Source organism: Escherichia sp. WS2035 (assembly GCF_046487065.1).
Classification (GTDB): domain Bacteria; phylum Pseudomonadota; class Gammaproteobacteria; order Enterobacterales; family Enterobacteriaceae; genus Escherichia; species Escherichia coli.
Map to the genome: position 1 here is coordinate 173014 of NZ_JBJQKD010000008.1, position 56393 is coordinate 229406.

Here is a 56393-nt window from a genome sequence, read left to right on the forward strand (position 1 = left end):
GAAAATCCCGACAAACATCCGATGATGTGGGCGACGGCGCAGGCGCTGGTCACGCTGCCGGTTTCTCTCATCGGCTATCTCGTCGCCTGTTACTGGCTGAATATGCAAACGCCGGACTTCTCCTTACCCTTTGGCCCCCGTCCGCTGGTGTTTATTAGTCTGATGGTTGCGATAGCCGTGCTTTGCTCATGGGTTGGCGCACTCTGCTGGAACGTCGCCAGCCAGCGATTACCGACAGTGATTCTCGGGCCGCTGATTGTTTTCGAAACGCTGGCAGGTTTGCTGTACACCTTTTTACTCCGCCAGCAAATGCCGCCGCTAATGACGCTGAGCGGTATCGCGCTGTTAGTGATTGGCGTGGTCATTGCGGTCAGAGCAAAACCAGAAAAACCTTTAACTGAATCTGTCTCAGAAAGTTGACACGCTGGCAGTGAGTTAAATAAGCCTCTGCTACGTAAGGGTTATAGCTTTTGCCTTAAAGATGCATTTAAAATGCATCTTATCTTATTAAGAATGAGGTATCAGCTATGGCTTATCGCGACCAACCTTTAGGTGAACTGGCGCTCTCTATTCCTCGCGCTTCGGCTCTGTTTCGTAAATATGATATGGATTACTGCTGTGGCGGTAAGCAGACGCTGGCGCGCGCGGCGGCACGTAAAGAACTGGATGTTGACGTCATTGAAGCCGAACTGGCAAAGCTTGCTGAACAACCGATTGAGAAAAACTGGCGTAGCGCCCCGCTGGCGGAAATCATCGACCACATTATTGTGCGCTATCACGATCGCCATCGCGAGCAGCTGCCGGAGCTGATCCTGCAAGCGACTAAAGTCGAGCGCGTTCACGCCGACAAACCAAGTGTGCCAAAAGGGCTGACAAAATACCTGACTATGCTGCATGAAGAGCTTTCCAGCCATATGATGAAAGAAGAGCAAATCCTCTTCCCAATGATCAAACAAGGCATGGGCAGCCAGGCAATGGGGCCAATCAGCGTAATGGAAAGCGAGCACGATGAAGCGGGCGAACTGCTGGAAGTGATCAAACACACCACCAATAACGTCACACCGCCGCCGGAAGCCTGCACCACCTGGAAAGCGATGTATAACGGCATTAATGAACTGATTGATGACCTGATGGAGCACATCAGTCTGGAAAACAATGTACTATTTCCGCGCGCGCTGGCGGGTGAGTGATCTAAAAGCTGGATGGCATTGCGCCATCCAGCATGATAATGCGGTTATTTCCGCAGTTCAGCAGCCTGCTTCTTACCAATAAACAGCCAGCCCAGCCCCAGCGCGATAAACCACAGCGGGGTAACCAGCAGCGCCTGGCGGGTGTCATCTTCCAGTGTCAACAACACCAGAACAAACACAAAGAACGCCATACATACCCAGCACATCAGCTTGCCGAGTGGCATCTTGTAGATCGACTTCTCATGCAGATGAGGACGCTGTTTGCGATACACCAGGTACGAGCAAAGGATAATCGTCCAGACAAACATAAACAGAATCGCGGAAACGGTTGTAATCATCGTGAACGCGCCAATCACGCTGGGATTCACATACAACATCACCACGCCGCCGAGCAGACAGATACAAGAGAAGGTCAGCCCTTTCGCGGGTACTGCGCGCTTAGAGAGTTTAGCGAACGCTTTCGGTGCCACACCTTCCTGGGCCAGACCAAACAGCATACGGCTGGTAGAGAAGACACCGCTGTTAGCGGAAGACGCCGCAGAGGTCAGCACCACAAAGTTGATCACGCTGGCAGCCGCAGGCAAACCTACCAACACAAACAGTTCAACGAACGGGCTTTTCTCCGGGACTACCGAACTCCACGGCGTCACGGACATAATCACAATCAGCGAGAAGACGTAGAACATAATGATACGGATCGGAATGGAGTTAATCGCGCGTGGCAGTGATTTCTCCGGATCTTTGGTTTCCGCAGCTGTTGTACCTACCAGCTCAATCCCCACGAAAGCAAAAACCGCTATCTGGAATCCGGCAAAGAAGCCGCTTAAGCCTTTCGGGAACCAGCCGCCGTCATTCCACAAATGTGCAAATGATGCTTCCACACCGGTCGGTGACTGAAAGTGCATCGCCACCATGACCAGGCCGACAACAATCAGCGACACGATGGCGACGATTTTGATCATCGCAAACCAGAACTCCATCTCACCGAACATTTTTACCGTGGCGAGGTTTAGAACCAGTAACAGAATGATCACGGATAACGAAGCAACCCAGTCAGAAAGCCCAGGGAACCAGAATTGCGCATAGGCGGTAATGGCAACCACATCTGCCATACCGGTTACAACCCAGCAGAACCAGTAAGTCCAGCCGGTGAAATATCCTGCCCACGGCCCGAGTAAATCGGAAGCGAAGTCACTAAAAGATTTGTATTCCAGATTCGAAAGCAGCAATTCCCCCATTGCCCGCATCACGAAAAAGAGCATAAAACCGATGATCATATAAACGAAAATGATCGACGGCCCGGCAAGGCTAATCGTTTTGCCGGACCCCATAAACAACCCTGTACCAATGGCACCGCCAATGGCAATAAGCTGAATATGTCGGTTTGTGAGATTGCGCCGTAGCGACTGTTCAGCCGGAGCCTGATCATCGGCAACGACTTTTACCTGATCTACCATGTTTTTTTCTTCCTGTACCTGTCTGTGTTGTTCAGGCTCTACGGCCTTTAGTCAGTCTATGATACGACGAATCTGTATCGGGACTCATCGATATTAGGTAACAATACGCGGGATGAATACTAAGATTTAGATCTAATGTTAATTTTATGTTTAAAGTGAGTGTCATATCACGGTGATAACGCGAAACAGCTCACAAAAATACACGCTTACAGGGTCTTTGCAACATAAAATAGCGCCGTTTGGCAAACTGAAGGGTTTATTGCTGAATGCCTGCTCCCCTCTGGTTCGAGGGGAACAGAATGCGCTGCTTAGAGGATTTCCAGCAGTTCGACTTCAAACACCAGGGTGCTGAACGGAGGGATGGACGCGCCTGCGCCACGCTCGCCATATGCCAGTTCCTGCGGGATAGTCAGTTCCCATTTAGAACCTACCGGCATCAGAGTCAGTGCTTCAATCCAGCCAGGGATCACGCCGTTTACCGGGAATTCAGCTGGCTCGCCTCGAGCAACGGAGCTGTCAAACACGGTGCCGTCGATCAGTTTTCCGGTGTAATGAACACGAACGCGGTCGGTACGTGCCGGAATTGCGCCTTCGCCCTGGTTGATCACGCGGAATTGCAGGCCAGATTCGGTGCTATTTACACCTTCTTTTTTGGCGTTTTCTTCCAGGTATTTCACACCTTCAGCAGCCATCGCCTGGAAACGCTGACGACGAACGGCATCGGCGCGTTCGTGGATTTCACGCAGCGCGCGGTGCACCACATCAACCGGAACAGCCGGATGTTTGCCTTCCAGCGCATCGGCAATGCCTGCAACCAGTGCTTCTGGCAGCAGCCCTTCCAGGCCAGATTCACTCAGCTGTTGCCCTACCTGCAAACCAATGCCGTAGCTTGCTTGCGCTTCGATGGTGTCAAAAGTTGGGGTGGTCATCGTATTTCCTTTCTTAGGGTATAAAGTAGCGGGCAGCATATCAGCCACACTTCTTTGGGTAAAACTTTGTCGCGGGAATGATGACAAATCCCGGGGAAAAAGAAACAATAGCAATATCCCGTATGAATATAATAAAGGCGGGTTTACCACGGACATCATAGCGTTAGCTTATTCATAGGCTATGATTGAGGAACAAGACGCGGAGCAGGAGGAAACCATGCCCGGGCGCTTTGAACTAAAACCAACCCTGGAGAAAGTCTGGCACGCGCCGGACAATTTTCGCTTCATGGACCCGCTGCCGCCGATGCATCGTCGGGGGATCATTATTGCCGCCATTGTATTGGTAGTCGGATTTCTGCTTCCATCTGATGATACGCCCAACGCGCCGGTGGTGACGCGTGAAGCGCAGTTAGATATTCAGTCGCAATCACAACCACCGACAGAAGAACAGCTGCGGGCGCAATTAGTTACGCCACAAAATGATCCTGATCAGGTGGCTCCGGTCGCTCCAGAACCAATACAGGAAGGCCAACCAGAAGAGCAGCCGCAAACCACCCATACGCAACCATTCCAGCCAGATAGCGGAATTGATAATCAATGGCGCTCCTATCGTGTCGAACCCGGTAAAACGATGGCGCAGCTGTTCCGCGACCACGGACTGCCCGCTACCGATGTCTATGCCATGGCGCAGGTAGAAGGCGCGGATAAGCCACTGAGTAATTTGCAAAACGGGCAGATGGTGAAAATCCGCCAGAACGCCAGCGGCGTGGTGACGGGCTTAACCATTGATACGGGGAATAATCAACAGGTCCTGTTTACCCGCCAGCCGGATGGCAGTTTTATTCGCGCGCGGTAGATGAAGGGTCAACCAAAAGCCAGCTAAGGATTGTCTCTTTGATGACCTTACGTCTGGCTTCCAGTGCCTGCGGTGAAACCATACTGATGTGATAAACCAGGCCAAGCGTATGCTGGTTGATCAAATAATATCCCCCAAGCGCAGCAATATTAATATTCACCTGCAATGGGTCGATATCTGGCTTAAAAATATTTTGTTTCTTCCCTTCATCCAATAAGGATTCCATTAACTGCAAGTGCGCATGGTTAATTTCTAAAAGACGCTGTGATTTTGCATAATGCACACCCTTACTTTGATTTTCACTATGCACAATTTTTAAAAACCAGGGATTAGAAATATAATAATCCCATGTAAAATCGATTATTTTCTCAATGGCTTTCTGTGGCGGAAGATCTGAGAAATCAAGGGCCTTTTCTTTTTGTCGAATATCGTTCCAGGTATATTCCAGTACTTCGATAAATAAATTTTCTTTATTACCAAAGTGGTGATAAACCGTCTGTTTACTGCACCCCGCGGCCTTGACGATATTATCGACTCTGGCCCCTTCGTAACCATATTCGGCAAATTCATTAACCGCGCATAACAGCAGCTTTTCTTTCAGGCTCTGTACGTTGCTGGTATCAAGATACATAACGCTTCCCCACGACCTCTTCGTGGTGACTATCATAACCTGATTTGATTTCAGCTTCAGAAAAAAGGGCAAAAACTTGTACTTTCATCAGGTTATCAAATGTCCTGTGATCGCCATCGCATATCAACCAACTAGATGGTTGATCTTTTTATCCTCCAGTCGCAAGCTAATCATCACTAAGGAAACAAAATTCAAAAAAAGAGAGCTATTGTATGAAATCCACTCGTCCTGTTGCCGTGATTACCGGAGCCGCTCGTGGTATTGGAAAGGGCTGTGCGCTGGAGCTTGCGCGTGGCGGATTTAATCTGCTGATTAATGATCGTCCGGATGCGGATAGCGTAGAAAAATTACATGCCACACAACAAGAATGTCTGGCGGAAGGCGTGGAAGTGATTTGCTTCCCTGCTGATGTGGGCGATCTCTCCCTGCATGAAGAGATGCTCGACGCAGCGCAAAACCAGTGGGGACGTCTGGACTGCCTGCTCAACAACGCAGGCATTTCAGTGAAAAAACGCGGTGACCTTCTCGACCTCGAACCAGACAGCTTCGACCAAAATATTGCCATTAACACCCGCGCACCGTTCTTCCTTGCTCAGGCATTCAGTAAGCGCTTACTGGCACAGCCGAAACCGGAAGCAGAACTGCCGCACCGCTCGATTATTTTTGTCAGTTCCATCAACGCCATCATGCTGGCGATGAATCGCGGCGAATATACCATTGCCAAAACTGCCGTCTCTGCCGCTGCTCGTCTGTTTGCTGCTCGCCTTTGTAATGAACAAATTGGCGTATATGAAGTGCGTCCTGGTCTCATCAAAACCGATATGACTATTCCGGCAACGGCCTATTACGACGAACTGATTGCCAAAGGTCTGGTGCCGTGGGGACGTTGGGGTTATCCGGCGGATATTGCTTCCACTGTCCGCGCGATGGCGGAAGGTAAACTTATTTACACCTGTGGTCAGGCGGTCGCCATCGACGGCGGCTTAAGTATGCCGCGCTTCTGAGGCTGAATCATGAGAGATCTGTTACAACGCCCGGATTTATTCAGTATCAATACCGCGACACTGGGCTATAAAACGCCGCTACCCGCCATTATTGATGCCTGCGCCGCACGCGGTATTGGCGCGATTGCCCCCTGGCGCAGGGAGTTGCAGAGTGAAGATCTCCAGCAAACCGCCCGCCAGCTTGCTGCCAGTAACATGAACGTTTCCGGTTTGTGCCGTAGCACCTACTACACCGCACCGACGCTGGCGGAGCGCAAACTGGCGATTGACGATAACCGCCGGGCGCTGGACGACGCCGCTGTACTGAACGCCGCCTGTTATATGCAGGTGGTTGGCGGTCTGCCAATGGGAACAAAAGATCTGTACGAAGCACGGGAACAGGTGAAACAAGGGATTCGCCAGTTGCTGCCACATTCGAAAGAGGTCGGCGTGCCAATTGCACTGGAGCCACTGCACCCGATGACTGCTGCCAATCGTTCTTGTCTGTGCACGTTACGTCAGGCGCTGGACTGGTGTGATGAACTCGATCCCGATGGCGAATTTGGCCTCGGCGTGGCGGTAGATGTCTACCATGTCTGGTGGGACCCGGATCTCGCCAGTCAGATCCTGCGTGCCGGAAAACGCATCCTCGCGTTTCATGTTTCCGACTGGTTAGTGCCGACCACCGATCTGGTCAATGACCGTGGAATGCCGGGAGATGGTGTCATCAATATTCCGTCAATTCGTCGGCTGGTTGAAAACGCCGGATTTAATGGCGCTATTGAACTGGAAATATTCTCACCGTACTGGTGGCAGAAAGATATTAACAGCACGCTGGATATTAGCGTCGATCGCATCGCGCATTATTGTTAAGGAATGATCATGAATGACCAACCCGTTCTGTTCAGCAGAGCGGCGGCTTCTTGCCGCCTGACATTGAACCGTGAAGATAAATGTCATGCTATTAATGAAGAAATGATCGAATCTCTCGACCATTATTTAAATGAAATTGAAAATGACACGGCATTACGCTTAGTCGAATTAACGGCAACCGGCGATAAATTCTTTTGTGCGGGTGGCGATATTAAATCGTGGTCGGCCTATTCGCCATTAGATATGGGCAGAAAATGGATTAAACGCGGTAATGACGTTTTTAATCGCCTGCGAAACTTACCCCAATTAACCGTTGCGAATCTCAACGGTCATACCATCGGCGGTGGTATTGAACTTGCCTTGTGCTGCGATATTCGTATCGCTCGCCCCGGCGCGAAATTCTCTAACCCGGAAGTGATGCTCGGCATGGTGCCAGGCTGGATGGGCATTGAGCGAGTGCTTAATCAGGTTGGTCCTGTGGTCGGTCGCCAGATGCTGATGCTGGGTAAACGCCTGACGGCGCAGGAAGCTCAGACAGCGAATTTAATTGATGAAGTGGTAGAAAAAGAACAGGTGGAAAGCTGGATGGCGAACCAGTTAGCGCAGCTGGAAAAATGTGGTCCGGTGGCACTGGCACATATTAAGCAACTGATTCTGGCGCTGGAAAATAAACACGCCGATTACTCGCACCAGTTGCTGGCTGGATTAATGTCCGCCACTCAGGATTGCCAACAGGCGACGCACGCATTTGCCGAAAAAGCCGGCGTGAGCTTCCACAATCAATAAGGAAATTGTATGCGTAAGTTATCAACCGCCGAGACACTGGCGGCGCAAATTCAGGACGGCGCAACCATTGCCATTAGCGGCAACGGCGGCGGCATGGTGGAAGCTGACCATATTCTGGCCGCCATTGAAGCGCGCTTTCTGCAAACCGGACACCCGCGCGATCTGACATTAATCCACTCGCTGGGTATTGGCGATCGCGACAGCAAAGGCACTAACCGTTTTGCTCACGCCGAAATGCTCAAACGCATTATTGCCGGACATTTTACCTGGTCGCCCAAGATGCAGGAACTGGTGAAAAACAATGCTATTGAAGCCTACTGTTTCCCTGGTGGCGTAATTCAGGCACTGCTGCGGGAGATCGGTGCCGGACGTCCGGGGCTTTTTACCCACGTTGGGCTGGGATCGTTTGTTGATCCACGCAATGGTGGCGGTAAGTCGAATGAATGCACTACCGACGACCTGGTAGAACTGATTGAAATCGACGGTGAGACCAAACTTCGTTATCGCCCTTTCAAAGTGGATTACGCGATTTTGCGTGGCACTTATGCCGATCCACGAGGCAACGTTAGCCTCGAAGAAGAAGCGATTGATATGGATAGCTATTCGATGGCGCTGGCAGCACACAACAGCGGCGGCAAAGTGTTCGTACAGGTACGCGATGTGCTGGAAGCAGGTACCATTGAACCACGTCGGGTCAAGCTACCAGGAATTCTGGTTGATGGCATCGTTGAGCACCGCGAACAACCGCAAACCTATCTTGGTGGTTACGACCTGACCATCAGCGGTCAACATCGCCGTCTAAGTTCTAACGACGCTATTGAACTGGTTAGTCATCCGGTGCGTCGCCTGATTGCCCGTCGGGCAGCGCGGGAACTGGTGGCAGGCGCTTCAACCAACTTTGGCTTTGGTATTCCCGGCGGTATTCCTGGGGTTGCGCTGCGCGAAGGCGTGCCTTATCAAAGTTTGTGGCTGAGTGTAGAACAGGGTGTGCATAACGGCATGATGCTTGATGATGCTCTGTTCGGCTGCGCCCGTAACGCCGATGCCATTATTCCATCACTCGATCAATTTGAATTCTACAGTGGCGGCGGCATCGATATCACCTTCCTCGGCATGGGAGAGATGGATCAATACGGTAACGTCAACGTATCCCATCTCAATGGCAATCTGATTGGCCCCGGCGGATTTCTCGAAATTGCACAAAACGCCCGTAAAGTGGTGTTTTGCGGTACGTTCGACGCCAAAGGCAGCAAGATTGATGTAACGCCAGATGGCTTGCATATCGCCCAGTCAGGTCAAATCCCTAAACTGGTTACCCAGGTGGAAAAAATTACTTTTAGCGCCGCCTACGCACAGCAAAGTGGTCAGGAAGTGTTGTATATCACTGAACGCGCAGTATTCCAGTTAACGGCAGAAGGCGTTGAATTAATTGAAATCGCGCCGGGTGTGGAGATTGAGCGCGACATTCTGCCGTATATGGCCTTCCGTCCGATTATCAGGCACCCACGTCTGATGGAAAGTAGCCTGTTTATGCCAATGGAGGATGCATGAGTCAGCTTGATGACACCATCCTTGATGCACTGACGCACGTTACTTTCCCAAAGGGTTTTGCACAGGCAGAACCCGCATGGGTTGTCACGGTTGACGGCGTTGATTACCCACTCTGGAAAACAGATGCCCTGGTAGTCGGCAGTGGTGCAGCCGGGCTACGTGCAGCTGTGGAACTTAAACGCCGCCAGCAAAATGTGTTAATCGCCACCGCCGGGTTATATATGGGGACGTCGGCATGTTCTGGCTCTGATAAACAAACACTGTTTACCGCCGCTACTGCGGGCAACGGCGACAACTTCACCAAACTGGCAGAGGCACTGGCGAGCGGTGGGGCGATGGATCACGACACCGCTTATGTTGAAGCGGTAGGTTCTCTGCACACTCTTGGCGGGTTGCAATATCTTGGTCTGGAATTACCGGAAGATCGCTATGGCGCGATTCTTCGTTATCAAACCGACCATGACGAAGCCGGGCGTGCAACCTCGTGTGGGCCGCGTACCTCAAGGTTAATGGTGAAAGTGCTGCTGGAAGAAGTACAGCGTCTTGCTATCCCAATGTTGACCAGTGCAACAGTGATTAAACTGCTGCATCAGCGTGACGAAAACGGTGAAGACCGTGTGGCGGGGGCAATCCTCGCGACCGGTCATCGCGCCCATAACCCATGGGGGCTGGCAATTGTGACTGCGCCCAATGTGGTACTGGCAACAGGAGGGCCTGGCGAGCTTTATCGCGACAGTGTTTATCCACACAAATGTTTCGGCTCGCTGGGTCTGGCGCTGGAGGAAGGTCTGACGCTAACCAATCTGACTGAAAGCCAGTTTGGTATCGGCACACCGCGCAGCACGTTTCCGTGGAATTTGTCCGGCACCTATGTGCAGGTGATCCCGTATATCTATTCCGTAGATGCTGAGGGTAACGAGTATAACTTCCTCGCGGATTACTATCGCACCACCCAGGAGCTAGCTTCAAACATCTTCCGTAAAGGCTATCAGTGGCCGTTCCACGCCACGCGGGTAATGGATTTTGGCTCCAGCTTGTTAGATATGGCAGTAGCGCAAGAGCAGCAATCAGGGCGTCAGGTATTTATGGATTTCAATCGCAATCCTGAAGCGGTGCCGGGTGACCTGCCCTTCTCATTAGATCGACTGGACGACGACGTTCGCACGTATCTGGAAAATAACGACGCTCTGGCACCATCGCCCATCGAACGCCTGCAACGAATGAATCCGCTGTCTATCTCGCTGTATAAGATGCACGGTTACGATCTCACCACGCAGCCATTGCAGTTTGCCATGAATAATCAGCACATGAATGGCGGCATTGAAGTCGATATCTGGGGACAAACATCTCTGCCCGGTTGTTTTGCGGTGGGGGAAGTTGCTGGCACACACGGCGTCACCCGACCTGGCGGCGCGGCATTGAATGCCGGGCAGGTTTTTGCTGTTCGTCTGGCACGTTTTATTGGTTGCACGCAAAAGCGGAATATTGATGGAGATATAGCACAGCTGGCAGCTCCGGCACTGGCTTCTATAAGAGAGATCATTACTCAGGCGCACGATAACGGGACCGGGATGCCGTTGTCGGTTGTGAGAGAAAAAATTCAGGCACGAATGTCTGACCATGCGGGATTTATTTGCCATGCCGATAAAGTCCGACGCGCCACTCGTGATGCCCTGCTATTGAACGAATTTGTCCAACGACATGGATTGGCAATCAAACATGTGGGTGAAGTTGCCGAGCTGTTTATGTGGCGGCATATGACGCTGACTTCTGCCGCGGTATTAACACAATTAACGCATTATATTGATGCTGGTGGTGGTAGCCGTGGGGCGCGTATGGTTATTGATCCACAAGGCAAATGCCTACCACAAACTCGTCGCGGCGCAAAAGAAGAATGGCGTTTTCGCTCTGAACTCGCTGAAGACAAAAATCACAAATTAACAATTCAATATTCGCAAGGTTCTTTTATTACCGAAGTAAAGTCTTTACGTATGCAACCGTGTATTAACGGTATTTACTTTGAAAAAAACTGGCCAGACTTTTTAAAGGGAGACATTTACACACAATAATTTCCAATATTTCCTCTGTACCTGATTTTTATTGCCTATTACATGGAAATACCAACAACCAGGGTTTATTAATATAATTAAAAGGTTTAAAAATGAATAAAATAAAGAATTATCGATGGCATATGATTGCCCTCGTATGCTTTATCACTGTAATCAATTATCTGGACAGAACGGCGTTAGGTATTGCGGCTCCAACGATTATGGAGACAACCGGAATAACCAAAGAACAATATTCATGGATTGTCAGTGCATTCCAGTTGGCCTATACATTGGGGCAACCGATAATGGGCTTCTTTATTGATACCGTGGGTCTGAAGTTAAGTTTTGCGATATGTGCCGCAATCTGGGGCCTGGCGACAATGGGGCATGCCTTGACAGGAACATGGTCAGGTCTGGCATTTATGCGCGCCCTGATGGGTTTCAGCGAAGCATCGGCAATTCCTGCGGGTGTAAAAACCGCATCAACATGGTTCCCGGCAAAAGAGCGTGGCGTGGCGACAGGTGTTTTCAATATGGGCACCTCACTCGGCGCGATGCTTGCTCCACCGTTGATTGCCTGGTGCATTATGTTTCATAGCTGGCAATTTGCGTTTATTGTCTCAGGTAGCCTTGCTTTACTCGCGGCTTTATTTTGGTTCTTTTGTTATAAAGATCCAAAAGATGCTAAACGCCTTTCTGATGAAGAGCGCCACTATATTGAGTCTGGGCAAGAACAGCATCTTAAAACAGATAAGAAAGAAAAAACGTCAATCAAGCATATCCTCAGCCAACGTAATTTCTGGGGGATTGGCATCGCGCGTTTTCTCGCTGACCCGGCATGGGGAACCATTAACTTCTGGGTACCGATTTTCTTCGTCGAAACGCTGCATTTTAGCCTGAAAGAAATTGCCATGTTCGTCTGGCTACCTTTCCTGCTGGGCGATCTCGGCTGTTTAGCCAGTGGTTTTGTCGCGAAGTTCTTCCACGATCGCGGCGTGAGTTTAATTAACTCACGAAGAATTACCTTCACTATTGCAGCCGTCATTATGATGACGATTGGTCTGGTGAGTATTGTCGAAAATCCCTACATCGCCGTATTACTGATTAGCATTGGCGCATTCTCGCATCAATGTCTTTCTACTGTTGCAGCAACTCTGGGCGGTGACCTATTCAAAAAAGACGAAGTAGCTACCGCTGTGGGTATGGCAGGAGCCTGTGCATGGAGCGGTCAGTTGATTTTCAACCTGTTTATCGGGGCATTCGTTCACATTATCGGCTTCGCGCCGTTCTTTATTGCCCTGGCTTTCTTTGACATTATTGGCGCCATTGCGCTGTGGACGCTTATCAAAGTTAAAGACGAAGAACCACAAGTACAGTTAGCGACAAGCTAATTATTTTACATAGAAACGCTATAATTTAGCTTTGTAGCGTTTCTATTTTTCTCATAAATTAAACGTCTCTTCCAAAACGTTCAGTATCTACTGGCATTGCTTCGCAAATTTATGATTTAGCGAATATATCGAAATAACTATTCTAAATTGCCCCCCTGAACGCCTCTGCCATTAACTCTTGCTCACGACCAGGTAATCGAAGACGCTCGGCAATGATTCGCCACTGACTGACAATCCCTCTAAAATTAGCAATAATGTCATCAGCTTCCGTCAAACTAAGTCGAAAATACTCTGCAACTTCTCTAGCTAATTCCAAATCAAGTGCATTGTCATTTTCCGTAATATTGAGTTTTAGACCATCAGACCTGACCACAGGATTCAAATCATATGCCTCAGAAAGCCGCCAACCTTTTCCTGGTATCAAGATAAATCCATGATTGCGTAAATGATCATCGGTATTAGTAACAAGAATATTAAAAACAATCCTGGACCAGAGTTCCTTAAGGTCAGTATTAGTCTGCGCGCCATGTCTGATAAGAACATCTGCTAATTCCAGATAACTCACACCTGTAGAGGCATCTTCACCATCCTGATGCCTGGTTAGTGTCATAGCCGAAGCAAAATGCAGACGCCTTCCCGCATTAGTGCGGTCAAAACGACGAACCATAAAACAATGGTAATTGCTGGCAAATTTATGCGCCTGAGCAGGTGCAACATTCAGTCCACAGCCAACAGCAAGTGCATTAACGACCATTTCCCATCCACCAACATCATACTCATCTTTTACACTGGGAAATTTAGCGATGTAGAGATGCCCAGCTTCATCAACAACACTGGCTTTCGGACGTGCCCCCCCTAATGATCCCCCCGGAGCGATTAGCATTCTTAACCATTTTTGCCCCATTACTCTTTATTATCAGGATCTTCTTCAATTGCCCGGCTAACCCTTTCCAGACTCGCTATTTCGGTAAATGGTGGGGCTGCAACATCAATGCGATTATCAAGAAACTCTCCAGCGTCTTCACGTTTGTATCGAAGAGCCCCAACCCGATAAAGATCATGAACACCTAGTAGATAATCAGACTCATAAAGGTGGGAGTCTTTATCACATAACCCGTCTCGAATATCCCTCTCAAAACGACGCTTCATTAGCATACGCCCCCAACGATCCGGGCAGGAATCACTAAATGCACCAAATTTATCCTTTGGAGGAATTGGGTACTGTGCTCCCTCATACAACATTATTTCAGGATCTAACTGAATGAAATTAAGTGAAGGATCTGCAAGCGCCTTTTTATCGTACTCAAACTCAAATATCTCACGCGCCCGAGTGCGACGACTGTGTAAATAACCAATACGCGCAGGACCATCCAGGCCTTCCCAATCCGCATACACTCCGATTAATGCCATAATTAATTTCCTTTTAACGGTTTTTTTATCGGTTTTAATAGTGCAGCAAGAGAGGTTGATGTTTCTCCTGTAATAGATGGCGTCGAGCCTTCTGCCAGTGCTGTTAAATCCGTGGTGAGATGACCTTCTTTCTCGTGCCTCATCTGCAATGAGGCTGTCTGAGAACCTTCTTCATTCTTACTTGATACACGAGACAGCCCTCTTTTTTTAATCAAACGGGAATCCTGGAGCTGACGCCCTAAGTCGTCTTCAGCTGCAAGCTTATTTAAATCCGTTTCCAGGCCCAAAACCTGCATCACAGACAAATATGCCCCTATCGTGACCCCTGCACTTCCTGACTCCAGAGAGCGCAATGTTATTGGCGACATCCCAGCACGTTCAGCAACTTGCTTTGCGGTAAGCCTGCATCGTAAACGAGCAAGTTTCAGCCGCTCACCAAATTCACTAAGCATCTGATTCGTATAAGGGAGTAACGGTGCTGTTTTTTTACCCATAGTGATAATATTTTATCTTTTTATGGCTATGATAGCCATAATATTAGCATTTATTGGATTGAACGCACCTGCAAAGCGTTCAAGATTACGAAAGTGATGATATTTTATCTTTTTATATATAAAAACAATAAAATAACAGCACATTCATATATAACATATTGTTTTTATTATCATACAAGTGAGACGATCGCTGTATTGATGCTTTTGTCGTGTTTTACGCGTAAAAAACATGACACGAACTACCAGCGGCGAGGCTGGGGGCCAGGTATGGGTACTGCGAACTTTTTATAAAAGGAATAGCAAGAGATTTATGGAGGGAACGTCTGTTTCTGCGGTTTTTATCACTTAAAAGCAAAACGCCGACCACTGGTCGGCGTTTTTACGTCTCGTTGAATAACGAATTATTCAGCTACTACGTTTACGATCACTTTCGCGAATACTTCGCTGTGAACCTGGAAGCTCACTTCGTGTTCACCAGTGGTACGCAGAACGCCGTTCGGCAGACGAACTTCGCTCTTAGCCACTTCAACGCCAGCTGCAGTTACAGCGTCAGCGATGTCGCGAGTACCGATGGAACCGAACAGTTTACCTTCGTCGCCAGCTTTAGACGCGATGGTAACAGTTTCCAGTGCATTGATTTTCTCAGCGCGAGCATTAGCTGCTGCCAGAACTTCAGCCAGTTTAGCTTCCAGTTCAGCGCGACGTGCTTCGAAGAATTCAATGTTTTTCTTGGTAGCTGGAACAGCTTTACCCTGCGGTACCAGGAAGTTACGAGCATAGCCCGCTTTAACGTTTACCTGATCACCCAGGCTACCCAGGTTTGCTACTTTATCAAGCAGAATAACTTGCATTACCTTATCCTCTCAAAGTCGTATTAATGGACCGTGACCGATTACTGATGGCGATCAGTGTACGGCAGCAGGGACAGGTAGCGAGCGCGTTTGATAGCGCGAGCCAGCTGACGCTGGTATTTTGCACGGGTACCGGTGATACGGCTTGGGACAATCTTACCGCTTTCGGTGATGTAGTTTTTCAGCGTAGCGATATCTTTATAGTCGATCTCTTGAACGCCTTCCGCGGTGAAACGGCAGAACTTGCGACGACGGAAATAACGTGCCATATGGCTAGTCTCCAGAATCTATCAATTCAATCTGCTCGGCATGCAAAACCATTTTGCTCAGTCCGTTCTTTGCCTTATGGCATGAAATGAACCCCTGAACGGTTATGCGACTGCCGACCGTTATACTGTGAGTAATGGCCTGGTTTTCGTGTCCGCTAACAATAACGGGCATTTGGCACCACGCCTGCCGGTGAAAGCCGGCTTCCTCCTGCACAGAACGATGCTCAAGCACGAACTGGCAGTGAGGAATTCCTGATGGACTGACCTTTCGAAGGGGAGTCCTGCACACGGTGCCGGACAACACCAGACGGTTGGTCATCAGAAATTACTCTTCAGAATCCCCAGCTTCAGCATCATCAGCGGTTTCGTTTGCGAAATCATCGCGACGCTCACGGCGCTCGTCTTTCGCTTTAACCATCGGAGATGCTTCGGTAACAGCGTGCTTGGTACGCATAACCATGCTGCGGATAACGGCATCGTTGAAGCGGAAGGTAGTTTCCAGCTCATCGATCACTTCCTGCGGAGCTTCAACGTTCATCAGAACGTAGTGTGCTTTGTGCAGTTTGTTGATCGGGTAAGCCAGCTGACGGCGGCCCCAGTCTTCCAGACGGTGGATCTTGCCTTCTGCACCAGTGATGGCAGCAGTGTAGCGCTCGATCATGCCCGGAACCTGTTCGCTCTGGTCAGGATGGACCATAAAAACGATTTCGTAATGACGCATCGAATTGCTCCTTACGGATTATTCAGCCTCCTGTCTGGGTCAGCCGAATCCCGGGGAGGCAAGGAACGTGTTAAAGGTCGGCTGAAAAATGACGCGTTATAGTACTGACATACCCCGCTAAACTCAAGGGCTGAGCAGAAATAAATCGCCCCTTTCGCAAATAACCTCTAAATCGCTGATTTGGAGTTCATCACACTTCGTCATGGTGTTTTTTTGAACAACTGCATCAGAAATGGTCACCATCAACTTCTTTATCATTGATTAAAATTAAATCAGAAGATCACCACAAGAGGAGAGCACACAAAGTCAGCCGTCGAGGAGGTATCTATGTTCAGTCGTGTTTTAGCCCTTCTGGCTGTGCTTTTGCTAAGTGCAAATACATGGGCAGCCATTGAAATTAATAACCACCAGGCCAGAAATATGGATGATGTGCAAAGCTTAGGTGTGATTTATATCAACCATAACTTCGCCACTGAAAGTGAAGCACGTCAGGCATTAAATGAAGAGACAGATGCGCAAGGCGCAACGTACTACCATGTGATTCTGATGCGGGAACCGGGGAGTAACGGCAATATGCACGCCAGCGCGGATATTTATCGCTAGCACCAGGTATAACCAACGAAACATTGCCATAGTTTGCTTTGCCCCCTTCGCAGGGGGCTTTTTTTGAAAAACGGCTGCGGAATTAGACCAGTTATCTCCCGAAGAAGGAAATTTCCGCAGCGCGTGTTTTACTTCTGCCCGTAATAGGCGTTGGGACCGTGCTTACGCATGAAGTGTTTATTCATCAGAAAGCTGTCGATGTGATTCAGTTGTGGGTTAATACTGCGCGCAATCCACGCCATTTTCGCCACTTCTTCCATCACCACCGCGTTATGCACCGCATCGTGGGCATCTTTCCCCCAGACGAACGGTCCGTGCTGATACACCACAATTCCCGGCGTATGCAGCGGCTCGGCGTCACCCAGCGTTTCGATAATCACTTTGCCGGTATTCAGTTCGTACTCACCCTGCACCTCTTCTTCGCTTAATCCGCGCGTGCACGGGATGTCGCCAAAGAAGTAATCGGCGTGCGTGGTGCCTAACGCCGGGATCGCCAGCCCCGCCTGCGCCCATGCGGTGGCATGAGTGGAGTGGGTATGGACAATACCACCAAGCGACGGATAACGACGGTAGAGTTCGAGATGCGTCGCAGTGTCGGAAGACGGACGATACTCCCCTTCCACCACCTTACCGCTCATATCGACCACCACCATATCGTCTGCTTTCATGGTTTCGTAGGCGACGCCGCTGGGCTTGATCACCACCAGCCCGCGTTCGCGGTCAATGGCGCTGACGTTGCCCCAGGTAAAGGTCACCAGCCCGTAACGCGGCAGATCCATGTTGGCCTCAAACACCTGCTGTTTCAGCTTTTGCATTATACCGCCTCCACCATGCCTGCTTTGGTCATGCGCGCTTTCACCCAATCGCGCGCTTTCGCCACTTCTGCCGCCGGATCTTCCGCCGTTTCGCTCCACATCTCAATCAGGTACGGCCCGCAATAGCCACTCTGTTTGAGCGTTTCGAAGCAACGTTCAAAATCCACAACACCTTCGCCAAAAGGCACGTTTTTGAAGACGCCTGGTTTGGTGTCTTTCACATGTACCGCGACGATATGCCCGATTCCGGCCTGCAACTCCATCTGCACGTCGTTGTCCCACGCCGACAGGTTGCCGATATCCGGGTAGAGCTGGAACCACGGATTGTTGAGATAGTGTGCGTAGCCCAGCGCCTTGCTGATGGAGTTCATCAATGGGTAATCCATGATCTCCATCGCCAGCGTGACCTGCGCGCGGCTTGCCATCTCAACGCTCTCTTTCAGGCCGTCACGAAAACGACGACGCGTTTCGTTATTGGCTTCCTGATAGTAAACGTCATAGCCCGCCAGTTGGATCACGCGAATGCCGACGTCCTGGGCGAACTGGATAGCTTTACGCATAATCTCCAGCCCCTGCGCCCGCACCGCGTCATCTTCGCTTCCCAGCGGGAAACGACGATGAGCAGAAAGGCACATGGACGGTACGCGCACGCCGGTTTCAACAATCGCGTTCACCAGTGCCAGACGCTGCTCGCGGCTCCAGTCGAGGCGCGAAAGGCGATCGTCCGTTTCATCTACTGACATCTCGACAAAATCGAAGCCTAACGTTTTTGCCAGTTGCAGTCGTTCCAGCCAGCACTCCCCAGCGGGGAGCGCTTTTTCGTAGATGCCAAGCGGGATTTGTTTGGACAACATATCCGCTCCTTAGCCCCACAGTTCGGCGATGGAACGTTTGAACTGACGCGCGGCTTCAACCGGAGAGGCTGCATCACGGATGCTGCGACCAGCGATAAACACATGAATCGGAATGCCTTTAAACAACGGCAGATCTTCCAGCGCCAGACCACCGGTGACGGTGACTTTGAAGCCCATATCGGAAAGACGTTTGATCGCGGTAATGTCCGCTTCGCCCCACGCCACGCCTGCGGCCTGCGCGTCACGGCTGCGGTGATAAACCACCTGCCCAATGCCTGCGTCGCGCCACTGCTGCGCCTGTTCCCAGGTCCAGTAGCCGGTCAGTTCGATCTGCACGTCGCCATTAAACTCTTTTGCCACGTCCAGCGCGCCTTTGGCGGTGTTGATATCCGCACAACAAATTACGGTCACCCAGTCAGCGTTGGCTTCGAAGCACATGCGAGAAAGGATTTTGCCTGCATCGGCAATTTTGGCGTCAGCCAGTACGATTTTGTGCGGGTACAGCGCTTTCAGGTCACGAACCGCACGCACGCCTTCGCCTACGCAAAGAATGGTGCCCACTTCGATAATGTCGACTTCTTCGGCAATCAGGCGAGTGGTTTCGTAGGCGCTATCCATAGTCTGGTTGTCCAGCGCGACTTGCAACATCGGTAATGACATGTTCAATTCCTTCTTAAGCTGCCGCATTGGTGCGGTCAATGAGATCCAGTACTTCCTGCTCGGTACGGCAGGCACGTAAACGGTCGAAATTCTCTTCATCTTCAAACAGGTTGACGATCTGCATGATGCCCACTTCCTGGTGAGTGTTGGCATCAACCGCCGCCATGGTGATGAGGATATCCACCGGATCGTTATCTTCGTGGTTGAACTCCAGCGGCTTTTTCAGCGTCACCAGCGCAAAACCGGTTTTCTTAACGCCCTCTTCCGGGCGTCCGTGCGGCATTGCCAGGCCGGGGGCGAGCACAAAGTACGGGCCGTGCTGTTCAACCGCATCCAGAATCGCCTGGTAGTAACGCGGCTCTACCACATCTGCCGCTACCAGCAGATCAACGCCGATTTTCACTGCGTCCTGCCATGTCTCTGCTTCCGCTTGCAGGCGGATAGATTTATTTTCAGCCAGCGAATCACGTAATTTCATGGCGCGTCCTTACTTCACGTCCTGCGGGAAATGCTCTTTGATCACTTCCAGCAGTTTCGGGCCAAAATCAGCAGGAGAGAGCATGTTGCGCACGCCAACCACATATTTGTTGCCGGTCACGGTGATTTCGCCCGCAATATGGGTAGAAGCGATGATGATATCCGCGCCGCTCAACTCGCTTTTGTATTCGCCAACCGCGCAGCTGTTTACCGTGTGGTCAATGTTCGACTGGGTTAAAAACTGGTCCACTTTCATTTTCATGATCATGGAACTGCCTTGTCCGTTACCACACACAGCCAGAATACGAACGGTCATAATCAAAACTCCTTATTAAGCAGATTGTTCTGCCAGTTGTTTTTCTGCATCTTCTTCTGCGCGCAGCGCGCGGCTAGCGAAGAACATATAAGCCAGTGCAATTACAATGATGACGGCCATAAAGGCGATACCGATGGAGAAGAAGCCCTGCATCATCGGCGGTGCCAGAATCGACCAGTCCGCCATACCCATCCAGGCACTCATACCGGTGAGTTTCACTGCCCAGACGCAACCAAAGATTTCGATCATCCCCATCACCAGACAAATTTTCAGCGCCGCACGCCAGCCGCCGAAGTGGTTAGCGAACACGCCGATAGTGGCGTTGGAGAAGAACATCGGGATAAAGCCGGGAATAATCAGGATTGAAGAGCCACAGGCGACCAGGATACCAACCGCAATCAGTTGCCCGATGGTGCCCCACATAAAACCCCAGACCACGGCGTTCGGCGCGAAGCTATAAATAGCCGCACAGTCAATCGCCAGAACCGCACCTGGGATCAGACGCTGGGAGATACCGTTAAATGCTTCAGAGAGTTCCGCCACAAACATGCGCACGCCCTGAGTGATGATGAAGATCGCCACCGCAAAGGAGAAACCGGTTTGCAGGATGTACACCGTCCAGTTCACTTTGCCTGCCATCGCCTGCACGGTGTCGATACCAAAGGAGAGCAGAATGGCACCAAAGAAGATAGTCATGACAATCGCCGTGGAGACGATGTTGTCGTGGAAAATATTCAGCCAGCCAGGCAGTTTGAGGTCTTCAACGCTTTCCTCTTTTTTGCCAAGGAACGGTGCGACTTTATAAGCAATCCATGATGCGAACTGCTGCTGGTGACCAATGGAGAAACCACAGCCGTCGGTGACTTCCTGTGTCGGCTTGTACATCATGTTGGAGGTAATGCCCCAGTAGAGCGAAACCAGAATCGCGGTGCAGATAATGGTCGTCCACATGGAGTAGCCGAAGATAAACAGCGTAACGGCAATCAGCCCCGCCTGCTGGAACATGATGTGACCAGTCAGCATGATGGTTCGAATACCGGTAATGCGACGCAGCAGCACGTAACAGATGTTCAGCGCCAGCGCTAACAACACCGCGTAACCCACCCAGCTATAGGCATCGCCCATGCGTTCAATGGTTGCCATCATCGACGCGTAAGTATCGGAAATTGCGCCGTTAATGCCGTAGACTTCGGACATTTTCGCCACCACCGGTTTGAAGGTGCTGGTCAGGATGCCGGACCCTGCCTGCAACAACATGAAACCAATTATGGTTTTAATCGTACCTTTAATAATAACGCTGACACTTTTGCGCAGTAGGATGTAACCCAGACAGGTCACAATACCCAGCAACAACGGGGCATTGGTCATGACCTGGTTAAAAAACACGGTAAAGATGTTGTAGAGGATCTCCATAACGATCTCCTGAAGAAGAGGTAACCGGGTATTTCGCACACCCGGAATGTTGTGCTCTCACTCTAATTTTCAAAAGTAATCACAACAAGATTATTTATGATTAAATGTGACGTCGCACGCAAATAATTCCACATAAACAGAATGGGATTCACGGAATGAAATATTTATTCATTTAAATTCATTTAGTTAATTGCATTACACATTCAATTTAATCTTTCTACACTCAAAATCCACAATAACTCTCCTGCTAAAAAGTCAAAAAATGGTCATTGCCTTCCTGAAAAAATAGTGTCAGGATTAATCAAAACCAATCACATATTGATTCGAATTGAACTATCACGAAGGTAAATGGCGATGAGTAAAGTGAAAAGTATCACCCGTGAGTCCTGGATCCTGAGCACTTTCCCGGAGTGGGGTAGCTGGCTGAATGAAGAAATTGAGCAAGAGCAGGTCGCACCAGGCACTTTCGCAATGTGGTGGCTCGGCTGTACCGGAATCTGGTTGAAATCAGAAGGCGGTGCCAACGTTTGTGTTGATTTTTGGTGCGGTACTGGCAAACAAAGCCACGGTAACCCGTTAATGAAACAGGGTCACCAGATGCAGCGCATGGCTGGCGTGAAAAAACTGCAGCCAAACCTGCGCACCACCCCGTTTGTTCTTGATCCGTTTGCGATTCGCCAGATCGACGCGGTACTGGCGACTCACGATCACAACGATCATATCGACGTTAACGTCGCTGCTGCCGTGATGCAGAACTGTGCTGATGACGTACCGTTCATTGGACCGAAAACCTGCGTTGATTTGTGGATTGGCTGGGGCGTACCGAAAGAGCGTTGCATCGTCGTTAAACCGGGCGACGTAGTGAAGGTAAAAGACATTGAAATTCATGCACTTGATGCTTTCGACCGCACGGCACTGATCACGCTGCCAGCCGATCAAAAAGCGGCTGGCGTACTGCCGGACGGCATGGACGATCGCGCGGTAAACTACCTGTTCAAAACGCCGGGCGGTTCCCTGTATCACAGCGGCGATTCCCACTACTCCAACTATTATGCAAAACATGGTAACGAGCATCAGATCGACGTGGCTTTAGGATCGTACGGAGAGAACCCACGTGGTATCACCGACAAAATGACCAGTGCTGATATCCTGCGTATGGGCGAAGCGCTGAATGCGAAAGTAGTGATCCCGTTCCACCACGATATCTGGTCAAACTTCCAGGCCGATCCGCAAGAGATCCGCGTGCTGTGGGAGATGAAAAAAGATCGCCTGAAGTATGGCTTCAAGCCGTTTATCTGGCAGGTCGGCGGCAAATTTACCTGGCCGCTGGATAAAGACAACTTCGAGTACCACTATCCGCGTGGTTTCGATGATTGCTTCACTATTGAACCAGATCTGCCGTTCAAGTCGTTCCTGTAATCTGTCGCTTGTACCGGATAGCGTGGAGATGCTCGCGCTATCCGGCATAGTATTTCCTGGCTATTTCAAATATCATCTAAAAAAATCAAATTTTATCGGAATAGCTCATGACTGAAGCACAAAGACATCAAATCCTCCTGGAAATGCTCGCACAATTGGGCTTTGTGACCGTTGAGAAAGTCGTTGAGCGTCTGGGAATTTCGCCTGCCACTGCACGACGCGATATCAATAAACTTGACGAAAGCGGCAAACTGAAAAAAGTGCGCAATGGCGCAGAAGCTATTACCCAACAGCGCCCGCGCTGGACGCCGATGAATCTGCATCAAGCGCAGAATCACGATGAAAAAGTACGTATTGCTAAAGCGGCCTCGCAGCTGGTTAATCCGGGCGAAAGCGTAGTCATCAACTGCGGCTCCACCGCGTTTCTGCTTGGGCGGGAAATGTGTGGCAAGCCAGTGCAAATCATCACTAATTATCTACCGCTGGCAAATTACCTGATCGATCAGGAGCATGACAGCGTGATCATTATGGGCGGACAGTACAACAAAAGTCAGTCCATCACTTTAAGCCCGCAAGGCAGCGAAAACAGTCTCTATGCCGGGCACTGGATGTTTACCAGCGGCAAAGGACTGACAGCAGAAGGGTTGTATAAAACCGATATGCTGACGGCAATGGCAGAGCAGAAGATGCTGAGCGTGGTAGGGAAACTGGTGGTACTGGTTGATAGCAGTAAGATTGGCGAACGCGCGGGAATGCTTTTTAGCCGTGCCGATCAAATCGATATGCTGATCACCGGCAAAAATGCTAACCCGGAAATCCTGCAACAACTGGAAGCGCAAGGGGTCAGCATTCTGCGTGTTTAAAGATGCTGGCGGAAAAATGTCACGGCAGCATCTAACGCCTCAGGCGTAATGCGGTGACGCACGCCTGGCTGCCATGAACAGGTTAGCAGTTTATCCCGTCCCGTCTCGCTTAAGGCCTGCTGCAAACGTAGTGATTCGTCGGCAGGCACGACGTCATCGTCAAGGCCATGCCATAAGAGCAGCGGTCTGTTCCCCAACTCTGTCAGATGGTTTGTCGCTTCCCACTCTGCCAGCGGCGCGACAATGTTATTGAATTCATTCTGCTGTGCTGCCGTTTCAGGTATCAGCGGTGGAAACAGTGAACGGGCGAGCGATGTAAAATAGCCCGATCCCATCATGCTGGCGGTACATTTTACCGTGGGGTGGCGAGCGGTAATTCCCAGTGCCGTCATCGCGCCCATCGACGCGCCACCGACTGCCAGACGGTCATCACGCAGCCAGTTTTCTTCGGCTATTGCCGCACGTAAGGTAGTGAATTCCTGCATACTTTGTAGCAAGATTTGCCAGAATTGATTTAACCGCCGCGCTGCGTCGCCACTAAAACGGCTACCGTGATCGGGCGCATCCGGCATGATCACCCGCAAACCAGCCTGCGCCAGCGCAACGGCAAAATAGCTATACACCAGACTGGACGAAGTAAAGCCGTGATAAAAAATCACACACGGTAACGGGGTATCTTTTTGCCCGACAGGATAAGCATGAAGAACGGGAATATCTGCCAGCTCGCGTGATTCTATTTCAATCATCTGTCTCTCCTTTTTGTCTGGTATGACATGAAGAAATCCTTAGCACAAGTTTCTGCTGGCGGTATTAGTTCATAATGTTGAGATGTGGGTTACGCTTTCGTCACGTTTTCATTCGAAAATCGCGTACCAGGTAACAATTCGGGAACATTCCCCCAAAGTTAAATTAATAAGGCACTACACTATGGTTAGCAGGAAACGTAATAGCATTATTTACCGGTTTGCCAGTTTATTATTGGTGTTGATGTTAAGTGCCTGTAGCGCACTGCAAGGTACGCCACAGCCAGCACCGCCAGTAACGGACCATCCGCAAGAGATTCGCCGTGACCAGACGCAAGGGTTACAGCGAATAGGTAGCGTAAGCACGATGGTTCGAGGTTCTCCGGATGACGCATTAGCAGAAATCAGAGCGAAAGCTGTCGCTGCAAAAGCTGATTATTACGTTGTCGTCATGGTGGACGAAACCATCGTGACAGGACAGTGGTATTCACAAGCCATTTTGTACCGTAAATAAATCAGACAACTAACATAGTCAGCTTTACATTGCTTTGCGTCCCTATGCGTTTACCTGTGCACAATAAATTACCGGCTGGAAGCTCGGGCGTTTATTACCGCGATGGAATGCCCTGCAACATGTGGGGAAACGAAAAATGGAGCTGACGATGAAACAATTACTTGCCTCACCCTCGCTGCAATTAGTGACTTATCCTGCGAGCGCCACGGCACAGTCTGCAGAATTCGCCAGTGCTGACTGCGTGACGGGCCTGAATGAAATAGGTCAGATCTCAGTTAGCAATATTTCAGGGGATCCGCAGGACGTGGAACGTATCGTGGCGTTAAAGGCCGATGAACAAGGTGCGTCATGGTACCGCATTATTACCATGTACGAAGACCAGCAGCCTGATAACTGGCGCGTACAGGCGATACTGTATGCGTGAGTGTCATCTACAGCAAATGAACAATGCCGGATGCGGCGCGAGCGCCTTGTCCGGCCTACAATTTTAAAATATTTCATTTAGTTCATCGAAACCAGCGTCGCATCAGTCGTATACGCTTACAAACACACTCCTCCCGTCGCCCGCAGCAATAAATCATTCTGGATCTGCTCTGACAACCGTACGCCGCCGCGCGTATCTAACATCACCTTACACCACGTCTGCGCCATTGGCGGAGAGGCATATTTCAACATTTGCGCACCGCAGCCCAGCAGGAATAGCTGATGAGTAATCTCTCGCCCCAATTCTTCAGCTGGCTTACGCAGCTGCTGCTGTAAACGACGAACCGCGCGATCAAAATAGCGATCCTGCCCTTTCACTTCCACAAATGCTTCCGACAATAAGTCGTATACGCCCGCTTGCTTATTGAGAACGCGCAGCACATCCAGGCACATAATATTGCCGGAACCTTCCCAAATACTGTTTACCGGCATCTCCCGGTAAAGCCGCGGCAGCTCGCTCTCCTCGCAATAACCAATGCCGCCCAGCACCTCCATCGCTTCGGCCACAAACGGAATGCCACGTTTGCAGATCACAAATTTCGCCGCAGGCGTAAATAAACGCGCCCACAGAGCTTCTTTGGCATCGGCGCGCCGGTCCCACGCTCGCGCAAGACGAAACAGCAACGCCGTTTGCCCTTCAAGCTGAAGTGCCATGCGACTTAAGACATGACGCATAAGGGGCTGTTGGATCAATGGATTACCAAAAACATGGCGTTGATGTGCATGATAAATCGCCAGCGAAAATGCACGGCGCATCATGGCATGGCTACCCAGGGCGCAATCAAAACGCGTCATCCCACCCATTTTCAGGATCAGACGAATTCCTTCCCCTTCCTGCCCCAACAACCAGCCAATGGCATCCTGAAATTCCACTTCGCAGCTGGCGTTAGAGCGATTACCCAGCTTATCTTTCAGCCGCTCGAGGCGAATCGCGTTGCGTTGCCCGTCAGGCAAAAAGCGCGGCACAAAAAAGCAGGACAAACCGCCCGCGGTCTGTGCCAGCACCAGATGCGCATCGCTTTGCGGCACCGAGAAAAACCATTTATGCCCCACCAGCCGATAAGAACCATCGTCCAGACGCTCTGCGCGGGTGGTGTTGCTCATGACATCGGAACCGCCCTGCTTTTCCGTCATTCCCATGCCGATCAACAAGCCACGTTTTTGCCCACCTGGCAATAAGTGAGAATCGTAGCGATCGCTCAACAGCGGCGTGGTCCAGTCCTGAAACGGCGCGGGTAACATCTGTAACAACAATGGCGTGGCGGCAAAGGTCATCGTTATCGGACATAACGACCCAGCCTCAACCTGCGCATGTAACATAAAACGCGCCGCGCGCGCCACAAATGCGCCGGAGCGAGCGTCTTCTTCCCAGGCAAGATTGTGCACCCGATTGGTACATAGCGCCTGCATCAGCAGGTGCCAGGCGGGGTGAAAACGCACATCGTCCAGACGGCGTCCTTGCGCATCGTAGCGCAATAATTCAGGCGGATTCACATTCGCCAGCCGCCCCAGTTCAAGGGATTCAGCCGTTCCTAACTGCTGACCAATACTGGCGAGAAAATCGCTATCCCAGCCAGCACCTTCACGCGTTACCGCTTCGCAAAGCGCGCCATCAGACAGGTATAAGTTGCTGTTATTTAATGGTATAGGTTGATTAAAAACGGTGTGAGTTTGCCAGTGCACTGTGTCTCCCTCCATCAATGGCAGTCACCATTAGTATGGTCACTGCCATGGATTCATGACAGAAAGAGATTGCTAAAACATTCTTATCCAGCAATGTAATGCGGAACGAAACGTGAGGTGTCTTTGGTGATCAGCGTGTTATCTTCACGGATCCCCATTCCGCACGCTTCATCATCGACAATCCAGCTACCGATGAGTGTGTAGCTATCGCCAAATCGCGGCAGAGGTTGAAACGCCTGGTAGATCATCGGTTCATCGGCGTAATCACCATCAGCGTGGTCAACAACGTTATTCTGACCGTCGAAAATGGTGACGTTTCCGCCTTCGCGCGAGTAAATCGGTTTACGCACATAGCTTTCGCCAGCGGCAATCTGCGGTTTTTCACCATCGAACCAGGATGCAAGAAGGTTAGGATGACCAGGGAAGAAGCGCCAAAGCAGCGGCATTAGCCCTTTATTACTCAAGATACTTTTCCATAACGGCTCCACCCATTGCTCACGACGCTTGCGCAGCAGCGGACCGTTATCGTCACGCATCATCCACTCCAGCGGATACAGCTTAAATGCACGCTGGATGACATTATCATCAAGATCGGTCAGTACGCCGCCGACGCCCAAACCGAGCTCTTCAATGTAGATAAACCGAGACTCCTGCCCTGCCTGCTCGGCGCAGTCCTGCAAGTACAGCACGGTACTCCTGTCTTCATCGGTATCCTGACAGCAGCAAAAATAAAACGGCTCCCGGCTATAAAGCTCGCTAAAGCGTGAAATCAGGCGCTCCTGAATGGCATTGTACTGATCGGCATCGCGCGGAATAACGCCGCTGCGCCGGGCATCTTCCAGCCACAACCACTGGAAATAAGCCGACTCGTACAATGAAGTTGGCGTATCGGCGTTGTACTCCAGCAACTTAACCGGTGCATTACCACACCAGGCAAAATCCATACGGCCATACAACGAAGGATCGCGTGCGCGCCAGCTTTCGGCGATCACATCCCAGTACAACGGCGGGATCGCCAGTTGCGTCAGGATCTCTTCATCTTTAACCGCACGATCCACCACCTCCAGGCACATCTGATGCAGTTCCGCAGTCGGTTTTTCGATCTGCTCTTCAATCTGGCGCAGAGTAAAGCGGTAAGCCCGACTCTCATCCCAATAGATTTCATTGTCGATGATATGAAAGTCAAATCCGTTATCGGCGGCAATCCGGTCCAGATCCCGCCGCACAGGAACGTTGTGTCTCAGCATGATTAGCCTCCCCAATGCCCACGGGCGCTGGAAGAACGACCATAGCCGCCGCGAGAAACGGTTGACGCTTTTTTGGTGGTAAAGCCGCCCGAAGAGTAAGACTCTTTTTTGCCAGAACCGGAGCGCCAGGAGTAATCACCGGAAGTGTTGCGCCAGACGGGGCGGGAAGCAAATGAGGATCCGCCGCTGTTATAGACGAACGGCTCATCGCGATCTTTACGAATAACCCGGCTTAACAAAAATCCAGAAACGACCGGGATCCAACTCTGTTCAACATTGTCGTAGTAACAATTTTCATACTTAGACTGACAATTCTGCTGAGTCATATTCTTCGGAACATCGGCATAAAATGCCGCTTTGGCGTTGTTCCAGCCATGAGCACAGATATCTGAATTATTACCATCATCAATACAATCCTGCACAGTCGCGTAAAACGTTCCGTCGCCGTCGTTATCGACATCGCCACTATCGCCACAACCTTTCAATACGAAAAAAGCGGCACCGCCCATTAGCGCCAACGTTAAGTATTTTTGTGCGTAGCGATTGCGGCGCGGCTCAAAAGGATTATGCGGTCTACCAATGCGACTGATTGCCCCATGTCCGATATTTTTGTTATTTCTGGATTTGCGTTTTCTGGCCATGATCGTCCATTACCATGTCATACAAGCTGCGTTAAAAATACCGCCAGCCAGCGCGGCGGTTCCCATAAACATTCCGGCTGCGGTATTGTGATTAATAATTTTTTCGCTTAATGCGGGCATATAAAGCCTGACGCCAGCAAAAACGAGTAATTGAATCACCAGAGCAATCCCGCCCCATGCGAAATAGTCTGGAATACTCACCGCATTGATTGCCGCACTGGATAAGGGGATCACGTACCCCAACAATGTTCCGCTGAACGCCAGTGCCGCCGCGGTGTTATTGTTTTTGATTAACTGCCATTCGTTGTGCGGTGTAATTTTGGAGTAGATAAACAGGAAAATAATCACCATCGCCACGCCAATAAAAAAATAGGCACTAAAAGCAAGAAGTGAATCCAGTATATGCATTGTAAACGTCCTTGTAATTAACCAATAATATGAAGTGATGTCAGCGGGATATCGATACCCAGCGCGCGCGAAAATAACCACTCCGGCTCGCCGAGATCGTTAAAAGATTCCTCACCATTTAACAGCAAATATTCGTAAGTATCTCCGGTCACCTGCCGTTGGTAGCCCATGCTAAAATTATGCACTTCCCATTTGGCATGGTTTTGATTTTCTACTTTTTCCAGCATGTAGACGGGTTCGATATTTCCCGGTTCTTCGCTGTTAAAAAATCGCTGCCAGCGTTTTTCCTGCCAGTTTAAGGTCATTGCCCCCATCGCTTTGGCGTTGATCGCCTCGCGCCAGTGACTCTCTTTACTGATACCGTAGCTCTCTTCATAGACAAAGAGCTTGATATCATCAATGTCATCAATATCTTCGCCGCCAGTGGTATTGATTTGCAGGAACTCATCGCCCGAAGTGTAGTAATGGAAAATCTGGCTACCCCCGCCCAGATCGATGTGGCTGACAGCGGCTACCGTAAATTCCTCACCCGGCAGCGCAATCAGCAATTCATCTTCCAGCAAACGAAACGATAATGTGTCGAGCGTAAAGCCACTATTGAGATGCAGACCCAGCGGACCGCGAGCGATAGCAGGCTTATTATCCTTGCCAAACAGACGCTGGAAAAAACCAGACATATTTTATCCTTAAAATAGTTACCAGCCTTGCAGTGAGGCTGGCAAAAAATTACTCGCCCTGTTGGCGTTGCAGTCTTGCTAATACATCCTGGGCGCTACTTTTATTGCTACCGCCAATTCCAGCTTCCGCCAGCTTTTCATCGAGATCGCGACCGTCCGCGACTTTTTCCAACTGTGCGGCAGCATCCAGGCGAGCCTGACGTTCGGCCTGACGCGTTTGCAGGCGTTTTAAGGATTCTGCCGCTGTCGAAACGCTGGAAGATGCGCCAACGGTAGAGGTCGTTACAGCCTGTTGTGCACGCTGCATGGCTTCAGTGGCTTTAACGACTTCCATTTGCTGCTCAAACTGAGCGATACGCTGCGCTGTCGCTGTAACTGCTTTTTCCACGCCATCACGAGAGACTTCCAGATTCGACAACACTTGCTCTTCAGCGGTAATGAGATTCTCAAGGCGCGCGATTTCTTCAGCAACTTCGTTAATCAACGACGGATTAACGTTCTTGCTTAACGCTTCCAGCGCACGCGCTTCCAGACTGGCTTTGCGCTCACGTAAATCTTTCAGCTTATCGTGACTTAATTTCACCCGTGCCAGCAGATCAACGCGAGATTTTCCGGCTTTATCGAGTTCAGCTTTAGCGTCACGAATATGCTGTTCCAGCATGCGCACGCCCTGGGTTTCTTCAATGGACTCTTCCGCCTGGGAGATAAACGATTTCCCCAGCGTAAATAAACTTTTTAAAATTCCCATAAATACCCGTCCTTGTAATTAGTGTGAATATTCTTCTGTAATTTCAGCCAGATCCAATGCGTTATCTACCAGCGAGGTTATCTCAAGCAGGATATCTTCAAGAGAAGATTTAAGCGATAACGCACCGAAAACAATGTAATACTCTTCCTGTTGCACGCTGGAGATCCCTACCGATGACAACGGCATCATCTTCTGATTTCTTAATAAGAAGGTATTAAATTCATCTGGATTGCTGATACTACTTACCGGACAAATAAAGGTTTCGATGATCATTTGGCGGGAAGTAAAAAGAATATTGATTTGCAAATCGCCATAATCATTCAGTTTAATAATTAATGCACTTTCGTTATTTGTTACATCAATATTTTGTTCAGGTACAGTTTGCAGCGCCGTCGCCAGCGCCAACGGATTCCATGTCATATATTATTCCATATAGATTAAGTTTAAATATTAATAAAATGAATATTTGCAGTACGTAATTATCTTACCAGCTATAGACAAAAAAAAACCATCCAAATCTGGATGGCTTTTCATAATTCAGAGGAACTAGCTGCGCTGACGAACCGCTTCAAATAAGCAAATTCCGGTTGCAACCGAAACGTTCAGGGAAGAAACACTTCCTGCCATTGGGATGCTGATCAACTCATCGCAATGTTCACGGGTCAGGCGACGCATACCTTCACCTTCCGCGCCCATCACCAGCGCCAGGCGTCCGGTCATTTTGCTCTGATAGAGTGTATGATCCGCCTCGCCTGCCGTACCGACGATCCAGATATTCTCTTCCTGCAACATACGCATGGTGCGCGCCAGATTAGTCACCCGAATCAGCGGAACGCTTTCTGCCGCACCACAGGCCACTTTTTTCGCCGTGGCGTTGAGCTGTGCGGAGCGATCTTTCGGCACAATCACCGCATGAACACCAGCGGCGTCCGCGCTACGCAGGCACGCGCCGAGGTTGTGCGGATCGGTTACGCCGTCGAGGATCAGCAGGAACGGTTGATCGAGCGAAGCGATCAGATCCGGCAGATCGTTTTCCTGATACTGCCGTCCTGGCTTCACACGAGCGATAATGCCCTGATGCACGGCACCGTCGCTTTTCTCGTCGAGATATTGGCGGTTTGCCAACTGGATAACCACGCCCTGAGACTCAAGGGCGTGAATCAGCGGTAACAGACGTTTATCTTCACGGCCTTTTAAAATAAAGACTTCCTGAAAACGTTCAGGGGCGCGCTCCAGCAGGGCCTGCACTGCATGGATGCCGTAAATCATTTCGCTCATTAATGTACTCGTTGTTTACGTTTTGCCGGGAGCGCCACGCTTGCCCGGCCTACGGATAATTCACCCTCTTCTGTTTGAAGAGGGTAATGATCACTCTGCCACTTTTTTCTTCGCCGCACGCTTCGCTTTGGTCGCTGCGGCTATTTTCTGCGTTTTCGCCGATGGCTTTTTCGCTTTTCTCGCGTCTTTCTTCGCTGCTTTCGGCTTCGGTTTTTTCTCGCCACGGAAGGCGCTGTCTGGCTCAAAGTTGACCTTTTTGCCGACCTGACGCCGCTTGCCGCCTTTTTTGCCTGCATCGCCTTTTTTCGCTTTCTCGCGCGCCGTTTTACCGACGTTGCGCGGTGCGCGTTCGCTGGAGATCAGGCTAAAGTCGATTTTGCGCTCGTCCATATTAACCGCTTCGACGCGAACTTCCACGCGATCGCCCAGGCGATAAGTCTGACCGCTGGATTCACCCATCAGGCGTTGCCCTACCTGGTCAAAGCGATAGTAGTCATTGTCCAGCGAAGAGACATGGACCAGACCATCAATGAACAAGTCGTCCAGACGGACGAAGAAGCCAAAGCCAGTGACGCTGGAAATTACGCCTTTAAAGACGTTACCTACCTGGTCGAGCATGAAGTCACACTTCAGCCAGTCAGACACATCGCGCGTTGCTTCATCGGCACGACGTTCCGCCATCGAACAGTGCTGACCCAGTTGCAGCATCTCTTCCATCGAATAATGGTAGCCGCCGGTTTCAGTGGTGTTGCCCTGATGCCCCTGCTCTTTCGCCAGCAGATATTTAATGGCGCGGTGCAACGTCAGGTCAGGATAACGACGAATCGGCGAAGTAAAGTGCGCATAGGACTGCAATGCCAGACCGAAGTGACCACGGTTTTCCGGATCGTAAATCGCCTGTTTCATCGAGCGCAAAAGCATGGTTTGCAGCATTTCTGCATCAGGACGATCGGCAACCGATTCCAGTAACTCTGCATAGTCGCGCGGTTCCGGCTTGTTACCGCCCGGCAATTCCAGCCCCAGCTCCGCCAGCACTGAACGGAAAGAGGTAATCGCTTCGGTGCTCGGCTTGTCGTGAATACGGAACAGTGCCGGTTCTTTGGCTTTCTCAACGAAACGCGCCGCCGAGATATTCGCCAGAATCATGCACTCTTCAATTAACTTGTGGGCGTCGTTACGCTGAGTCTGTTCGATACGTTCAATACGGCGTTCAGCGTTGAAAATGAACTTCGCTTCTTCGCTCTCAAATGAGATCCCACCGCGTTCTTCACGGGCTTTATCCAGCACTTTATAGAGGTTATGTAACTCTTCGAGATGCTTAACCAGCGGCGCATACTGCTCGCGCAGATCCTGATCGCCTTGCAGTATATGCCAGACTTTGGTGTAGGTCAGACGCGCGTGAGAACTCATCACCGCTTCGTAGAATTTGTAGCCAGTCAGGCGGCCTTTCGACGAAACCGTCATCTCGCACACCATACACAGGCGGTCTACCTGCGGGTTGAGCGAGCACAGGCCGTTAGAGAGCACTTCCGGCAGCATCGGGATAACCTGCGAAGGGAAGTACACCGACGTACCACGGTTACGCGCTTCTCTGTCCAGCGGTGTTGGCGGACGGACATAGTAACTGACGTCGGCAATTGCGACCCACAAACGCCAGCCACCGCCGCGTTTTTTCTCACAGTAAACTGCATCGTCAAAGTCACGGGCGTCTTCGCCATCAATGGTGACCAGCGGTAAATCGCGCAGATCGACACGGCCCGCTTTTGCTTCTTCCGGCACTTCTTCTTTCAGCCCGGCAACCTGTTGCTCAACAGCCTGCGGCCAGATGTACGGAATTTCATGGGTACGCAGAGCAATATCAACCGCCATGCCGGTGCCCATATTATCGCCCAGCACTTCGACGATTTTACCCACCGCTTTGGTACGGCGAGTCGGGCGTTGAGTCAGTTCAACCACCACCACAAAGCCCATCCGCGCGCCCATGATCTGATCGGGCGGGATTAAGATATCGAAGCTCAGACGGCTATCGTCAGGAACCACAAAGCCGACGCCCGCTTCGGTGAAGTAGCGACCAACAATCTGGCTGGTTTTTGGCACCAGTACGCGGACAATACGCGCTTCACGACGACCTTTACGGTCAGCGCCCAGCGGCTGAGCCAGCACCTGATCGCCATGAATGCAGGTTTTCATCTGCTCGCTGGAGAGATACAAATCATCTTTACGCCCTTCAACTCGCAGAAAGCCGTAGCCATCACGGTGGCCAATAACGGTACCTTTCACCAGGTCGAGGCGTTCCGGCAGCGCATAGCACTGACGGCGAGTGAAGACCAGTTGACCATCGCGCTCCATCGCGCGCAGGCGTCGACGCAGGCCTTCAAGCTGCTCTTCGCCTTCAATGTGCAGTTCTACCGCCAGCTCATCACGGCTGGCCGGTTTTTCACGTTTGGTTAAATGTTCGAGGATAAATTCCCGACTAGGGATGGGATTCGCGTATTTTTCAGCTTCGCGTTCCTGGAAAGGATCTTGTGACATCTCGGTTCCTCCGTTGTCATCTCTGATGAAGATTTTCGTCACTCCACCAGCAATAATTTATAAAGCGGTTGATTCTCTTCAACCAAATCGGCAAGCGTGTAGTTATCCAGTTCCGTCAGAAAACTTTGCACGGCCTTAGAAAGCGCCTGTTTCAACCGACAGGCAGGTGTAATGTGGCAAAACTCACTGCTGCAATTCACCAGCGATAAGGGCTCCAGCTCGCGCACCACATCACCAATACGTATCGCACTCGCCGGTTTACCCAAGCGAATGCCGCCATTTTTTCCACGAACAGCAGTCACGTAGCCAGCACGACTAAGTTGATTGATTATTTTGACCATATGATTACGGGAGACGCCGTAGACGTCAGTCACTTCAGAAATACTGGTCATCCGCCCTTCTGGCAATGACGCCATGTAGATCAGCGCACGTAATCCGTAATCAGTGAAACTCGTTAACTGCACATCAACCTCAAAAGGGAAATCGGGGAAAAATACATTTATATTGATGATAAACCAGCCACAAGCTGTGTCGCTAATTTATTTCAGTTCGGGGAAGGAAAAAAACGAGGATTTAACACTGTGTCGGATAGCGTAATGGCTTAACCGACACAGCAATGTATCACACTGTTAGCCCGGCAGGCAAAATATCTGCCATGCGTACCAGAATTACGCGTCGAACGGGTCGCGCAGAATCATGGTTTCAGTACGATCCGGACCGGTAGAGATGATATCGATCGGCACACCGGTCAGCTCTTCAATGCGCTTGATGTAGTTCAGTGCCGCCTGCGGCAGGCCACTACGATCTTTCACGCCGAAGGTGGATTCAGACCAGCCCGGCATGGTTTCGTAAATCGGCTCTAGACCTTTCCAGTCGTCAGCTGCCAGCGGAGTGGTAGTCACTTCACGACCATCCGGCATACGGTAAGCCACGCAGAGTTTAACCTCTTTCAGGCCATCCAGAACGTCCAGTTTAGTCAGGCAGAAGCCAGACAGGGAGTTCAACTGTACCGCACGACGAACGGCAACGGTGTCCAGCCAGCCGGTACGACGACGACGACCCGTAGTTGCGCCGAATTCGTTACCCTGCTTGCAGAGGAACTCGCCAGTTTCATCAAACAGTTCGGTCGGGAACGGACCTGCCCCCACACGAGTGGAGTAAGCTTTGAGGATACCCAGAACGTAATCAACATAACGCGGGCCCAGGCCGGAACCGGTCGCCACGCCACCAGCAGTGGTGTTGGAAGAAGTTACGTACGGATATGTACCGTGGTCGATATCCAGCAGCGTACCCTGCGCACCTTCAAACATGACGAAATCGCCACGCTGACGCGCCTGGTCGAGCAGGTCAGAAACGTCAACAACCATAGAAGTCAGGATGTCGGCAACAGCCATCGTATCATCCAGAACTTTCTGGTAATCAACCGCTTCAGCTTTGTAGTAGTTAACCAACTGGAAGTTGTGATATTCCATCACTTCTTTCAGTTTTTCAGCGAAGGTTTCTTTGTCGAAAAGGTCGCCAACACGCAGACCGCGACGTGCTACTTTATCTTCATAAGCAGGCCCGATACCACGACCGGTGGTGCCGATCGCTTTCGCGCCACGCGCTTTCTCACGCGCGTTATCCAGCGCAACGTGATAATCAAGGATCAGCGGACATGCTTCGGACAGCAGCAGACGCTCACGAACGGGGATGCCACGGTCTTCCAGTTCTTTCATCTCTTTCATCAGCGCAGCCGGAGACAGCACAACACCGTTACCGATGATGCTGGTTACATTCTCGCGGAGAATACCTGATGGAATAAGATGGAGAACGGTTTTTTCACCGTTGATTACGAGAGTATGGCCTGCGTTGTGACCGCCCTGGTAGCGTACAACATATTTAGCCCGTTCAGTCAGAAGATCGACGATCTTACCTTTACCTTCGTCACCCCATTGGGTGCCCAGTACGACGACGTTGTTACCCATTTTTCAAAATCACCGTTTGCTTAAAAATGGATTCTACCATCGCTTTTTCAGAGTTACAGCACTTTTTGCACTCAAAAATGACCTCGATCAGTCTGTTTTTTGTTCAGCCAATCGTTTTCCTCAACATGTAGTAGACCACAACGCCCGCAACCACAAGTCCACCGCCAAAACGACGTAAAATATTATCGGGCAAATTGGTCATCGCAGAGATCATCTTCTTCCATGCCTTCGGGTAAAGCATCGGCCCTAAACCTTCCAGTACCAAAACCAGGGCAAGCGCCAGCCAGATTGTCGAATTCATTCATTATCCTTATAGAAAAAGAAAACCACCGACATCCCTGAGGATGCGGTGGCTTTATTGACCTGTACCGCAGTCGTTATATTAACGCGTTGCGGAAGTCGGCGTCTTCATGTAGCGGAAGAAATCGCTGTCCGGGCTCATGACCATCACGTCCTGATTGCCAGAGAAGCTGTTCTCATAAGCACGCAGGCTACGGATGAATGCGTAGAAGTCCGGATCTTTACTGAATGCATCAGCAAACAGTTTGGCTGCTTCTGCATCGCCTTCACCACGCATGATGCGGCCCTGACGCTCAGCTTCTGCCAGCGTTCTGGTCACTTCATAGTCGGCAGTCGCGCGCAGTTTTTCCGCTTCTTCCTGACCTTGTGAACGGTGACGACGTGCTACCGCTTCACGCTCGGCGCGCATACGGTTGTAGATCGCTTCAGACACTTCGGTCGGCAGGTTGATCTGCTTAATTCGCACATCGACAACTTCAATACCCAGCGCCGCCATACTGTTCGGGTTGATGACCGGAACTTTGCCCTTCGTCTCAGCCGTTACGCGCTCTGCCGCTTCGGCAATGGCGTTATCTGCTGCAGGGGTAGTAACTTCATCTTCTGTACCCGCAGAACCGGAGTTCAGCGCGTCACGTACTTCGAGGGTCAGACGACCACGGGAATCGGTGACGATATCTTTCACGTCCAGGCGACCAATTTCAGAACGCAGACGGTCAGAGAACTTACGTTTCAACAGCACTTCCGCTTGCGAAATGTCGCCACCACCCGTTGCCAGATAGTAACGGCTGAAATCGCTGATGCGCCATTTGATGTAAGAGTCGACGATCAGGTCTTTCTTCTCTTTGGTCACAAAGCGGTCGGCCTGGTTGTCCATGGTCTGAATACGTGCGTCGAGCATTTTCACCGTTTCAATGAACGGTATCTTGAAATGCAGACCCGGCTCATAAACCAGAGGTTTGTTGTCATCGTCACGCAGTACCTTACCAAAACGCAGCGTAATACCGCGCTCACCTTCTTTGACGACAAAGACAGACATGTAAAGCACTACCAGCACGATGATGATAATCGCGATAACTGACTTACGCATCGTTATTCCCCCTGACGCTGGTAGTCGTTACGCTGCGCGTTGGCGCGGCGTTGGTCCATAATATCGCCCTGACTGGTGGACGACGTGTTGCTTGCTCCACTGGTTGTGGAGGAAGAGGCTGGCGGCAGACGCAGCAGATTGCTGGCACCGTTATCGCTCTTCGCCGCAGGGGCGTTACCACCTTTCAGCATCTGGTCTAATGGCAGAACCATCAGGTTGCCACCTTTATCGTTAACCAGCACTTTGCGGGTGTTGCCCAACACTTTTTCCATCGTCTCGATATACAGACGCTCGCGAGTAATTTCCGGCGCGGCTTTATATTCCGGCAGAAGTTTAGCAAAGCGCGCCACTTCACCCTGAGCTTCCAGGATGGTCTGGGCCTTGTACGCACGCGCCTCTTCGAGGATACGTTGCGCCTGACCGTTCGCACGCGGCTGAACTTCGTTGGTATACGCTTCTGCTTCACGAATGTATTGCTGTTCGTTTTCACGCGCGGCAATCGCATCGTCAAACGCCGCTTTTACTTCTTCCGGCGGACGAGCAGCCTGGAAGTTGACGTCCAGCAGCGTGATACCCATGTCATACGGACGAATCGTCTCTTCCAGTTCGCGCTGAGTATCGCTACGAATCACGGTACGACCTTCCGTCAGAATGCGGTCCATGGTGTATTTACCGATAACCCCGCGTAGGGCGCTGTCGGTAGCCTGACGCAGGCTGTCATCCGGGCTGGTCACGCTATACAGATATTTTTCCGGATCGGTGACGCGGTACTGCACGTTCATCTCAACGCGCACTACGTTCTCGTCCGACGTCAGCATCACACCAGAAGCTGCCAGTTCACGCACGGCTTCCACGTTCACCGGTTTGACTTCGTCAATAAACGTCGGTTTCCAGTTCAGACCCGGCTCAACCAGATGGCTGAATTTACCAAAGCGTGTTACCACGCCGCGTTCGGCTTCTTTAATGGTATAGAAACCACTGGCCGCCCAGATAATGACAATCGCTGCCGCTGCGATGGTAACGACGCGACCGCCAAGCTGCGGGCGCGGGCCTTGCGATGAACTGCCACCGCCAGATCCGGTGCCTTTACCGCCACCCAGACCACCGAGCTTTTTGCTCAGTTTGCGGAAGATATCATCTAAATCAGGTGGCCCTTGATCGCGACCGCCTTTGTTTCCATTTCCCTCAGAGTTGCCGCCAGGTTTGCTGCTTCCCCACGGGTCGCGGTCTTGTCCGTTATTACCGGGCTGATTCCACGCCATGTTTGTGCTCCATATTTGTTATGCGGTGATCCCTGTTGTCTTTCGACGCCAGAGGATATGACTCCACGCTTCAGACGCTACGCCGTTAGATCAGGTAATCGATCAACGCCGGTTCTTGTTTACAGAGGCGACGCCAGTCAACGATCGGCATACGAACTTGCAGACTTACGCTGCCGTCCTCCTCCATCCACTCTTTTTCTATTGCCTGAAGCTGATAAAAACGACTTCTCAGACGCCCTTCCTGCGGCGGCAGACGCAATGTATGCTGCGCCACCTCGCCGGAAAGACGCTCCGTCAAAGCCTGAAAAAGCTGTGGTATCCCCGCTCCGGTCTGCGCAGAAAGCCAGACACGGATCGGTTTGTTCTCTTCATCTCTGTCAATACGCGGTTCGAAATCGTCCAGCATATCGATCTTGTTCATCACCAGCAGGGTTGGGATCTCGTGAGCATCAATCTCTTCAAGAACCGTATTCACCGCTTCGATGTTTTCTTGTACACGCACATCCGCCGCGTCAATGACGTGCAGCAGCAATGTGGCTTGCCGCGTCTCTTGTAACGTGGCTTTAAATGCCGCCACCAGATCGTGCGGCAGGTGGCGAATAAACCCTACGGTATCTGCCAACACGGTTTCACCGACATCCGCAACGTCAATACGCCGCAACGTCGGGTCGAGGGTGGCAAACAACTGGTCTGCCGCGTAGACCCGCGCTTCGGTGATGCGATTGAAAAGGGTAGATTTACCGGCGTTGGTATATCCCACCAGCGAAACAGTAGGAACATCGGCTTTGATACGCGATTGCCGCCCCTGCTCACGCTGCTTTTCAACTCTTTCCAGGCGCGACTGTATCTGCACGATGCGATTACGCAACAAACGACGGTCGGTTTCGAGCTGGGTTTCACCCGGACCACGCAAACCGATCCCGCCTTTCTGTCTTTCAAGGTGGGTCCAGCCACGCACCAGGCGCGTAGCCAGATGGCGCAACTGCGCCAGCTCAACCTGCAACTTACCCTCATGGGTACGCGCACGTTGGGCGAAAATATCTAAAATAAGGCCGGTGCGGTCGATGACACGACACTCGCACAAACGCTCCAGGTTACGCTCTTGCGCCGGGCTCAGGGCATGGTCAAAAAGAACGACCGAAGCACCCGTCGCTTTTACGGCTTCCGCAATTTCAACTGCTTTACCTTCACCTACAAAATACTTTGGGTGCGGCGCTTTACGGCTACCGGTAATCACCTGCAATGCTTCGACACCGGCGGAAGAGACCAGAGATTCAAACTCCTGGAGGTCTTCCATATCTTTGTCTTGCGTAAAATAGATGTGTACCAGTACCGCCTGCTCACCAGCATCATAACGGTCAAACAAGCGTATAACCCTCTAAATAGATCAGCGGGGAACGCAGGATCGCTGGCTCCCCGTGTAAAAAAACAGCCCGAAACCTTATTCGGTTTCTTCGCTGTCCTGTTGCGCGGAAGTATTCTGCGCGCTGCTACCATGATGATAGTTACTGCTGGTACCGCCACCGGCGTTGTTACTGTGATGAGAAACCGGGCGAGACGGGACAACAGTAGAAATCGCGTGCTTGTAAACCATCTGGCTGACCGTGTTTTTCAACAGGATCACGAACTGATCAAAAGACTCGATTTGTCCTTGCAGCTTAATACCATTCACCAAATAAATAGAAACTGGAACACGTTCCCGACGCAGTGCGTTCAGGAACGGATCTTGTAAAGATTGCCCCTTAGCCATTCTCTCTTTTCCTTATATGCTTATTTGTACTTTGAACCTTTCGATTCTGAAAAAATTGCGCACGATACGTCTCAATTGTACACATTCAGCCTGCGATAGCACCAACAACCTGTAATACTTCGTCACGCGCCTGTTCTGGTTTTTCACTGTCAAGCCAGTGAACCCCTTCCCAACCACGCAGCCAGGTTATCTGCCGCTTCGCCAACTGTCTCGTGGCGCAAACACCTCGATAAACCATTTCATCGTATGAGATTTCGCCTTCAAGGTAAGACCACATCTGGCGATAACCCACGCAACGAATGGAAGGCAAATCCGTATGCAAATCTCCTCGGGCAAAAAGCGCCCGGACTTCTGCTTCAAAACCTGAAGCCAACATCTGATGAAAACGCTGCTCAATTCGTTGATGGAGCAGTTCACGGCTCGCCGGGGCGATGGCGAACTGATGCACCTGATACGGTAGAGCGTCTCCTGACGTTTGCGTCAGTTCCGTTAAAGTTTTACCCGAAATGAAAAAAACTTCCAGTGCCCGGGAAAGCCTTTGTGGATCATTTGGATGAATCCTTGCTGCCGCAACCGGATCTACCTCCTGAAGTTGACGATGCAATGACTCCCAACCTTGCTCTGCCGCCTGTTGCTCAATTCTGGCCCGTACTTCCGGGTCCGCCGACGGTAGCGGCGACAACCCTTCCAGCAATGCCTTGAAATACAACATCGTACCGCCCACTAATAGTGGGATCCGCCCCGCCGCGGTGATATCGGCCATTTCCGCCAGCGCATCGCGGCGAAAATCAGCAGCCGAGTAAGCCTGCGACGGATCGCGAATATTCAGCAATCGGTGCGGCGCGGCGAGTAACTCTTCAGCGTTCGGCTTCGCCGTCCCGATATCCATCCCTTTGTAAATAAGGGCAGAATCAACGCTTATCAACTCTACTGGTAAAATTTTACGCAGCTCAATGGCTAACGCTGTTTTACCGGAGGCCGTCGGCCCCATCAAAAAAATCGCCTTAGGCAGGCTCGCCTTACTGATATCACTCATCTTTCAGGGCTTTTATCGCCGGATGTAAATCAACAGATTGTAACAGACCACCCGGCGGCGTTTTCACAAGTTGCGGACATAACCGTTCCACGTCCGCCAGCAGGGTTATGGCCTGTGCCATTGACCACTGCGCATGTTCGCTCATCAGATTTCGTGCAATCCACTGCGCAATATTGCCAGGTTCGAATACGGACTGCTTCGCCAGGTAGCCTATCAGTTCAGGAATCAAGATTTGTAAATTTTGTTGGCGTAAGGGTAAAGGCACGGCCCTGATGGTCACATGCTGCGCATCGGACTGGAAATCAATACCCAATTCCGCCAGGGCAGACTGCGCTTTTTCTAATGCCGATTTTTCTTCGCCAGAAACTTTTAGCCGCAACGGAATAAGCAGCGGTTGGGCGCAAACTGGCACTTCACCCGGCGTCAATTGTGCCTGACGCAGCCAACGTTCTGCCACTGGCAAGGATAAAAGTGAAATGTTGCCATCGCGCTCAAGCAACGCACAGTCGGAATGGACGATAGTCAGTACCCGACCAAAACTCTGACTGTTCGCCGCAAGTGCAGGTTCCTGCGGTTCTGGCGCTTTTGGTTTTTGCATCGGCGCGGGCGTTTGCAAAAGCTGGCGATACACTTCACCTTGCTGTTTCTGGTAACCTGGCTGCGCATTCGGCCAGGGGGCAGCCGGACGACTGCCTGAGGAGGGCGCAGGAGTGTAACGCGGAGCTACTGGCTCACGAACTGCCGGTTCAGCAAAATGATTGCGCCCCGCCGCCACGCGATTTTCCGGAATGGCACGCGGTGCAGGTTGTGGTTCATCGTCCAGCGGTAGCGGCGTTTCCAGTTGCTGTTGTAGCACGCTCAGCACGCCCTGATAGATAAAGTCATGCACCAGACGCGACTGATGGAAACGCACTTCGTGTTTGGCAGGGTGCACGTTGACGTCCACCTGATGCGGGTCGATCTCCAGATACAACACAAATGCCGGTTGCTGATCGGCCCCCAGTTTGTCTTCGCAGGCCTGGCGGATCGCGTGATTGATCAGGCGATCGCGCATCATGCGACCGTTCACGTAGCAATACTGAATTTCTGCCAGTGCGGGCGTGGTGTGATTTGGATCGGCCACCCAGCCGCGCAGCGTGAGATCGCCGTGTTGCCATTCAATCGCCAGCGCTTGTTCGAGAAAAGCGGTGCCGCAAATCGCGCCTAAGCGCCGTTCTTTTTGCCCGCCTTCCGGCACTGCGCGGTACTGGCGTACAATTTTGCCGTTATGCGACAGGTTGATAGTGACGTCGAAACGCGCCAGCGCAATGCGGCGGATGATTTCATCGATATGGTTAAATTCGGTTTTCTCGGTGCGCAGGAATTTGCGCCGCGCCGGGGTGTTGTAGAACAGGTCCAGCACCTCCAGCGTCGTTCCCACCGGATGCGCCGCCGGTTTAACCGTCACGTCCATATTGCGCCCTTCGGCATAAGCCTGCCAGGCTTCCTGCTGTTCTGCGGTGCGTGAAGTGAGCGTCAGGCGGGAAACCGAACTGATACTCGCCAGTGCCTCACCGCGAAAGCCCAGGCTGATAATGGCTTCGAGATCGTCCAGAGAGGCGATTTTACTGGTGGCATGACGCGCCAGCGCCAGTGCCAGCTCATCTTTTTTGATACCGCAGCCGTTATCACGAATGCGGATAAGTTTCGCCCCACCGCGTTCGATATCAATATCGATACGCGTCGCACCTGCATCGAGGCTGTTTTCCACCAGTTCTTTGACTACCGACGCAGGTCGCTCGACCACCTCACCTGCGGCAATCTGGTTCGCCAGTTGTGGCGGTAAGACCTGAATTGGCATCAATCGTCCTTAGTTTGGCAGCGTGCGATCTGGCGTCGTCACCGTACTGGCCGTTTGTGCCGTTGCACCCTGCGGCGCAGATTGCATCGGATGCGCAAGGAAGTAATTGCGCAGGCCTTTGTAAATGGCTTCTGCCAGCTGTTGTTGGTAATCGTCGCTCGCCAGCAAACGTTCTTCGCTGTTGTTACTGATAAAACCGGTTTCGACCAGTACTGACGGAATATCCGGCGAACGCAGAACGCCGAGACTCGCGTGTTCTGGTCGGCGTTTATGTATTTCGCCAATGCGTTGCAACTGACTGATCATACTGGTCGCTACATCATACCCTACCCGCTGGGAATGACCGAACTGTAAATCCAGCACCGCCTGGCTTAAATAGGGGTCGGCCTGACTGTTCGCCAGCACATCACCCGCCCCGCCCAGCAGCTCCGACTGCTTCTCATGCTGTTCCAGCCAGCTGGCCATTTCGCTGTTGGCGCGACGGTTTGAGAGCACCCATACAGAGGCACCGGTGGCACTACGGTTTGGTGCGGCATCGGCATGAATCGACACAAGGAAATTGGCGTTTTGCTTACGTGCCACATCACTGCGCCCCATCACCGAGATAAAGTAATCCCCGTCACGGGTTAAAACGCCCTTAAACATCGGATCGTTATTGAGCAAGGTACGTAATTTACGCGCAATGGCGATGGTGACATTTTTCTCCCGTGTACCACCAGGGCCGATAGCGCCAGGGTCCTGACCGCCGTGTCCGGCATCAATAGCGATGATAATTTTATCGCCTGTGTTAGCCGTCGCGCGCGCTGCCGGACGCGTTACCGTATTACTGCTGATAACACCCGTAGTGCGGTTACTTTCCGTTTTAAACGGATTGCGCGCCGGTTCGCTGACGCGCGGTGCGACAACCGCAGGCGTTTCAACGCGTTTCGCAACCATTGGCGGAGGCGATGGCGGCGCATCGGCGTTAATCGTAAAGACAACAGTGTAATTGCTGCCATTCTGCCGCTTCACCGCTTCGGTTTTACCGTTTTCGGTGAGATCGACCACCAGCCGTAGCGTTTGTGCATCTTTAGGCGTTCCGGAGCGAATCGCTTTCACCAGGTTATTACCGCTAAACAACAACGGCAGCCCCTGAATTACCCCCGTTTGTTTGATATCGAGCGCCACGGTGCGTTTGCTTTGATGGCTAAACGCATAATCAGGATCGCCAATAAAACTCAACGTTATCCGCGCCTGTTGATTACCGTTAGAAACCTGAATATCAGAGAGCGTCGCGGCCCCCGCCTGCGCGCACAGCAGCAGCAACGTCGCTACTAACCAATTTCTGATGCGATACATCATCCCGCCACCTTTCAAAGGTTAACCGGCTAAACGCGCCAGCAACAATTCACCCGCAGAGGAAACCGCACTCACGCGCGCCTCACGGCCTTGTGCCTGATAATCAATGTGTATTTCGACATCCGGGTCAGGAAGAACACCTGTACCTTGTTGTGGCCACTCCACCAGGCAGATGGCATCGTTGGCAAAATAATCGCGGATCCCCATAAACTCCAGCTCCTCGGGATCGGCAAGGCGGTACAAATCAAAGTGATAAACCATTAAATTGTCGAGCGTATAGGGTTCGACCAGCGTATAAGTGGGGCTTTTGACATTACCCTGATGACCCAGAGCCTGTAAAAAGCCCCGGCTAAAGGTGGTTTTACCTGCGCCTAAATCGCCATACAGATAGATTACGGTTGCGCCATCGCAGGCTTTCGCTACCCGCTCGCCCAGGTCTAATGTTGCCTGCTCATCAGGGAGCGGAATTACTCGATTCATCATGGTTTTTATCAGTCACTTCCGGGTTAACAATACGCTGTAGCGTGGAAAAGAGATCGGTTGCCAGCATCCCGCGCGTTCCAAAACGCGCCGCCAGTACGTCAGCTGCCGCACCGTGCGCGACACAGCCCGCACAGGCTGCATCATAAGGGCTCATTTTTTGCCCAAGCAATGCGCCAATAATACCAGAGAGCACATCGCCCATGCCGCCGCTCGCCATGCCTGCATTTCCGGCATCAATAATGCCTAAAGCGTCAGGATGGGCGGCGACCACGGTTCCGGCACCTTTCAGCACCGCTACGCCGCCATAACGTTGTACCAGACGTTGGGCGCAATGTAAGCGGTCACTTTCAATTTCAGCGACGGAACATCCTAACAACCGTGCGGCCTCACCAGGATGCGGCGTGATCACGCGATTGTGACGCTTATCGGGATTGATTGCCAGCAGGTTCAATGCATCGGCATCCCACAACATCGGTTTGCGAAAATTCTCAACTTTTTGCAGGGCTTTTTTCCCCCACTCTTGCTGGCCCAGACCGGGACCAATCACCACCACATCGGCCCATTCCAGGCTTTCGGTAAGAGAGCCCATAGTCAGTTCATGCACCATCAATTCCGGTCGTGCAGTCAGCAGCGGCGCAATGTTCTCACTGCGGGTCAGTACTCGGACTAAACCAGCACCAGCACGCAGCGCCGCTTCCCCCGTCATACGAATAGCCCCCGCCGTGCCGTGATCGCCACCAATAATCACCAGCCGCCCGTGATCGCCTTTATGCGAAGTCGGGCGACGCGGTATCAGCCACTGAGAAAGTTGTTCTGCCGAAAACCGCTGAATTTTCGTCTCCTGACCTGCCAGCCATCTATCCAGCCGCAGTGAGTCAAAATGCAGTTGTCCGGTAACATCCCGCGCTTTTCCAGTGAGCAAACCTGGTTTCAGCGCAATAAAAGTGATGGTGTGATCGGCGTTGATTACCGCGCCTGGCGTAGCGCCGGTTTCAGCCAGAAGGCCGGAAGGGATATCAACCGCCACAATCGGCGCAGGATGGGAATTAGCGTGGTCGATTAACTGGCTAATGGATTCGCGGGGCGCTTGCTGCAAACCGGTGCCGAGCAGCGCATCGACAATCAGATCTACCGATTCGGGCCAGACAATATTCGAAGCATGGATCTCGCCTCCCGCGTTTAACCATGCTTCGCGTGCCAGCGCGGCCTCTTCCGGCAACGGTTTGTCACTTTCCTGGGCCAGCAGCGTGACATCAATACCGATCGCTTTGGCCAGCCGCGCGACCACGTAGCCATCGCCGCCGTTATTACCATGACCGCACAGCACCAGCCAGTGGCGGGCGTCAGGATAAGCCGAACGACACACCTGGAATGCGGCTTCGCCAGCGCGAAGCATCAGCTCATAGAGTGTGAGCCCCAGCGCATCTGCCGCCTCGCGTTCTCCGCGGCGGATATCGTCGGCGTACCAGACGGTGTGTGGTATACTTACGGGGTTTTTCTTCATTGTATGGTCCGTCATGTCAGAGCCCCTCGATCTCAATCAGTTAGCGCAAAAAATTAAACAGTGGGGGCTGGAACTGGGCTTTCAGCAGGTAGGTATTACCGATACCGATCTCAGCGAGTCCGAGCCCAAACTGCAAGCATGGCTGGACAAACAATACCACGGCGAAATGGACTGGATGGCGCGTCACGGTATGCTGCGTGCTCGTCCTCACGAATTATTGCCCGGTACGCTGCGCGTGATCAGCGTGCGGATGAATTACCTTCCTGCTAACGCCGCATTTGCCAGCACGCTGAAAAATCCCAAACTCGGCTATGTTAGCCGTTATGCGCTGGGCCGTGACTATCACAAGCTTCTGCGCAACCGACTCAAAAAGCTGGGCGAGATGATTCAGCAACATTGTGTTTCGCTGAATTTTAGACCGTTTGTCGATTCTGCGCCTATTCTCGAGCGCCCGTTAGCTGAAAAAGCAGGTCTTGGCTGGACAGGTAAGCACTCACTTATCCTCAATCGCGAGGCCGGTTCGTTCTTCTTTTTAGGCGAATTGCTGGTCGATATTCCGCTGCCCGTGGATCAACCAGTCGAGGAAGGATGCGGTAAATGCGTGGCCTGTATGACGATTTGCCCGACCGGTGCCATCGTCGAGCCATATACCGTCGATGCTCGCCGCTGTATCTCTTATCTCACCATCGAACTGGAAGGGGAGATCCCGGAAGAGTTGCGACCGTTAATGGGAAACCGTATTTACGGTTGCGATGACTGCCAGCTTATCTGCCCGTGGAATCGCTATTCGCAACTCACTACAGAAGACGATTTCAGCCCGCGTAAGCCGCTACACGCACCGGAACTCATTGAGTTATTCGCCTGGAGTGAAGAGAAGTTTTTAAAAGTCACGGAAGGTTCGGCGATTCGCCGTATAGGTCACCTGCGTTGGCTGCGTAATATCGCCGTAGCATTAGGCAATGCCCCCTGGGATGAAACGATTTTGACAGCGCTGGAAAGTCGTAAAGGTGAGCACCCACTTCTTGATGAGCACATAGCGTGGGCGATTGCGCAGCAAATCGAGAGACGAAATGCGTGCGTGGTCGAAGTGCAATTACCGAAAAAACAGCGTCTGGTTCGGGTGATTGAAAAAGGGTTACCGCGTGACGCCTGATTCATCCACAGCTTGTGAATAAAAATAAAAACGCATTGCAATTCAAGCCGGAAAAAATCGTCAAGTGATCGATACGACAAAACGAAATCTTAATTTTTAACTTATCTATCAATAGGTTAAAAAAATACTATTCACCGTGCGAAGTTTCTTTGAAATTAAGATTACGGCCTGAGGCTGTGGATAACTCTGTTTACAAGAGTTTGTCAGAGACAACAAAAACCAGCAATAACGCATCGCGTCGCTGTGGATATTTTATTGAGAGAAGAATTTGGAGCGGGAAACGAGACTCGAACTCGCGACCCCGACCTTGGCAAGGTCGTGCTCTACCAACTGAGCTATTCCCGCTTGGGTGGTCTGTGCTTTACAGCACTTTCAAATTTTGGAGCGGGAAACGAGACTCGAACTCGCGACCCCGACCTTGGCAAGGTCGTGCTCTACCAACTGAGCTATTCCCGCTTGGGTGATCTGTGCTTTGCAGCACTTTTCAAATTTTGGAGCGGGAAACGAGACTCGAACTCGCGACCCCGACCTTGGCAAGGTCGTGCTCTACCAACTGAGCTATTCCCGCGTACTACTTAATTTTGCTTTCGTAATTTTCGCATTTCTGCGTCGTTACGGGAGGCGCATTATACGAGAAATCTTTCCCTCTGCAACCCCCCTAAAAAATTTTTTTTGAGTTTTTATCTCAAGTGCTGAAATTATCAGCAAGGCGTTCAATTTAGCGTCAAAATCACGCCGCCGCAAGTGGATTCCGGCGCTTACGTGACCAGGAAAAATTTTACAGCTTGATAAAATGCTCGCGGTAGTAAGCCAACTCCGCCACCGATTCACGGATATCATCCATCGCCTGATGCGTCCCCTGCTTGGTAAAGCCGTCAAGAATTTCCGGCTTCCAGCGGCGCGCCAGCTCTTTCAGGGTGCTAACATCGAGATAGCGGTAGTGGAAGTAGGCTTCCAGCTCCGGCATGTATTTAAACAGGAAGCGACGGTCCTGACCGATGCTGTTACCACAAATCGGCGATTTTCCCGCAGGCACCCACTGTTTTAAGAATTCGAGCGTTGCCAGTTCAGCTTCACGATCGCCCATCGTGCTCGCTTTCACACGCTCTACCAGCCCGCTGGCGGTATGGGTGCGCACGTTCCAGTCATCCATCAGCGCCAGCTGTTCATCGGACTGATGTACTGCAATGGTCGGCCCTTCTGCCAGAATATTCAGGTTGGCATCGGTCACCAGCGTGGCAATCTCAATAATGCGATCGCGCTCGGGATCCAGACCGGTCATCTCAAGATCGATCCAAATCAGGTTGTTTTCATTGGCACTCATGCTATTTTCCACCCATTCACAGTGACTATATTGATCCACAATTGCGTGTATCATAGATGTTTTGCCCATCAGGGGCGACCAGGAGTCTGTACGATTGAGTAAAAATAAACTCTCCAAAGGCCAGCAGCGCCGCGTGAACGCCAATCACCAGCGTCGTCTTAAAACGTCTAAGGAGAAGCCCGACTACGACGACAATCTGTTTGGCGAGCCTGATGAAGGTATCGTCATCAGCCGCTTTGGTATGCACGCTGATGTGGAATCCGCCGATGGCGACGTTCACCGCTGCAATATTCGCCGTACCATCCGTTCGTTGGTGACCGGCGACCGCGTAGTCTGGCGTCCGGGTAAACCGGCGGCGGAAGGCGTAAATGTCAAAGGGATCGTGGAAGCGGTGCATGAGCGCACCTCAGTGTTGACGCGCCCGGATTTCTACGACGGTGTGAAACCTATTGCTGCCAACATCGACCAGATTGTCATTGTCTCCGCCATTTTGCCGGAGCTGTCGCTCAATATTATCGACCGTTACCTGGTGGCCTGCGAAACCTTGCAGATTGAGCCGATTATTGTGCTCAACAAGATAGACCTGCTGGACGACGAAGGCATGGAGTTCGTCAACGAGCAGATGGATATCTACCGCAATATCGGTTATCGCGTATTGATGGTTTCCAGTCATACTCAGGATGGGCTGAAACCGCTGGAAGAGGCGTTGACCGGGCGCATCAGCATTTTTGCCGGGCAGTCTGGCGTTGGCAAATCCAGCCTGCTGAACGCGTTGCTGGGTCTGCAAAAAGAGATCCTGACCAACGATGTCTCTGACAACTCGGGGCTTGGTCAGCACACCACGACCGCCGCACGACTGTATCACTTCCCGCACGGCGGTGATGTGATTGATTCCCCAGGTGTGCGTGAGTTTGGTCTCTGGCACCTGGAGCCGGAACAAATCACTCAGGGCTTTGTCGAATTCCATGACTATTTAGGTCTGTGTAAATATCGCGATTGCAAACACGATACCGATCCGGGCTGCGCTATCCGGGAAGCGGTTGAGGAAGGGAAAATCGCGGAAACCCGTTTCGAAAACTATCACCGTATTCTGGAAAGCATGGCGCAGGTAAAAACGCGTAAAAACTTTTCTGATACGGATGACTGACAATTAAGCTAACCGTCGTTAGAATCGTCCCCTTTTTTTCAGGATCCGGCATGTAGGCCGGATCAGGAACGACAAAACAATGGCCTGGAGGCTACCTTGTTAAATTCATTTAAACTTTCGCTACAGTACATTCTGCCGAAACTATGGCTTACTCGCCTGGCGGGTTGGGGCGCAAGCAAGCGGGCAGGATGGCTGACAAAACTGGTTATCGATCTGTTCGTTAAATACTACAAGGTCGACATGAAAGAGGCGCAAAAGCCGGACACCGCCAGCTACCGCACCTTTAACGAATTCTTTGTCCGTCCGCTGCGTGATGAAGTACGCCCAATCGATACCGATCCGAATGTCCTGGTTATGCCTGCCGATGGCGTTATCAGCCAGTTGGGTAAAATCGAAGAAGATAAAATCCTGCAAGCCAAAGGCCACAACTACAGCCTCGAAGCCCTGCTGGCAGGCAACTATCTGATGGCGGATCTCTTCCGTAACGGTACGTTTGTGACCACTTACCTCTCCCCACGTGACTACCACCGCGTACACATGCCGTGCAACGGTATTCTGCGTGAAATGATCTACGTGCCGGGCGATCTCTTCTCCGTTAACCATCTCACGGCTCAGAACGTGCCGAATCTGTTTGCCCGTAACGAACGCGTGATCTGCCTGTTCGATACCGAATTTGGCCCGATGGCGCAGATTCTGGTCGGTGCGACGATTGTAGGCAGCATTGAGACGGTATGGGCGGGCACCATTACGCCGCCGCGCGAAGGCATCATCAAGCGCTGGACCTGGCCTGCCGGGGAAAACGACGGTTCTGTGGCACTGCTGAAAGGCCAGGAAATGGGTCGCTTTAAACTAGGCTCTACCGTTATCAACCTGTTTGCACCAGGTAAAGTGGACCTGGTTGAGCAACTGGAGAGCCTGTCTGTCACGAAAATTGGCCAGCCGCTGGCAGTATCTACCGAAACCTTTGTTACGCCAGATGCTGAACCAGCCCCGCTTCCTGCTGAAGAGATCGAAGCAGAACACGACGCCAGCCCATTGGTTGACGATAAAAAAGACCAGGTCTAATCCATCAAAGGAAACGCTGACGTGCGCCTGATTATCACTTTTCTGATGGCCTGGTGCCTCAGTTGGGGGGCGTACGCCGCGACGGCCCCCGATAGCAAACAAATCACCCAGGAACTGGAGCAGGCAAAAGCGGCGAAACCTGCGCAGCCGGAAGTCGTAGAGGCGCTCCAGTCTGCCTTAAATGCGCTTGAGGAACGAAAAGGTTCCCTTGAGCGCATCAAGCAATATCAAGAAGTCATTGATAATTACCCGAAACTTTCCGCCACTCTGCGCGCGCAGTTAAACAACATGCGTGACGAGCCACGCAGCGTGTCGCCGGGAATGTCTAACGATGCGCTGAATCAGGAAATTCTCCAGATCAGCAGTCAGTTGCTGGATAAAAGCCGTCAGGCCCAGCAAGAGCAGGAGCGCGCCCGCGAGATTGCCGATTCCCTGAATCAACTGCCGCAACAGCAAACCGATGCCCGCCGTCAGTTGAATGAAATCGAGCGCCGCCTGGGGACGCTTACCGGCAATACCCCGCTCAATCAGGCACAAAATTTCGCGTTGCAGTCTGACTCCGCACGTCTGAAAGCGCTCGTTGATGAACTGGAGCTGGCGCAGCTATCTGCCAATAACCGCCAGGAATTAGCGCGCTTGCGCTCAGAGCTGGCCGAAAAAGAGAGCCAGCAGCTGGATGCATATTTGCAAGCACTACGCAACCAGTTGAATAGTCAACGCCAACTGGAAGCGGAACGGGCGCTGGAAAGTACCGAGCAACTGGCGGAAAGTAGCGCCGATTTGCCAAAAGATATCGTCGCCCAGTTTAAAATTAACCGCGAACTATCGGCGGCACTGAATCAACAGGCGCAGCGGATGGATCTCGTTGCCTCGCAACAGCGTCAGGCTGCCAGCCAGACGTTACAGGTCCGGCAGGCGTTGAATACGCTGCGTGAACAGTCGCAATGGCTGGGATCATCTAACCTGCTCGGCGAAGCGTTGCGGGCGCAGGTGGCACGGCTACCGGAAATGCCAAAACCACAACAGCTTGATACCGAAATGGCGCAGTTACGTGTGCAACGGTTACGTTATGAGGATCTGCTTAATAAACAGCCGCTGCTACGGCAAATCCATCAGGCCGACGGTCAGCCGCTGACCGCTGAGCAAAACCGTATTCTGGAAGCACAGCTACGCACTCAGCGTGAGTTGCTGAACTCATTGTTGCAGGGTGGCGACACGCTACTGCTGGAGCTGACCAAGCTGAAAGTCTCCAACGGGCAACTGGAGGATGCACTGAAAGAGGTGAACGAAGCGACGCACCGCTATCTGTTCTGGACCTCTGACGTGCGCCCGATGACCATCGCCTGGCCGCTGGAAATCGCCCAGGATCTGCGTCGTCTCATTTCGCTGGACACCTTCAGTCAGTTGGGCAAAGCCAGTGTGATGATGCTGACCAGTAAAGAGACGATTTTGCCGCTGTTTGGCGCGTTGATTCTGGTCGGTTGCAGTATTTACTCGCGCCGCTATTTCACCCGTTTTCTTGAACGTTCGGCGGCGAAAGTCGGCAAAGTGACTCAGGATCACTTCTGGCTGACGTTACGCACTCTTTTCTGGTCGATTCTCGTCGCGTCACCGCTGCCTGTGCTGTGGATGACGCTGGGTTACGGCTTGCGCGAGGCGTGGCCTTATCCGCTGGCGGTCGCGATTGGTGATGGCGTAACAGCCACCGTGCCGCTGCTGTGGGTAGTGATGATTTGCGCCACCTTTGCTCGCCCGAACGGCTTGTTTATCGCTCATTTTGGCTGGCCGCGCGAACGTGTTTCCCGTGGGATGCGTTACTACCTGATGAGCATCGGGCTTATTGTGCCGCTGATTATGGCGCTGATGATGTTCGATAACCTCGACGACCGCGAATTTTCCGGTTCGCTGGGACGGCTTTGCTTTATCCTCATTTGCGGTGCGCTGGCGGTGGTCACCCTCAGCCTGAAAAAGGCCGGGATCCCGCTGTATCTCAACAAAGAAGGCAGCGGCGACAACATTACCAACCATATGCTGTGGAACATGATGATTGGCGCACCTCTGGTTGCCATTCTGGCGTCGGCGGTGGGTTATCTGGCAACGGCGCAGGCGCTGTTAGCGAGGCTTGAAACCTCGGTTGCCATCTGGTTCCTGCTACTGGTGGTTTATCACGTTATCCGCCGCTGGATGCTGATCCAGCGCCGCAGGCTGGCGTTTGACCGGGCAAAGCATCGCCGGGCAGAGATGTTAGCGCAGCGTGCGCGTGGCGAAGAGGAAGCGCATCATCACAGTAGCCCGGAAGGAGCAATTGAAGTCGATGAAAGCGAAGTCGATCTCGATGCCATCAGTGCGCAATCCTTGCGGCTGGTGCGCTCAATTTTGATGTTGATCGCCCTGCTTTCGGTCATTGTGCTGTGGTCAGAAATCCATTCCGCTTTCGGCTTCCTCGAAAATATTTCGCTGTGGGATGTCACTTCCACGGTACAGGGCGTAGAAAGCCTGGAGCCGATTACCCTCGGTGCGGTGCTGATTGCCATTCTGGTGTTTATCATCACCACGCAGCTGGTGCGCAACCTGCCCGCGCTGCTGGAACTGGCGATTCTGCAGCACCTGGATTTAACGCCGGGTACGGGCTACGCCATCACCACCATCACCAAATATCTGCTGATGCTAATTGGCGGGCTGGTCGGCTTCTCGATGATTGGTATTGAGTGGTCGAAATTGCAGTGGCTGGTCGCCGCGCTCGGTGTTGGTCTCGGTTTTGGTTTGCAGGAAATTTTCGCCAACTTTATCTCTGGCCTGATTATCCTGTTCGAAAAACCGATTCGCATTGGCGATACGGTAACGATCCGCGATCTTACCGGTAGTGTGACGAAAATTAACACCCGCGCCACCACCATCAGCGACTGGGACCGCAAAGAAATTATCGTGCCGAACAAGGCGTTTATTACCGAGCAGTTTATCAACTGGTCGCTCTCTGACTCGGTCACGCGCGTGGTGTTGACGATTCCGGCCCCTGCCAATGCCAACAGTGAAGAAGTGACGGAAATCCTGCTCACCGCAGCGCGTCGCTGCTCGCTGGTGATCGACAACCCGGCGCCGGAAGTCTTCCTGGTGGATCTGCAGCAGGGGATTCAGATTTTCGAGCTGCGTATTTACGCCGCTGAGATGGGTCACCGTATGCCGCTACGCCATGAGATTCACCAGCTGATTCTGGCTGGCTTCCACGCCCACGGTATCGATATGCCATTCCCGCCCTTCCAGATGCGTCTGGAAAGCCTGAATGGTAAACAAACGGGGAGAACATTAACTTCTGCGGGCAAAGGTCGTCAGGCGGGAAGTTTGTAAGGTCTTTGTGGCCGGATGAACCCATCCGGCTCACAAGCAAAACTGATAGCGCAGAAAAAACTGCCACAACCAGTAGCCGAAAATAGCCAGCGCGGTGGCGTACATAAACCAGCCGCGTTTTTTTCGCCACAAAGCGAACCAGAGAAAAGGGAAAAAGAGCGGTAACGTCATTATCACACCGACATCGCGAGTATCGTCATCTTCGAGATACATCAAAACATCACAGACGTTGTTAATCCCGCGTCCATCAATCATCCACTCTTTGTCCAGCGCGGAGGTAATGGTTATCCAGAGGAACGCCACAATGAACCAGATGCAGCACAAGACAGACATGCGCGCACTCATGAGGTAACCCATAGTTTAATTTCGCTATAGCGCATACGAAATCTCACTAATTCCCTGTCATTACGCCCTATCGTCAGGCCGACGATAGGGCATTTGATTACTCAGCCACCCACTGCGGATTTTTTACCACTCTGCTGCAATAGTTCTGGTAAATCGCCATCGCTAACAGCGAGAAGAAGACAGGGCCGCCAATCATCCACAATGTGCTGTCCCAGTCTCCGGCTTCAACCACAGGTTGAATGATGGTGAAGACGTTCGCAAATGTCACCACCAGTACGACAACCACTGTCGCAATCATTGCCGACATACGCGTTTTGAAAATCACAAACGGTCTGTCGAGATCCTGACGTGCTTTAAAGAACGGGAAAGCCAGCGCGAGGAACAGGTAAGGAAGCGTCATAGACACGTTCGCCATCAGCGTCAGCTTGTTAAAGAACGCCGATGCGGTACCGCCACCAAACGAAACCAGCAGGATGAAGACAGTAACCAACCCACACTGCATCCACATGGCGATAGACGGCATCCCCATCGCATTCAGGCGCGTCATCGGTTCCGGCCACAATGCTTTCGGCGTCCCCTGGATGATGGCTTTCAGCGGTGAATAGCAAAGCGTAAAGAACGCACCGGTATAAG

At 51.6% G+C, this 56393-nt stretch carries 58 protein-coding genes, 3 tRNA genes and 1 pseudogene (2 of these 62 only partly in view); 18 read left to right on the forward strand and 44 right to left on the reverse strand.

Features of this window, described 5'->3' with window-relative positions:
* Positions 1–420, forward strand: partial view of a DMT family transporter gene (locus tag ACJHX4_RS15115; protein ID WP_001304672.1) — the end only. Its footprint begins 546 nt before the window's first position; the window shows 420 of its 966 coding nt (coding positions 547–966); the start codon falls outside the window, past its left edge; the stop codon is at positions 418–420.
* Positions 421–527: 107 nt separating this feature from the next.
* Positions 528–1190, forward strand: a complete 663-nt coding sequence (ytfE, locus tag ACJHX4_RS15120; RefSeq protein ID WP_000331453.1) for an iron-sulfur cluster repair protein YtfE — start codon at positions 528–530, stop codon at positions 1188–1190.
* Between the two features lie 44 nt (positions 1191–1234).
* Here the strand turns inward: ytfE and cycA are convergent, their stop codons facing one another.
* Positions 1235–2647, reverse strand: coding sequence for a D-serine/D-alanine/glycine transporter (gene cycA, locus ACJHX4_RS15125; protein WP_000228365.1), 1413 nt, complete (start codon positions 2645–2647; stop codon positions 1235–1237).
* 308 nt (positions 2648–2955) lie between these two features.
* Positions 2956–3576, reverse strand: coding sequence for an FKBP-type peptidyl-prolyl cis-trans isomerase (fklB, locus tag ACJHX4_RS15130; RefSeq protein ID WP_000211225.1), 621 nt, complete (start codon positions 3574–3576; stop codon positions 2956–2958).
* A gap of 217 nt (positions 3577–3793) precedes the next feature.
* Here fklB and ytfB point away from each other — a divergent pair, with 217 nt between their 5' ends.
* Positions 3794–4432, forward strand: a complete 639-nt coding sequence (gene ytfB / locus ACJHX4_RS15135; RefSeq protein ID WP_001119474.1) for a cell division protein YtfB — start codon at positions 3794–3796, stop codon at positions 4430–4432.
* On the opposite strand, the gene ACJHX4_RS15140 is transcribed toward ytfB, so the two are convergent.
* Positions 4416–5063 (reverse strand): TetR/AcrR family transcriptional regulator, encoded by a 648-nt coding sequence (locus ACJHX4_RS15140; RefSeq protein WP_001298021.1) that lies wholly within the window; start codon positions 5061–5063, stop codon positions 4416–4418. The two genes, ytfB and ACJHX4_RS15140, sit on opposite strands and share 17 nt — an antisense overlap.
* A gap of 212 nt (positions 5064–5275) precedes the next feature.
* Here ACJHX4_RS15140 and ACJHX4_RS15145 point away from each other — a divergent pair, with 212 nt between their 5' ends.
* The 6 genes from ACJHX4_RS15145 to ACJHX4_RS15170 all read left to right on the forward strand — a co-directional run bounded on the left by ACJHX4_RS15145 (position 5276) and on the right by ACJHX4_RS15170 (position 12695).
* Positions 5276–6067 (forward strand): 3-ketoacyl-ACP reductase, encoded by a 792-nt coding sequence (locus tag ACJHX4_RS15145; protein WP_000843394.1) that lies wholly within the window; start codon positions 5276–5278, stop codon positions 6065–6067.
* 9 nt (positions 6068–6076) lie between these two features.
* The gene (locus ACJHX4_RS15150) at positions 6077–6919 is read left to right on the forward strand and encodes a sugar phosphate isomerase/epimerase family protein (RefSeq protein ID WP_001205256.1); all 843 of its coding nucleotides are present in this window, start codon (positions 6077–6079) and stop codon (positions 6917–6919) included.
* A 9-nt stretch (positions 6920–6928) separates the two neighbouring features.
* Entirely contained in the window at positions 6929–7705 is a 777-nt protein-coding gene (locus ACJHX4_RS15155) for an enoyl-CoA hydratase/isomerase family protein (RefSeq protein ID WP_000999661.1), read from the forward strand.
* Positions 7706–7714: 9 nt separating this feature from the next.
* On the forward strand, positions 7715–9256 hold the full coding sequence (locus ACJHX4_RS15160) for an acyl CoA:acetate/3-ketoacid CoA transferase (RefSeq protein WP_001228948.1): 1542 nt from the start codon (positions 7715–7717) through the stop codon (positions 9254–9256).
* Positions 9253–11325, forward strand: coding sequence for an FAD-binding protein (locus ACJHX4_RS15165; protein WP_000080320.1), 2073 nt, complete (start codon positions 9253–9255; stop codon positions 11323–11325). The genes ACJHX4_RS15160 and ACJHX4_RS15165 overlap by 4 nt, the downstream gene beginning before the upstream one ends.
* A gap of 92 nt (positions 11326–11417) precedes the next feature.
* The gene (locus tag ACJHX4_RS15170; RefSeq protein WP_001033607.1) at positions 11418–12695 is read left to right on the forward strand and encodes an MFS transporter; all 1278 of its coding nucleotides are present in this window, start codon (positions 11418–11420) and stop codon (positions 12693–12695) included.
* Positions 12696–12837: 142 nt separating this feature from the next.
* Here ACJHX4_RS15170 and ACJHX4_RS15175 read toward each other — a convergent pair.
* From ACJHX4_RS15175 to rpsF, 6 genes and pseudogenes are all read right to left on the reverse strand, one after another.
* Positions 12838–14105, reverse strand: a pseudogene (locus ACJHX4_RS15175) (type II toxin-antitoxin system HipA family toxin).
* A gap of 2 nt (positions 14106–14107) precedes the next feature.
* Positions 14108–14599 (reverse strand): helix-turn-helix domain-containing protein, encoded by a 492-nt coding sequence (locus ACJHX4_RS15180; RefSeq protein ID WP_001531216.1) that lies wholly within the window; start codon positions 14597–14599, stop codon positions 14108–14110.
* Positions 14600–15000: 401 nt separating this feature from the next.
* Positions 15001–15450 (reverse strand): 50S ribosomal protein L9, encoded by a 450-nt coding sequence (gene rplI, locus ACJHX4_RS15185; RefSeq protein WP_001196062.1) that lies wholly within the window; start codon positions 15448–15450, stop codon positions 15001–15003.
* A gap of 41 nt (positions 15451–15491) precedes the next feature.
* The gene (rpsR, locus tag ACJHX4_RS15190; RefSeq protein WP_000135199.1) at positions 15492–15719 is read right to left on the reverse strand and encodes a 30S ribosomal protein S18; all 228 of its coding nucleotides are present in this window, start codon (positions 15717–15719) and stop codon (positions 15492–15494) included.
* A gap of 4 nt (positions 15720–15723) precedes the next feature.
* The gene (priB, locus tag ACJHX4_RS15195; RefSeq protein WP_001296681.1) at positions 15724–16038 is read right to left on the reverse strand and encodes a primosomal replication protein N; all 315 of its coding nucleotides are present in this window, start codon (positions 16036–16038) and stop codon (positions 15724–15726) included.
* Between the two features lie 6 nt (positions 16039–16044).
* A complete protein-coding gene (rpsF, locus tag ACJHX4_RS15200) occupies positions 16045–16440 on the reverse strand; it encodes a 30S ribosomal protein S6 (protein ID WP_001216676.1) in 396 nt (131 codons plus the stop codon).
* A gap of 327 nt (positions 16441–16767) precedes the next feature.
* Between rpsF and yjfY the strand changes: the two genes are divergently transcribed.
* On the forward strand, positions 16768–17043 hold the full coding sequence (gene yjfY / locus ACJHX4_RS15205; RefSeq protein WP_000492914.1) for a DUF1471 family protein YjfY: 276 nt from the start codon (positions 16768–16770) through the stop codon (positions 17041–17043).
* 128 nt (positions 17044–17171) lie between these two features.
* On the opposite strand, the gene ulaF is transcribed toward yjfY, so the two are convergent.
* Genes ulaF through ulaA form a run of 6 tightly spaced genes read right to left on the reverse strand, consistent with a single transcriptional unit; the run spans position 17172 to position 21578 of the window.
* Positions 17172–17858: an L-ribulose-5-phosphate 4-epimerase UlaF gene (gene ulaF / locus ACJHX4_RS15210; protein ID WP_001170806.1), complete on the reverse strand. Its 687-nt coding sequence runs from the start codon at positions 17856–17858 to the stop codon at positions 17172–17174.
* Positions 17858–18712 carry an L-ribulose-5-phosphate 3-epimerase UlaE gene (gene ulaE, locus ACJHX4_RS15215; RefSeq protein ID WP_000949500.1) on the reverse strand — a complete coding sequence of 285 codons (855 nt, stop codon included), beginning with the start codon at positions 18710–18712 and terminating at the stop codon, positions 17858–17860. The genes ulaF and ulaE overlap by 1 nt, the downstream gene beginning before the upstream one ends.
* Positions 18713–18721: 9 nt before the next feature.
* Positions 18722–19372: a 3-keto-L-gulonate-6-phosphate decarboxylase UlaD gene (gene ulaD, locus ACJHX4_RS15220; protein WP_000056749.1), complete on the reverse strand. Its 651-nt coding sequence runs from the start codon at positions 19370–19372 to the stop codon at positions 18722–18724.
* A gap of 13 nt (positions 19373–19385) precedes the next feature.
* Entirely contained in the window at positions 19386–19850 is a 465-nt protein-coding gene (ulaC, locus tag ACJHX4_RS15225; protein WP_000776505.1) for a PTS ascorbate transporter subunit IIA, read from the reverse strand.
* A gap of 9 nt (positions 19851–19859) precedes the next feature.
* Positions 19860–20165 carry a PTS ascorbate transporter subunit IIB gene (ulaB, locus tag ACJHX4_RS15230; protein ID WP_000218362.1) on the reverse strand — a complete coding sequence of 102 codons (306 nt, stop codon included), beginning with the start codon at positions 20163–20165 and terminating at the stop codon, positions 19860–19862.
* A 15-nt stretch (positions 20166–20180) separates the two neighbouring features.
* Complete coding sequence (gene ulaA / locus ACJHX4_RS15235) at positions 20181–21578, reverse strand: PTS ascorbate transporter subunit IIC (RefSeq protein ID WP_000404887.1); 1398 nt, start codon at positions 21576–21578, stop codon at positions 20181–20183.
* 354 nt (positions 21579–21932) lie between these two features.
* On the opposite strand from ulaA, the gene ulaG reads away from it, so the two are divergent.
* Both ulaG and ulaR read left to right on the forward strand, forming a co-directional pair.
* A complete protein-coding gene (ulaG, locus tag ACJHX4_RS15240) occupies positions 21933–22997 on the forward strand; it encodes an L-ascorbate 6-phosphate lactonase (RefSeq protein ID WP_001296680.1) in 1065 nt (354 codons plus the stop codon).
* A 107-nt stretch (positions 22998–23104) separates the two neighbouring features.
* Positions 23105–23860 (forward strand): HTH-type transcriptional regulator UlaR, encoded by a 756-nt coding sequence (ulaR, locus tag ACJHX4_RS15245; RefSeq protein ID WP_000133631.1) that lies wholly within the window; start codon positions 23105–23107, stop codon positions 23858–23860.
* On the opposite strand, the gene yjfP is transcribed toward ulaR, so the two are convergent.
* The gene (yjfP, locus tag ACJHX4_RS15250; protein ID WP_000569716.1) at positions 23857–24606 is read right to left on the reverse strand and encodes an esterase; all 750 of its coding nucleotides are present in this window, start codon (positions 24604–24606) and stop codon (positions 23857–23859) included. The genes ulaR and yjfP overlap by 4 nt on opposite strands.
* Positions 24607–24787: 181 nt before the next feature.
* Between yjfP and bsmA the strand changes: the two genes are divergently transcribed.
* Positions 24788–25117, forward strand: coding sequence for a biofilm peroxide resistance protein BsmA (gene bsmA / locus ACJHX4_RS15255; RefSeq protein ID WP_000254626.1), 330 nt, complete (start codon positions 24788–24790; stop codon positions 25115–25117).
* A 148-nt stretch (positions 25118–25265) separates the two neighbouring features.
* Entirely contained in the window at positions 25266–25541 is a 276-nt protein-coding gene (gene yjfN, locus ACJHX4_RS15260; protein WP_000811566.1) for a DUF1471 family protease activator YjfN, read from the forward strand.
* Positions 25542–25657: 116 nt separating this feature from the next.
* Here yjfN and ACJHX4_RS15265 read toward each other — a convergent pair whose 3' ends face one another.
* From ACJHX4_RS15265 to nnr, 21 genes are all read right to left on the reverse strand, one after another.
* Entirely contained in the window at positions 25658–27283 is a 1626-nt protein-coding gene (locus ACJHX4_RS15265; protein WP_001296678.1) for an isovaleryl-CoA dehydrogenase, read from the reverse strand.
* A gap of 83 nt (positions 27284–27366) precedes the next feature.
* On the reverse strand, positions 27367–28530 hold the full coding sequence (locus ACJHX4_RS15270) for a glutathionylspermidine synthase family protein (protein WP_000944012.1): 1164 nt from the start codon (positions 28528–28530) through the stop codon (positions 27367–27369).
* Between the two features lie 2 nt (positions 28531–28532).
* Positions 28533–29171 (reverse strand): DUF1190 domain-containing protein, encoded by a 639-nt coding sequence (locus tag ACJHX4_RS15275; RefSeq protein WP_000101639.1) that lies wholly within the window; start codon positions 29169–29171, stop codon positions 28533–28535.
* Positions 29172–29180: 9 nt separating this feature from the next.
* Positions 29181–29579, reverse strand: a complete 399-nt coding sequence (locus tag ACJHX4_RS15280) for a DUF350 domain-containing protein (protein WP_000547753.1) — start codon at positions 29577–29579, stop codon at positions 29181–29183.
* A gap of 17 nt (positions 29580–29596) precedes the next feature.
* Positions 29597–30256: a YjfK family protein gene (locus tag ACJHX4_RS15285; RefSeq protein ID WP_001531213.1), complete on the reverse strand. Its 660-nt coding sequence runs from the start codon at positions 30254–30256 to the stop codon at positions 29597–29599.
* A gap of 49 nt (positions 30257–30305) precedes the next feature.
* A complete protein-coding gene (locus ACJHX4_RS15290) occupies positions 30306–31004 on the reverse strand; it encodes a PspA/IM30 family protein (protein ID WP_000511955.1) in 699 nt (232 codons plus the stop codon).
* 18 nt (positions 31005–31022) lie between these two features.
* Positions 31023–31424 (reverse strand): YjfI family protein, encoded by a 402-nt coding sequence (locus tag ACJHX4_RS15295; protein WP_000220124.1) that lies wholly within the window; start codon positions 31422–31424, stop codon positions 31023–31025.
* Between the two features lie 126 nt (positions 31425–31550).
* Positions 31551–32282: a 23S rRNA (guanosine(2251)-2'-O)-methyltransferase RlmB gene (gene rlmB / locus ACJHX4_RS15300; protein WP_001293282.1), complete on the reverse strand. Its 732-nt coding sequence runs from the start codon at positions 32280–32282 to the stop codon at positions 31551–31553.
* Positions 32283–32372: 90 nt separating this feature from the next.
* Positions 32373–34814 (reverse strand): ribonuclease R, encoded by a 2442-nt coding sequence (rnr, locus tag ACJHX4_RS15305; protein ID WP_000076322.1) that lies wholly within the window; start codon positions 34812–34814, stop codon positions 32373–32375.
* A 38-nt stretch (positions 34815–34852) separates the two neighbouring features.
* A complete protein-coding gene (gene nsrR / locus ACJHX4_RS15310) occupies positions 34853–35278 on the reverse strand; it encodes a nitric oxide-sensing transcriptional repressor NsrR (RefSeq protein ID WP_001177639.1) in 426 nt (141 codons plus the stop codon).
* A 204-nt stretch (positions 35279–35482) separates the two neighbouring features.
* Positions 35483–36781 carry an adenylosuccinate synthase gene (gene purA / locus ACJHX4_RS15315; RefSeq protein ID WP_000527954.1) on the reverse strand — a complete coding sequence of 433 codons (1299 nt, stop codon included), beginning with the start codon at positions 36779–36781 and terminating at the stop codon, positions 35483–35485.
* Between the two features lie 103 nt (positions 36782–36884).
* A complete protein-coding gene (locus ACJHX4_RS15320) occupies positions 36885–37082 on the reverse strand; it encodes a DUF2065 domain-containing protein (RefSeq protein ID WP_001089295.1) in 198 nt (65 codons plus the stop codon).
* Between the two features lie 81 nt (positions 37083–37163).
* Positions 37164–38168, reverse strand: a complete 1005-nt coding sequence (gene hflC, locus ACJHX4_RS15325) for a protease modulator HflC (protein WP_001232412.1) — start codon at positions 38166–38168, stop codon at positions 37164–37166.
* 2 nt (positions 38169–38170) lie between these two features.
* The gene (hflK, locus tag ACJHX4_RS15330) at positions 38171–39430 is read right to left on the reverse strand and encodes an FtsH protease activity modulator HflK (RefSeq protein ID WP_000312479.1); all 1260 of its coding nucleotides are present in this window, start codon (positions 39428–39430) and stop codon (positions 38171–38173) included.
* An 85-nt stretch (positions 39431–39515) separates the two neighbouring features.
* A complete protein-coding gene (gene hflX, locus ACJHX4_RS15335) occupies positions 39516–40796 on the reverse strand; it encodes a ribosome rescue GTPase HflX (RefSeq protein WP_000460357.1) in 1281 nt (426 codons plus the stop codon).
* A 75-nt stretch (positions 40797–40871) separates the two neighbouring features.
* Positions 40872–41180: an RNA chaperone Hfq gene (gene hfq, locus ACJHX4_RS15340; protein WP_001051883.1), complete on the reverse strand. Its 309-nt coding sequence runs from the start codon at positions 41178–41180 to the stop codon at positions 40872–40874.
* Between the two features lie 85 nt (positions 41181–41265).
* Positions 41266–42216 carry a tRNA (adenosine(37)-N6)-dimethylallyltransferase MiaA gene (miaA, locus tag ACJHX4_RS15345; protein WP_001280359.1) on the reverse strand — a complete coding sequence of 317 codons (951 nt, stop codon included), beginning with the start codon at positions 42214–42216 and terminating at the stop codon, positions 41266–41268.
* Entirely contained in the window at positions 42209–44056 is a 1848-nt protein-coding gene (mutL, locus tag ACJHX4_RS15350; RefSeq protein ID WP_001296676.1) for a DNA mismatch repair endonuclease MutL, read from the reverse strand. Before mutL ends, miaA begins: the two co-directional genes overlap by 8 nt.
* Before the next feature lie 9 nt (positions 44057–44065).
* Positions 44066–45397: an N-acetylmuramoyl-L-alanine amidase AmiB gene (amiB, locus tag ACJHX4_RS15355; protein ID WP_000990282.1), complete on the reverse strand. Its 1332-nt coding sequence runs from the start codon at positions 45395–45397 to the stop codon at positions 44066–44068.
* An 18-nt stretch (positions 45398–45415) separates the two neighbouring features.
* The gene (gene tsaE, locus ACJHX4_RS15360) at positions 45416–45877 is read right to left on the reverse strand and encodes a tRNA (adenosine(37)-N6)-threonylcarbamoyltransferase complex ATPase subunit type 1 TsaE (protein WP_000981977.1); all 462 of its coding nucleotides are present in this window, start codon (positions 45875–45877) and stop codon (positions 45416–45418) included.
* Positions 45849–47396, reverse strand: a complete 1548-nt coding sequence (nnr, locus tag ACJHX4_RS15365; protein WP_001296674.1) for a bifunctional ADP-dependent NAD(P)H-hydrate dehydratase/NAD(P)H-hydrate epimerase — start codon at positions 47394–47396, stop codon at positions 45849–45851. Before nnr ends, tsaE begins: the two co-directional genes overlap by 29 nt.
* Here nnr and queG point away from each other — a divergent pair.
* Positions 47395–48534, forward strand: a complete 1140-nt coding sequence (gene queG, locus ACJHX4_RS15370) for a tRNA epoxyqueuosine(34) reductase QueG (protein ID WP_001294229.1) — start codon at positions 47395–47397, stop codon at positions 48532–48534. The genes nnr and queG overlap by 2 nt on opposite strands.
* Here queG and ACJHX4_RS15375 read toward each other — a convergent pair.
* From ACJHX4_RS15375 to orn, 5 genes are all read right to left on the reverse strand, one after another.
* Positions 48517–48570, reverse strand: a complete 54-nt coding sequence (locus ACJHX4_RS15375; RefSeq protein WP_010723271.1) for a hypothetical protein — start codon at positions 48568–48570, stop codon at positions 48517–48519. The two genes, queG and ACJHX4_RS15375, sit on opposite strands and share 18 nt — an antisense overlap.
* Positions 48571–48803: 233 nt before the next feature.
* Positions 48804–48879 (reverse strand) — tRNA-Gly (locus tag ACJHX4_RS15380).
* A 35-nt stretch (positions 48880–48914) separates the two neighbouring features.
* Positions 48915–48990: transfer RNA gene (locus ACJHX4_RS15385), tRNA-Gly, on the reverse strand.
* Positions 48991–49026: 36 nt separating this feature from the next.
* Positions 49027–49102 (reverse strand) — tRNA-Gly (locus tag ACJHX4_RS15390).
* A gap of 210 nt (positions 49103–49312) precedes the next feature.
* Positions 49313–49858, reverse strand: a complete 546-nt coding sequence (orn, locus tag ACJHX4_RS15395) for an oligoribonuclease (RefSeq protein WP_001295188.1) — start codon at positions 49856–49858, stop codon at positions 49313–49315.
* A 94-nt stretch (positions 49859–49952) separates the two neighbouring features.
* On the opposite strand from orn, the gene rsgA reads away from it, so the two are divergent.
* The 3 genes from rsgA to mscM all read left to right on the forward strand — a co-directional run bounded on the left by rsgA (position 49953) and on the right by mscM (position 55415).
* Entirely contained in the window at positions 49953–51005 is a 1053-nt protein-coding gene (gene rsgA, locus ACJHX4_RS15400) for a small ribosomal subunit biogenesis GTPase RsgA (RefSeq protein WP_000041976.1), read from the forward strand.
* A 96-nt stretch (positions 51006–51101) separates the two neighbouring features.
* Positions 51102–52070 (forward strand): archaetidylserine decarboxylase, encoded by a 969-nt coding sequence (asd, locus tag ACJHX4_RS15405; RefSeq protein ID WP_000934914.1) that lies wholly within the window; start codon positions 51102–51104, stop codon positions 52068–52070.
* A 21-nt stretch (positions 52071–52091) separates the two neighbouring features.
* Entirely contained in the window at positions 52092–55415 is a 3324-nt protein-coding gene (gene mscM / locus ACJHX4_RS15410; protein WP_001236825.1) for a miniconductance mechanosensitive channel MscM, read from the forward strand.
* 30 nt (positions 55416–55445) lie between these two features.
* Here the strand turns inward: mscM and ACJHX4_RS15415 are convergent, their stop codons facing one another.
* Both ACJHX4_RS15415 and yjeM read right to left on the reverse strand, forming a co-directional pair.
* On the reverse strand, positions 55446–55760 hold the full coding sequence (locus ACJHX4_RS15415) for a YjeO family protein (protein ID WP_001276183.1): 315 nt from the start codon (positions 55758–55760) through the stop codon (positions 55446–55448).
* Positions 55761–55857: 97 nt separating this feature from the next.
* A protein-coding gene (gene yjeM, locus ACJHX4_RS15420) for a glutamate/gamma-aminobutyrate family transporter YjeM (RefSeq protein WP_001296672.1) crosses the window boundary here: on the reverse strand, positions 55858–56393 show its final stretch. 967 nt of this gene lie beyond the right edge of the window; only the last 536 of its 1503 coding nucleotides appear in the window; the start codon falls outside the window, past its right edge; it ends in the stop codon at positions 55858–55860.

What these genes read in the sequence shown, in the direction of transcription:
- ytfE (WP_000331453.1), top strand. Translation starts at nt 528, where the DNA reads ATGGCTTATCGCGACCAACCTTTAGGTGAACTGGCGCTCTCTATTCCT.
- cycA (WP_000228365.1), bottom strand. Translation starts at nt 2,647, where the DNA reads ATGGTAGATCAGGTAAAAGTCGTTGCCGATGATCAGGCTCCGGCTGAA.
- fklB (WP_000211225.1), bottom strand. Translation starts at nt 3,576, where the DNA reads ATGACCACCCCAACTTTTGACACCATCGAAGCGCAAGCAAGCTACGGC.
- ytfB (WP_001119474.1), top strand. Translation starts at nt 3,794, where the DNA reads ATGCCCGGGCGCTTTGAACTAAAACCAACCCTGGAGAAAGTCTGGCAC.
- ACJHX4_RS15140 (WP_001298021.1), bottom strand. Translation starts at nt 5,063, where the DNA reads ATGTATCTTGATACCAGCAACGTACAGAGCCTGAAAGAAAAGCTGCTG.
- ACJHX4_RS15145 (WP_000843394.1), top strand. Translation starts at nt 5,276, where the DNA reads ATGAAATCCACTCGTCCTGTTGCCGTGATTACCGGAGCCGCTCGTGGT.
- ACJHX4_RS15150 (WP_001205256.1), top strand. Translation starts at nt 6,077, where the DNA reads ATGAGAGATCTGTTACAACGCCCGGATTTATTCAGTATCAATACCGCG.
- ACJHX4_RS15155 (WP_000999661.1), top strand. Translation starts at nt 6,929, where the DNA reads ATGAATGACCAACCCGTTCTGTTCAGCAGAGCGGCGGCTTCTTGCCGC.
- ACJHX4_RS15160 (WP_001228948.1), top strand. Translation starts at nt 7,715, where the DNA reads ATGCGTAAGTTATCAACCGCCGAGACACTGGCGGCGCAAATTCAGGAC.
- ACJHX4_RS15165 (WP_000080320.1), top strand. Translation starts at nt 9,253, where the DNA reads ATGAGTCAGCTTGATGACACCATCCTTGATGCACTGACGCACGTTACT.
- ACJHX4_RS15170 (WP_001033607.1), top strand. Translation starts at nt 11,418, where the DNA reads ATGAATAAAATAAAGAATTATCGATGGCATATGATTGCCCTCGTATGC.
- ACJHX4_RS15180 (WP_001531216.1), bottom strand. Translation starts at nt 14,599, where the DNA reads ATGGGTAAAAAAACAGCACCGTTACTCCCTTATACGAATCAGATGCTT.
- rplI (WP_001196062.1), bottom strand. Translation starts at nt 15,450, where the DNA reads ATGCAAGTTATTCTGCTTGATAAAGTAGCAAACCTGGGTAGCCTGGGT.
- rpsR (WP_000135199.1), bottom strand. Translation starts at nt 15,719, where the DNA reads ATGGCACGTTATTTCCGTCGTCGCAAGTTCTGCCGTTTCACCGCGGAA.
- priB (WP_001296681.1), bottom strand. Translation starts at nt 16,038, where the DNA reads ATGACCAACCGTCTGGTGTTGTCCGGCACCGTGTGCAGGACTCCCCTT.
- rpsF (WP_001216676.1), bottom strand. Translation starts at nt 16,440, where the DNA reads ATGCGTCATTACGAAATCGTTTTTATGGTCCATCCTGACCAGAGCGAA.
- yjfY (WP_000492914.1), top strand. Translation starts at nt 16,768, where the DNA reads ATGTTCAGTCGTGTTTTAGCCCTTCTGGCTGTGCTTTTGCTAAGTGCA.
- ulaF (WP_001170806.1), bottom strand. Translation starts at nt 17,858, where the DNA reads ATGCAAAAGCTGAAACAGCAGGTGTTTGAGGCCAACATGGATCTGCCG.
- ulaE (WP_000949500.1), bottom strand. Translation starts at nt 18,712, where the DNA reads ATGTTGTCCAAACAAATCCCGCTTGGCATCTACGAAAAAGCGCTCCCC.
- ulaD (WP_000056749.1), bottom strand. Translation starts at nt 19,372, where the DNA reads ATGTCATTACCGATGTTGCAAGTCGCGCTGGACAACCAGACTATGGAT.
- ulaC (WP_000776505.1), bottom strand. Translation starts at nt 19,850, where the DNA reads ATGAAATTACGTGATTCGCTGGCTGAAAATAAATCTATCCGCCTGCAA.
- ulaB (WP_000218362.1), bottom strand. Translation starts at nt 20,165, where the DNA reads ATGACCGTTCGTATTCTGGCTGTGTGTGGTAACGGACAAGGCAGTTCC.
- ulaA (WP_000404887.1), bottom strand. Translation starts at nt 21,578, where the DNA reads ATGGAGATCCTCTACAACATCTTTACCGTGTTTTTTAACCAGGTCATG.
- ulaG (WP_001296680.1), top strand. Translation starts at nt 21,933, where the DNA reads ATGAGTAAAGTGAAAAGTATCACCCGTGAGTCCTGGATCCTGAGCACT.
- ulaR (WP_000133631.1), top strand. Translation starts at nt 23,105, where the DNA reads ATGACTGAAGCACAAAGACATCAAATCCTCCTGGAAATGCTCGCACAA.
- yjfP (WP_000569716.1), bottom strand. Translation starts at nt 24,606, where the DNA reads ATGATTGAAATAGAATCACGCGAGCTGGCAGATATTCCCGTTCTTCAT.
- bsmA (WP_000254626.1), top strand. Translation starts at nt 24,788, where the DNA reads ATGGTTAGCAGGAAACGTAATAGCATTATTTACCGGTTTGCCAGTTTA.
- yjfN (WP_000811566.1), top strand. Translation starts at nt 25,266, where the DNA reads ATGAAACAATTACTTGCCTCACCCTCGCTGCAATTAGTGACTTATCCT.
- ACJHX4_RS15270 (WP_000944012.1), bottom strand. Translation starts at nt 28,530, where the DNA reads ATGCTGAGACACAACGTTCCTGTGCGGCGGGATCTGGACCGGATTGCC.
- ACJHX4_RS15275 (WP_000101639.1), bottom strand. Translation starts at nt 29,171, where the DNA reads ATGGCCAGAAAACGCAAATCCAGAAATAACAAAAATATCGGACATGGG.
- ACJHX4_RS15280 (WP_000547753.1), bottom strand. Translation starts at nt 29,579, where the DNA reads ATGCATATACTGGATTCACTTCTTGCTTTTAGTGCCTATTTTTTTATT.
- ACJHX4_RS15285 (WP_001531213.1), bottom strand. Translation starts at nt 30,256, where the DNA reads ATGTCTGGTTTTTTCCAGCGTCTGTTTGGCAAGGATAATAAGCCTGCT.
- ACJHX4_RS15290 (WP_000511955.1), bottom strand. Translation starts at nt 31,004, where the DNA reads ATGGGAATTTTAAAAAGTTTATTTACGCTGGGGAAATCGTTTATCTCC.
- ACJHX4_RS15295 (WP_000220124.1), bottom strand. Translation starts at nt 31,424, where the DNA reads ATGACATGGAATCCGTTGGCGCTGGCGACGGCGCTGCAAACTGTACCT.
- rlmB (WP_001293282.1), bottom strand. Translation starts at nt 32,282, where the DNA reads ATGAGCGAAATGATTTACGGCATCCATGCAGTGCAGGCCCTGCTGGAG.
- rnr (WP_000076322.1), bottom strand. Translation starts at nt 34,814, where the DNA reads ATGTCACAAGATCCTTTCCAGGAACGCGAAGCTGAAAAATACGCGAAT.
- purA (WP_000527954.1), bottom strand. Translation starts at nt 36,781, where the DNA reads ATGGGTAACAACGTCGTCGTACTGGGCACCCAATGGGGTGACGAAGGT.
- ACJHX4_RS15320 (WP_001089295.1), bottom strand. Translation starts at nt 37,082, where the DNA reads ATGAATTCGACAATCTGGCTGGCGCTTGCCCTGGTTTTGGTACTGGAA.
- hflC (WP_001232412.1), bottom strand. Translation starts at nt 38,168, where the DNA reads ATGCGTAAGTCAGTTATCGCGATTATCATCATCGTGCTGGTAGTGCTT.
- hflK (WP_000312479.1), bottom strand. Translation starts at nt 39,430, where the DNA reads ATGGCGTGGAATCAGCCCGGTAATAACGGACAAGACCGCGACCCGTGG.
- hfq (WP_001051883.1), bottom strand. Translation starts at nt 41,180, where the DNA reads ATGGCTAAGGGGCAATCTTTACAAGATCCGTTCCTGAACGCACTGCGT.
- miaA (WP_001280359.1), bottom strand. Translation starts at nt 42,216, where the DNA reads ATGAGTGATATCAGTAAGGCGAGCCTGCCTAAGGCGATTTTTTTGATG.
- mutL (WP_001296676.1), bottom strand. Translation starts at nt 44,056, where the DNA reads ATGCCAATTCAGGTCTTACCGCCACAACTGGCGAACCAGATTGCCGCA.
- amiB (WP_000990282.1), bottom strand. Translation starts at nt 45,397, where the DNA reads ATGATGTATCGCATCAGAAATTGGTTAGTAGCGACGTTGCTGCTGCTG.
- tsaE (WP_000981977.1), bottom strand. Translation starts at nt 45,877, where the DNA reads ATGATGAATCGAGTAATTCCGCTCCCTGATGAGCAGGCAACATTAGAC.
- queG (WP_001294229.1), top strand. Translation starts at nt 47,395, where the DNA reads ATGTCAGAGCCCCTCGATCTCAATCAGTTAGCGCAAAAAATTAAACAG.
- nnr (WP_001296674.1), bottom strand. Translation starts at nt 47,396, where the DNA reads ATGACGGACCATACAATGAAGAAAAACCCCGTAAGTATACCACACACC.
- orn (WP_001295188.1), bottom strand. Translation starts at nt 49,858, where the DNA reads ATGAGTGCCAATGAAAACAACCTGATTTGGATCGATCTTGAGATGACC.
- ACJHX4_RS15415 (WP_001276183.1), bottom strand. Translation starts at nt 55,760, where the DNA reads ATGAGTGCGCGCATGTCTGTCTTGTGCTGCATCTGGTTCATTGTGGCG.